The sequence below is a fragment of the Bacillus sp. SSR7 genome, from assembly GCF_055902415.1.
In genome coordinates this window covers 344,168-401,610 of record NZ_JBVVXV010000002.1, presented here as the reverse complement: position 1 = coordinate 401,610, position 57,443 = coordinate 344,168, and the positions used below count along the sequence as shown (strand labels likewise).

Annotated in this window: 64 protein-coding genes, 1 pseudogene, 1 riboswitch and 1 other annotated feature; of the genes and pseudogenes, 24 read left to right on the top strand and 41 right to left on the bottom strand. The window is 36.1% G+C overall.

Features of this window, described 5'->3' with window-relative positions; all coding sequences use genetic code 11:
* Positions 1-103 precede the first annotated feature (103 nt).
* From AC0NJG_RS06170 to AC0NJG_RS06155, 4 genes are read left to right on the top strand one after another with little or no spacing between them, the layout of a single operon-like run.
* Positions 104-523, top strand: coding sequence for a GntR family transcriptional regulator (locus tag AC0NJG_RS06170; protein WP_087954386.1), 420 nt, complete (start codon positions 104-106; stop codon positions 521-523).
* Positions 489-1,370, top strand: coding sequence for an ABC transporter ATP-binding protein (locus tag AC0NJG_RS06165; protein WP_087996459.1), 882 nt, complete (start codon positions 489-491; stop codon positions 1,368-1,370). The genes AC0NJG_RS06170 and AC0NJG_RS06165 overlap by 35 nt, the downstream gene beginning before the upstream one ends.
* Positions 1,360-2,424, top strand: coding sequence for an ABC transporter permease (locus tag AC0NJG_RS06160; protein WP_087954384.1), 1,065 nt, complete (start codon positions 1,360-1,362; stop codon positions 2,422-2,424). Before AC0NJG_RS06165 ends, AC0NJG_RS06160 begins: the two co-directional genes overlap by 11 nt.
* Positions 2,425-2,436: 12 nt before the next feature.
* Positions 2,437-3,501 (top strand): ABC transporter permease subunit, encoded by a 1,065-nt coding sequence (locus tag AC0NJG_RS06155; protein ID WP_087954383.1) that lies wholly within the window; start codon positions 2,437-2,439, stop codon positions 3,499-3,501.
* A 24-nt stretch (positions 3,502-3,525) separates the two neighbouring features.
* Here the strand turns inward: AC0NJG_RS06155 and AC0NJG_RS06150 are convergent, their stop codons facing one another.
* The gene (locus AC0NJG_RS06150; RefSeq protein WP_087954382.1) at positions 3,526-4,071 is read right to left on the bottom strand and encodes a hypothetical protein; all 546 of its coding nucleotides are present in this window, start codon (positions 4,069-4,071) and stop codon (positions 3,526-3,528) included.
* Between the two features lie 102 nt (positions 4,072-4,173).
* Positions 4,174-4,593, bottom strand: coding sequence for a MarR family winged helix-turn-helix transcriptional regulator (locus AC0NJG_RS06145; RefSeq protein WP_001003315.1), 420 nt, complete (start codon positions 4,591-4,593; stop codon positions 4,174-4,176).
* 159 nt (positions 4,594-4,752) lie between these two features.
* On the opposite strand from AC0NJG_RS06145, the gene AC0NJG_RS06140 reads away from it, so the two are divergent.
* Both AC0NJG_RS06140 and AC0NJG_RS06135 read left to right on the top strand, forming a co-directional pair.
* Entirely contained in the window at positions 4,753-5,424 is a 672-nt protein-coding gene (locus AC0NJG_RS06140) for an SIMPL domain-containing protein (RefSeq protein WP_087954380.1), read from the top strand.
* A 134-nt stretch (positions 5,425-5,558) separates the two neighbouring features.
* Entirely contained in the window at positions 5,559-6,848 is a 1,290-nt protein-coding gene (locus AC0NJG_RS06135) for an NCS2 family permease (RefSeq protein ID WP_000676248.1), read from the top strand.
* Between the two features lie 34 nt (positions 6,849-6,882).
* Here AC0NJG_RS06135 and corA read toward each other — a convergent pair whose 3' ends face one another.
* The 9 genes from corA to spoIIM all read right to left on the bottom strand — a co-directional run bounded on the left by corA (position 6,883) and on the right by spoIIM (position 14,961).
* Positions 6,883-7,845, bottom strand: coding sequence for a magnesium/cobalt transporter CorA (gene corA, locus AC0NJG_RS06130; protein ID WP_001998197.1), 963 nt, complete (start codon positions 7,843-7,845; stop codon positions 6,883-6,885).
* A 62-nt stretch (positions 7,846-7,907) separates the two neighbouring features.
* Entirely contained in the window at positions 7,908-9,212 is a 1,305-nt protein-coding gene (locus tag AC0NJG_RS06125) for a pyrimidine-nucleoside phosphorylase (protein ID WP_001243081.1), read from the bottom strand.
* 7 nt (positions 9,213-9,219) lie between these two features.
* Entirely contained in the window at positions 9,220-10,041 is an 822-nt protein-coding gene (locus AC0NJG_RS06120; RefSeq protein ID WP_474062925.1) for a purine-nucleoside phosphorylase, read from the bottom strand.
* A 12-nt stretch (positions 10,042-10,053) separates the two neighbouring features.
* Complete coding sequence (gene deoB / locus AC0NJG_RS06115; RefSeq protein WP_001046083.1) at positions 10,054-11,238, bottom strand: phosphopentomutase; 1,185 nt, start codon at positions 11,236-11,238, stop codon at positions 10,054-10,056.
* A gap of 425 nt (positions 11,239-11,663) precedes the next feature.
* Entirely contained in the window at positions 11,664-12,407 is a 744-nt protein-coding gene (locus AC0NJG_RS06110) for a FixH family protein (RefSeq protein ID WP_001993299.1), read from the bottom strand.
* A gap of 143 nt (positions 12,408-12,550) precedes the next feature.
* On the bottom strand, positions 12,551-13,441 hold the full coding sequence (xerD, locus tag AC0NJG_RS06105; RefSeq protein WP_000390084.1) for a site-specific tyrosine recombinase XerD: 891 nt from the start codon (positions 13,439-13,441) through the stop codon (positions 12,551-12,553).
* A 6-nt stretch (positions 13,442-13,447) separates the two neighbouring features.
* Entirely contained in the window at positions 13,448-13,678 is a 231-nt protein-coding gene (locus tag AC0NJG_RS06100; RefSeq protein ID WP_001250432.1) for a YqzK family protein, read from the bottom strand.
* Between the two features lie 103 nt (positions 13,679-13,781).
* Positions 13,782-14,237: a ferric iron uptake transcriptional regulator gene (gene fur, locus AC0NJG_RS06095; RefSeq protein WP_000392655.1), complete on the bottom strand. Its 456-nt coding sequence runs from the start codon at positions 14,235-14,237 to the stop codon at positions 13,782-13,784.
* Between the two features lie 106 nt (positions 14,238-14,343).
* Positions 14,344-14,961 (bottom strand): stage II sporulation protein M, encoded by a 618-nt coding sequence (spoIIM, locus tag AC0NJG_RS06090; RefSeq protein WP_223290769.1) that lies wholly within the window; start codon positions 14,959-14,961, stop codon positions 14,344-14,346.
* Positions 14,962-15,116: 155 nt separating this feature from the next.
* On the opposite strand from spoIIM, the gene AC0NJG_RS06085 reads away from it, so the two are divergent.
* Entirely contained in the window at positions 15,117-15,668 is a 552-nt protein-coding gene (locus tag AC0NJG_RS06085; protein WP_000803491.1) for a GNAT family N-acetyltransferase, read from the top strand.
* Between the two features lie 24 nt (positions 15,669-15,692).
* On the opposite strand, the gene AC0NJG_RS06080 is transcribed toward AC0NJG_RS06085, so the two are convergent.
* Positions 15,693-16,232, bottom strand: a complete 540-nt coding sequence (locus AC0NJG_RS06080; RefSeq protein ID WP_087954378.1) for an NUDIX hydrolase — start codon at positions 16,230-16,232, stop codon at positions 15,693-15,695.
* A 74-nt stretch (positions 16,233-16,306) separates the two neighbouring features.
* On the opposite strand from AC0NJG_RS06080, the gene mciZ reads away from it, so the two are divergent.
* Positions 16,307-16,435, top strand: a complete 129-nt coding sequence (gene mciZ, locus AC0NJG_RS06075) for a Z-ring formation inhibitor MciZ (RefSeq protein WP_061183924.1) — start codon at positions 16,307-16,309, stop codon at positions 16,433-16,435.
* Between the two features lie 53 nt (positions 16,436-16,488).
* Positions 16,489-17,403: an aldo/keto reductase gene (lolS, locus tag AC0NJG_RS06070; RefSeq protein ID WP_087954377.1), complete on the top strand. Its 915-nt coding sequence runs from the start codon at positions 16,489-16,491 to the stop codon at positions 17,401-17,403.
* Between the two features lie 29 nt (positions 17,404-17,432).
* Here the strand turns inward: lolS and AC0NJG_RS06065 are convergent, their stop codons facing one another.
* The 3 genes from AC0NJG_RS06065 to AC0NJG_RS06055 form a co-directional block, all read right to left on the bottom strand.
* On the bottom strand, positions 17,433-18,260 hold the full coding sequence (locus AC0NJG_RS06065) for an aldo/keto reductase (RefSeq protein WP_087954376.1): 828 nt from the start codon (positions 18,258-18,260) through the stop codon (positions 17,433-17,435).
* Positions 18,261-18,389: 129 nt separating this feature from the next.
* Positions 18,390-18,914 (bottom strand): GrpB family protein, encoded by a 525-nt coding sequence (locus tag AC0NJG_RS06060; RefSeq protein ID WP_087954375.1) that lies wholly within the window; start codon positions 18,912-18,914, stop codon positions 18,390-18,392.
* Positions 18,915-18,983: 69 nt separating this feature from the next.
* Positions 18,984-19,247: a YqkE family protein gene (locus AC0NJG_RS06055; RefSeq protein WP_001976363.1), complete on the bottom strand. Its 264-nt coding sequence runs from the start codon at positions 19,245-19,247 to the stop codon at positions 18,984-18,986.
* Between the two features lie 200 nt (positions 19,248-19,447).
* Here AC0NJG_RS06055 and AC0NJG_RS06050 point away from each other — a divergent pair, with 200 nt between their 5' ends.
* Positions 19,448-21,037, top strand: a complete 1,590-nt coding sequence (locus AC0NJG_RS06050) for a bifunctional metallophosphatase/5'-nucleotidase (protein ID WP_071716089.1) — start codon at positions 19,448-19,450, stop codon at positions 21,035-21,037.
* Between the two features lie 123 nt (positions 21,038-21,160).
* On the opposite strand, the gene AC0NJG_RS06045 is transcribed toward AC0NJG_RS06050, so the two are convergent.
* Positions 21,161-21,637, bottom strand: coding sequence for a ribbon-helix-helix domain-containing protein (locus AC0NJG_RS06045; RefSeq protein ID WP_000151911.1), 477 nt, complete (start codon positions 21,635-21,637; stop codon positions 21,161-21,163).
* A 121-nt stretch (positions 21,638-21,758) separates the two neighbouring features.
* Between AC0NJG_RS06045 and AC0NJG_RS06040 the strand changes: the two genes are divergently transcribed.
* Both AC0NJG_RS06040 and AC0NJG_RS06035 read left to right on the top strand, forming a co-directional pair.
* Positions 21,759-22,757 carry an alpha/beta fold hydrolase gene (locus AC0NJG_RS06040; RefSeq protein ID WP_087954374.1) on the top strand — a complete coding sequence of 333 codons (999 nt, stop codon included), beginning with the start codon at positions 21,759-21,761 and terminating at the stop codon, positions 22,755-22,757.
* 131 nt (positions 22,758-22,888) lie between these two features.
* On the top strand, positions 22,889-24,208 hold the full coding sequence (locus tag AC0NJG_RS06035) for a Na+/H+ antiporter family protein (RefSeq protein ID WP_000994827.1): 1,320 nt from the start codon (positions 22,889-22,891) through the stop codon (positions 24,206-24,208).
* Between the two features lie 12 nt (positions 24,209-24,220).
* Here the strand turns inward: AC0NJG_RS06035 and AC0NJG_RS06030 are convergent, their stop codons facing one another.
* Both AC0NJG_RS06030 and AC0NJG_RS06025 read right to left on the bottom strand, forming a co-directional pair.
* Entirely contained in the window at positions 24,221-25,090 is an 870-nt protein-coding gene (locus AC0NJG_RS06030; RefSeq protein ID WP_087954373.1) for a LacI family DNA-binding transcriptional regulator, read from the bottom strand.
* A 102-nt stretch (positions 25,091-25,192) separates the two neighbouring features.
* A complete protein-coding gene (locus AC0NJG_RS06025; RefSeq protein WP_474062924.1) occupies positions 25,193-25,672 on the bottom strand; it encodes a GNAT family N-acetyltransferase in 480 nt (159 codons plus the stop codon).
* Positions 25,673-25,753: 81 nt separating this feature from the next.
* On the opposite strand from AC0NJG_RS06025, the gene AC0NJG_RS06020 reads away from it, so the two are divergent.
* Entirely contained in the window at positions 25,754-26,677 is a 924-nt protein-coding gene (locus AC0NJG_RS06020) for an alpha/beta hydrolase (RefSeq protein ID WP_087954371.1), read from the top strand.
* Positions 26,678-26,687: 10 nt separating this feature from the next.
* On the opposite strand, the gene AC0NJG_RS06015 is transcribed toward AC0NJG_RS06020, so the two are convergent.
* A complete protein-coding gene (locus AC0NJG_RS06015; RefSeq protein ID WP_087954370.1) occupies positions 26,688-26,933 on the bottom strand; it encodes a DUF2552 family protein in 246 nt (81 codons plus the stop codon).
* 139 nt (positions 26,934-27,072) lie between these two features.
* On the opposite strand from AC0NJG_RS06015, the gene AC0NJG_RS06010 reads away from it, so the two are divergent.
* The 5 genes from AC0NJG_RS06010 to ribH all read left to right on the top strand — a co-directional run bounded on the left by AC0NJG_RS06010 (position 27,073) and on the right by ribH (position 31,345).
* Positions 27,073-27,279 carry a CDGSH iron-sulfur domain-containing protein gene (locus tag AC0NJG_RS06010; RefSeq protein ID WP_001151582.1) on the top strand — a complete coding sequence of 69 codons (207 nt, stop codon included), beginning with the start codon at positions 27,073-27,075 and terminating at the stop codon, positions 27,277-27,279.
* Positions 27,280-27,469: 190 nt separating this feature from the next.
* Positions 27,470-27,613, top strand: a riboswitch (FMN riboswitch).
* A 307-nt stretch (positions 27,614-27,920) separates the two neighbouring features.
* Positions 27,921-29,033 carry a bifunctional diaminohydroxyphosphoribosylaminopyrimidine deaminase/5-amino-6-(5-phosphoribosylamino)uracil reductase RibD gene (ribD, locus tag AC0NJG_RS06005; protein WP_474062923.1) on the top strand — a complete coding sequence of 371 codons (1,113 nt, stop codon included), beginning with the start codon at positions 27,921-27,923 and terminating at the stop codon, positions 29,031-29,033.
* Positions 29,015-29,659: a riboflavin synthase subunit alpha gene (gene ribE / locus AC0NJG_RS06000; RefSeq protein WP_087954367.1), complete on the top strand. Its 645-nt coding sequence runs from the start codon at positions 29,015-29,017 to the stop codon at positions 29,657-29,659. Before ribD ends, ribE begins: the two co-directional genes overlap by 19 nt.
* A 12-nt stretch (positions 29,660-29,671) precedes the next feature.
* Complete coding sequence (ribBA, locus tag AC0NJG_RS05995; RefSeq protein WP_087954366.1) at positions 29,672-30,865, top strand: bifunctional 3,4-dihydroxy-2-butanone 4-phosphate synthase/GTP cyclohydrolase II; 1,194 nt, start codon at positions 29,672-29,674, stop codon at positions 30,863-30,865.
* A gap of 18 nt (positions 30,866-30,883) precedes the next feature.
* The gene (gene ribH / locus AC0NJG_RS05990) at positions 30,884-31,345 is read left to right on the top strand and encodes a 6,7-dimethyl-8-ribityllumazine synthase (RefSeq protein WP_000230889.1); all 462 of its coding nucleotides are present in this window, start codon (positions 30,884-30,886) and stop codon (positions 31,343-31,345) included.
* A gap of 24 nt (positions 31,346-31,369) precedes the next feature.
* Here ribH and AC0NJG_RS05985 read toward each other — a convergent pair whose 3' ends face one another.
* The 8 genes from AC0NJG_RS05985 to AC0NJG_RS05950 form a co-directional block, all read right to left on the bottom strand.
* Entirely contained in the window at positions 31,370-31,690 is a 321-nt protein-coding gene (locus AC0NJG_RS05985; RefSeq protein ID WP_000549777.1) for a hypothetical protein, read from the bottom strand.
* Between the two features lie 179 nt (positions 31,691-31,869).
* Entirely contained in the window at positions 31,870-32,868 is a 999-nt protein-coding gene (bioB, locus tag AC0NJG_RS05980; protein WP_087954365.1) for a biotin synthase, read from the bottom strand.
* A gap of 1 nt (position 32,869) precedes the next feature.
* Complete coding sequence (gene bioC / locus AC0NJG_RS05975; protein WP_087954364.1) at positions 32,870-33,679, bottom strand: malonyl-ACP O-methyltransferase BioC; 810 nt, start codon at positions 33,677-33,679, stop codon at positions 32,870-32,872.
* Positions 33,645-34,385, bottom strand: coding sequence for an alpha/beta fold hydrolase (locus AC0NJG_RS05970; protein WP_087954363.1), 741 nt, complete (start codon positions 34,383-34,385; stop codon positions 33,645-33,647). The genes bioC and AC0NJG_RS05970 overlap by 35 nt, the downstream gene beginning before the upstream one ends.
* Positions 34,382-35,569: an 8-amino-7-oxononanoate synthase gene (bioF, locus tag AC0NJG_RS05965; protein WP_087954362.1), complete on the bottom strand. Its 1,188-nt coding sequence runs from the start codon at positions 35,567-35,569 to the stop codon at positions 34,382-34,384. Before bioF ends, AC0NJG_RS05970 begins: the two co-directional genes overlap by 4 nt.
* Positions 35,535-36,263 carry an ATP-dependent dethiobiotin synthetase BioD gene (gene bioD, locus AC0NJG_RS05960; RefSeq protein ID WP_087954361.1) on the bottom strand — a complete coding sequence of 243 codons (729 nt, stop codon included), beginning with the start codon at positions 36,261-36,263 and terminating at the stop codon, positions 35,535-35,537. Before bioD ends, bioF begins: the two co-directional genes overlap by 35 nt.
* On the bottom strand, positions 36,263-37,696 hold the full coding sequence (gene bioA, locus AC0NJG_RS05955) for an adenosylmethionine--8-amino-7-oxononanoate transaminase (protein WP_474062922.1): 1,434 nt from the start codon (positions 37,694-37,696) through the stop codon (positions 36,263-36,265). Before bioA ends, bioD begins: the two co-directional genes overlap by 1 nt.
* A gap of 77 nt (positions 37,697-37,773) precedes the next feature.
* A complete protein-coding gene (locus tag AC0NJG_RS05950; RefSeq protein ID WP_140168685.1) occupies positions 37,774-38,130 on the bottom strand; it encodes a hypothetical protein in 357 nt (118 codons plus the stop codon).
* Positions 38,131-38,271: 141 nt separating this feature from the next.
* Positions 38,272-38,492: a binding site (T-box leader), on the top strand.
* 277 nt (positions 38,493-38,769) lie between these two features.
* On the opposite strand from AC0NJG_RS05950, the gene nhaC reads away from it, so the two are divergent.
* Entirely contained in the window at positions 38,770-40,143 is a 1,374-nt protein-coding gene (nhaC, locus tag AC0NJG_RS05945; protein WP_087954358.1) for a Na+/H+ antiporter NhaC, read from the top strand.
* A gap of 49 nt (positions 40,144-40,192) precedes the next feature.
* Here nhaC and cpdB read toward each other — a convergent pair whose 3' ends face one another.
* A complete protein-coding gene (gene cpdB, locus AC0NJG_RS05940; RefSeq protein WP_474062921.1) occupies positions 40,193-42,493 on the bottom strand; it encodes a bifunctional 2',3'-cyclic-nucleotide 2'-phosphodiesterase/3'-nucleotidase in 2,301 nt (766 codons plus the stop codon).
* Positions 42,494-42,849: 356 nt separating this feature from the next.
* On the opposite strand from cpdB, the gene AC0NJG_RS05935 reads away from it, so the two are divergent.
* Together AC0NJG_RS05935 and AC0NJG_RS05930 are read left to right on the top strand one after the other, a co-directional pair.
* A complete protein-coding gene (locus tag AC0NJG_RS05935; protein ID WP_087954356.1) occupies positions 42,850-43,629 on the top strand; it encodes a GDSL-type esterase/lipase family protein in 780 nt (259 codons plus the stop codon).
* A gap of 73 nt (positions 43,630-43,702) precedes the next feature.
* Entirely contained in the window at positions 43,703-44,149 is a 447-nt protein-coding gene (locus AC0NJG_RS05930) for a MarR family winged helix-turn-helix transcriptional regulator (protein ID WP_000445823.1), read from the top strand.
* A gap of 24 nt (positions 44,150-44,173) precedes the next feature.
* Here AC0NJG_RS05930 and AC0NJG_RS05925 read toward each other — a convergent pair whose 3' ends face one another.
* From AC0NJG_RS05925 to argC, 7 genes are all read right to left on the bottom strand, one after another.
* Positions 44,174-44,380 (bottom strand): hypothetical protein, encoded by a 207-nt coding sequence (locus tag AC0NJG_RS05925; RefSeq protein ID WP_087996443.1) that lies wholly within the window; start codon positions 44,378-44,380, stop codon positions 44,174-44,176.
* A 58-nt stretch (positions 44,381-44,438) separates the two neighbouring features.
* Positions 44,439-44,999 (bottom strand): DUF2062 domain-containing protein, encoded by a 561-nt coding sequence (locus tag AC0NJG_RS05920; RefSeq protein ID WP_087954354.1) that lies wholly within the window; start codon positions 44,997-44,999, stop codon positions 44,439-44,441.
* A 176-nt stretch (positions 45,000-45,175) separates the two neighbouring features.
* Complete coding sequence (gene argF / locus AC0NJG_RS05915) at positions 45,176-46,126, bottom strand: ornithine carbamoyltransferase (RefSeq protein ID WP_087954353.1); 951 nt, start codon at positions 46,124-46,126, stop codon at positions 45,176-45,178.
* 12 nt (positions 46,127-46,138) lie between these two features.
* Positions 46,139-47,299, bottom strand: a complete 1,161-nt coding sequence (locus tag AC0NJG_RS05910) for an acetylornithine transaminase (RefSeq protein ID WP_087996441.1) — start codon at positions 47,297-47,299, stop codon at positions 46,139-46,141.
* The gene (gene argB, locus AC0NJG_RS05905; protein ID WP_087954351.1) at positions 47,296-48,063 is read right to left on the bottom strand and encodes an acetylglutamate kinase; all 768 of its coding nucleotides are present in this window, start codon (positions 48,061-48,063) and stop codon (positions 47,296-47,298) included. The genes AC0NJG_RS05910 and argB overlap by 4 nt, the downstream gene beginning before the upstream one ends.
* Positions 48,064-48,074: 11 nt before the next feature.
* Positions 48,075-49,298 (bottom strand): bifunctional glutamate N-acetyltransferase/amino-acid acetyltransferase ArgJ, encoded by a 1,224-nt coding sequence (argJ, locus tag AC0NJG_RS05900; protein WP_140168684.1) that lies wholly within the window; start codon positions 49,296-49,298, stop codon positions 48,075-48,077.
* Between the two features lie 10 nt (positions 49,299-49,308).
* Positions 49,309-50,346: an N-acetyl-gamma-glutamyl-phosphate reductase gene (argC, locus tag AC0NJG_RS05895; protein WP_474062920.1), complete on the bottom strand. Its 1,038-nt coding sequence runs from the start codon at positions 50,344-50,346 to the stop codon at positions 49,309-49,311.
* 223 nt (positions 50,347-50,569) lie between these two features.
* On the opposite strand from argC, the gene AC0NJG_RS05890 reads away from it, so the two are divergent.
* Positions 50,570-50,755: a YqzH family protein gene (locus AC0NJG_RS05890; protein ID WP_016086378.1), complete on the top strand. Its 186-nt coding sequence runs from the start codon at positions 50,570-50,572 to the stop codon at positions 50,753-50,755.
* Positions 50,756-50,936: 181 nt separating this feature from the next.
* Here the strand turns inward: AC0NJG_RS05890 and AC0NJG_RS05885 are convergent, their stop codons facing one another.
* Together AC0NJG_RS05885 and AC0NJG_RS05880 are read right to left on the bottom strand one after the other, a co-directional pair.
* A complete protein-coding gene (locus tag AC0NJG_RS05885) occupies positions 50,937-51,731 on the bottom strand; it encodes an SDR family NAD(P)-dependent oxidoreductase (protein WP_087954348.1) in 795 nt (264 codons plus the stop codon).
* A 9-nt stretch (positions 51,732-51,740) separates the two neighbouring features.
* A complete protein-coding gene (locus AC0NJG_RS05880; protein ID WP_000125139.1) occupies positions 51,741-52,694 on the bottom strand; it encodes an MBL fold metallo-hydrolase in 954 nt (317 codons plus the stop codon).
* 165 nt (positions 52,695-52,859) lie between these two features.
* On the opposite strand from AC0NJG_RS05880, the gene proI reads away from it, so the two are divergent.
* Complete coding sequence (proI, locus tag AC0NJG_RS05875; RefSeq protein ID WP_087996438.1) at positions 52,860-53,699, top strand: pyrroline-5-carboxylate reductase ProI; 840 nt, start codon at positions 52,860-52,862, stop codon at positions 53,697-53,699.
* Positions 53,700-53,749: 50 nt separating this feature from the next.
* On the opposite strand, the gene sdaAA is transcribed toward proI, so the two are convergent.
* From sdaAA to rnz, 4 genes and pseudogenes are all read right to left on the bottom strand, one after another.
* Positions 53,750-54,628, bottom strand: coding sequence for an L-serine ammonia-lyase, iron-sulfur-dependent, subunit alpha (sdaAA, locus tag AC0NJG_RS05870; protein WP_000489463.1), 879 nt, complete (start codon positions 54,626-54,628; stop codon positions 53,750-53,752).
* A gap of 18 nt (positions 54,629-54,646) precedes the next feature.
* Positions 54,647-55,306 (bottom strand): L-serine ammonia-lyase, iron-sulfur-dependent subunit beta, encoded by a 660-nt coding sequence (sdaAB, locus tag AC0NJG_RS05865; protein ID WP_306183787.1) that lies wholly within the window; start codon positions 55,304-55,306, stop codon positions 54,647-54,649.
* Positions 55,307-55,385: 79 nt separating this feature from the next.
* A pseudogene (locus AC0NJG_RS05860) lies at positions 55,386-55,625 on the bottom strand (hypothetical protein).
* A gap of 378 nt (positions 55,626-56,003) precedes the next feature.
* Positions 56,004-56,927 carry a ribonuclease Z gene (gene rnz / locus AC0NJG_RS05855; RefSeq protein ID WP_000397447.1) on the bottom strand — a complete coding sequence of 308 codons (924 nt, stop codon included), beginning with the start codon at positions 56,925-56,927 and terminating at the stop codon, positions 56,004-56,006.
* Between the two features lie 189 nt (positions 56,928-57,116).
* Between rnz and AC0NJG_RS05850 the strand changes: the two genes are divergently transcribed.
* A complete protein-coding gene (locus tag AC0NJG_RS05850; protein WP_000656492.1) occupies positions 57,117-57,368 on the top strand; it encodes a DUF3932 family protein in 252 nt (83 codons plus the stop codon).
* Positions 57,369-57,443: the final 75 nt, after the last annotated feature.

Genomic DNA, 57,443 nt, shown 5'->3' with positions numbered 1-57,443 from the left:
TTTCTAACATTTTCAGTTGACAAACACATTCATCACCTTTATTGTATTAAGTGTATTACACACAGTAGTACACTTAATACAAGTCAGAAAGGAGACATTGCTCTTGCATATTCAACTTGATCCAAGAAGCAACACTCCGATATGGGAACAAATTGTTCAAAATATAAAAGAACTCGTATTAAAGAACATGTTAGCTCCAAGTGACAAACTACCTTCTGTACGCGAACTCGCTTCTTTACTCGTTATCAATCCAAATACAGTGAGTAAAGCGTATCAAGAGTTAGAGCGACAAGGGATTATTGAAACATTACGAGGAAAAGGAACATTTGTATCCCAATCGATTACCCCAACATTAGACGAAAGGAAAATCGCTATGGTTGAAAAGCAATTTCATCAATTACTATTAGAAGCCTCTTATCTTGGTGTTACGAAAGATAAAATTCATGATTGGATAGATTCATACTATAAAGAGATTGGAGGAAATGCGGATGCTGAAAGTGACAAGCTTGAAAAAGACAATTGATAATCAAACAATTTTAGACGATGTTTCTTTCACATTACATAGAGGAAGTATCATCGGGTTACTAGGAAGAAACGGTGCGGGGAAAACAACTTTATTACGAACGATGGTCGGTATTTTAGACCCTGATGCAGGGACTGTTACATATGAAGATACAAACATTCATCAGTGTCCTGAAATAAAGCAAAAAATCGTATATGTTCCGGATTCTACTAACATACTGAACGGCTATACGGTAAAAGAAATTGTAAAGTTTTATAAAGCCGTTTATACAGCATTTGATGAACAGTATTTCTATGAACTGTTAGAACACTTTAACTTACCAAACAAACGAATTCGTAGTTACTCAAAAGGAATGAAAGCACTGCTTGCGATCATTTTAGCCGTTTCTACAAAGGCCGAATATATCATTTTAGATGAACCGACAAATGGGCTTGATCCTATCGTGAAACGGCAGATCCTCCAATTTCTCGTTGGAGAAGTTGCAGATAAAGAGATTACCATTTTTATCTCAACTCACCATTTAGATGAAGTGGAACAAATTGCAGATACAATCATTATATTAAAAGGCCATACTATCTCGTCTATTACATCACTAGACGATGCCAAATCACGATTTGCTAAAATACAAGTTGCTTACGAACGATCACTACCTCAAAAACTAGAAAACTTAAGCAATATTAAAATATTAAATCAAACAGGAAAAGTATATACAATCTTAATTGAGGGATATGTAGCTACAACACTGGAGAAGTTTTATAAAGAACAACCTATACTCATTGAAGAATTAACAATGTCACTTGAAGATGTCTTCGTTACGACACTGGAGGAGGATGGGTATGTTTCATAAAGCGTTGTGGATGTGGAATTGGAAGCGTGGGAAATATGCTGTGTTACTATTCTTCTTTAGTTCGCTTTACTTATTATCTTTTGGATACTATAGAAGTGCGCAGAGACAACTTGATGCGTATTACGAATTACAAGAAAAGGGGAAACAGTATTATTATTTTTATACCTTTTCGCAAGGGGAAGGTAATAGTTTTTGGTTAACTGTTCTTATCATTGCTTTAGCCTGCTTATTGATAGGGTGGGAACGTAGTAACCAATCTAATACGCTACTTATGACAATGCCATTTAAAAGAAAAGATGTTTTCTTATCTAAATGGGCTTTTGGTTCCTTTTGTATTGTAAGCTCGTTACTTATAAATTGGATTCTTATGTATGTTATTTATAGAACAACCATTCATTTTGATTATCAATCATTTAGTCCATTTCATCGATACTTTCTTTATGCAATTGTTTCTTATGTTGCAGTATATACAGCTGCACTTTGCATCGGTACTTTTACTGGAAGCATTGTTTCTCAGGTCATTTTTTGCATTCCATGGCTACTAATGGGGCTTACATTTATCCCACTAGTTTACACTTTTACGATAAATCATTTAGAATATACCGATTCTAAAAATTATAAGCTACATGAACAACTTTATGAAATCAATAAAAAAACAAATATAGTTGCACCAATATATAACTTCACGATTTATTACCATTATAATCCTGAATCACGTAAAAAAGAAAATGACTCAACTACTTTAAGAGATCCAGCATCTCATACGTATTATTCAACAAAATCAATGTTAGTCCCTATTTTTTATACAATAGTTTACTTACTACTTGGAACATATTTATATAGACGATCGCCAAATGAAAACAGTCAAAAGATATTTATTTTCCAAAAACATTTAAAAATATGGATATGGGGGACAACCATTTACTTTGCATTACTAGGTGGCTATAAAATCAATCAATTTTTTTTCTTACCTAACTACTATATCAGTTTGTTTCTCGCTGGAATCATTACTTATGTTGTATTATCACGCCTAACAAATTATAAAGTTTTTTAAAGGAGAGATCCTATGTTTCAAAAAGCACTATGGCTAAGAACATATCAACAAAGTAAATATGTTGTATGGTTATTTTGGCTCGTCAGCTTCTATACTTTGTCATATAAATACTATATGACTTCTATTCAACAGCAATATTTTCTAAATATGAACAAAAAATGGAAAGCTATATATCATTACAGTTTTGATTTAACACTTCTAGATTCTATCATGCTGTTAGGTAGTTTGCTAATCGTTCTAGCTTGTACGTTAATTGGATGGGAAAGACAAAATAACGCTAGCGACTTGTTATGGTCTATGCCCTTCAAACGTTCACATCTTTATATAACAAAATGGTTATTTGGAATCTGTAATATCGCCGCCGTTGTCGTTTTAAACTGGGGACTATTTGCTATTATGAAAAAGTTGACTTTTCATAATAAATATCAAGTATTCTCCCCCTTTCATAGTTACTTTATATACATGTTAATTGTATTAATTGCTATTTATACACTTGCCTTATGTATAGGAACAATCGCTGGAAATGTTATATCGCAAGGAGTTCTCACTGCCGCTCTATTCATGTTTCCATTATTACTTCCAGCACTTATTTCAGGCGTCATTGCTGTTCACTCGAATGCCGACTTTCATGAGAACAATGGCATTATACATGATGTTATGGAAAACATACGTATTTCTAGTCCAGCAGAAGATTTTAATATTTACTTTAATTATGATCCACAAAGCGCTTATACTGATCAAAATGGAGTACGTCATACCGAACCAAACTTTACAAAAATTCCCCCGACAAAAACATTGCTTGGCCCTATCGCACATATCATTATTTTATTACCACTCGGTATATATTTATATGCCCGTTCAGTCAATGAGCGAAATGGTAACTACTTATTATATCCAAAACTACAAAAAGTAGTTTTAGCTTGTGCGATTTTCTTTGGTGGGATCGTTGGAGGTTTAATACTAAGTCGAGCGCACTCATTGTCCAGCTTTTACATCGGATTTTTAGTGACTAGTTTCATTACGTATTTCTTCCTACCTAAAATATTAAAATGGAAAGTCTCTTGGAATTTCAAATGAAATAACCTCCTCTTGATGAGGAGGTTATTTTACATTCTCTCTTCTTTTCCCATATTCTTTTTCTTGCTTCGTTCCAAACCCATCACCATTTGCCACGATTTGATCGGTTGGAGCAACTATGCTTTCAGCAATTCTCCATTCTCCCCCTTGTTGAATAAACACTTGCATAAAATAATTCATTCCATTTAATTGGTACGGGTTCTCTTTTTTCACTTCATAACGGGCCGCCACATAATACACCTGCACATTTTCAGCCTCAAACTTAGAAATATATTGTGATAATCTAGGGATGTACTGCGATGCTTTCTGAAGTGGAAGTTGTTTTACTTTTACAAGAGAAGACTTTGTTACATTGCTTATCGTATCTTCATGCCGAATGTTATCACTGTGATGAAATAAAATAGCATTTTGCATAGAGCGAATCCATAGTTTTGAATATAAAACAGGTTGCTTATTTGAAATATGTTGTAATTCTTTCTGAACGACTTGGAGAGGTGTTGCGGCGTCTGCGAATTGATGAAAGCAGAAAAAACTTCCAATCATAATGAAAAGCGTACAAACACGTTTCATAATTTTTCACTCCGATTCTTTTTAATTAAAGTATCGGAGTTTCAAAATATTTTTATTCAAAAGAAAAAGGATAGGAATGCTTTCGCTTCCTATCCTCATTTATTATAATACGCGGCCAAATAGCTCTAATACCATTTCTATTTCTTGGTCGCTCCAACCTTTAAATCTCTCTTTATAATATTCTTTTCGTACAGCTTCTAGTTTTTCAGTTACTTCTCTTCCGTGCTCTGTAATTTCTAAGTACACAATACGACGATCTGAATTAGAACGTTTTCTTTCTACTAATCCTTTTCGTACGAGACGATCTGTAACAGCTGTAATATGACTGGAGGTTACGTTTACTTCACTCGCAATTTGCGAAGCCATCTGTGGACTGTTTAAAAATAACGCGCGTAATACAGAAAATTCATTATATGGCATATGTTCTGCAAAACGTGTATTAATATCATTTTGTAATAAACGTATCATCTTTCGAAATGATCCGGATAACTCTAAAATCAGTGTTTCTCTTTTTTCGTTCACTAGCCTCGTCCCTTTTTTATCATATTTACACATATTATAATCTATAAATACCTATGTTGTATATGCTTTCTTCCCTCAACATTCTCATTTATGTAACTTTTTTCATATAAATTTCTTTTTTGTTCACACATATACATATAAAAAGGATGGTGATGGAAAATGCAGGGTGGAATGAATCCTTATTTACACAATGTACGTACAGCTAATACTGGTAAAGAAGCGACTATTACTGTACAAGGTGAAGGTGTTGTCAAAGCGAAACCCAATGTTGTTATACTAACACTTGGCATTCGAACTGATAGTAAAAATGTGAAACAAGCGCAAGAAGAAAATGCAGTGCAATCAAAACAATTGCTGGATGCACTTAAACAACTTGGTATTGCTGATAAAGATATAGAAACGATTTCTTATACGATTACTCCTCAATACGAGTATGTAAATGATAAAGCGTTACTACAAGGATACCGCGTGGAACATTTGTATGAAATTACCGTTTTAAATGTACAAAAAGCAGGGGAAGTATATGATATAGCCGTTTCAAATGGAGCAAACGTAGCAAAAGGATTACGTTTTAGAATATCTCACCCAAATAAATATTATGAGCAAGCTCTCATTCAAGCTCTGCAACAAGCGGTAGAAAAAGCTCGTGCTATTGCGAGTACATACAATTTAAACATTAATCCTGTTCCACTCTCATTCGTTGAAGAATCTGCTCAATTACCACGAGAAGTTGCATCCTATGCTGCTTTACATGCACAAGCAGCTCCTCCCATTCAATCGGGAGAATTAGAGATCATTTCGACAATACGAGCGATTTTTACGTATTTATAAATAATTTCATTTATAAGTAAACGTTATCATTTTCCTTGTTGTAAAAACATGATGTTCTGATATAATAAAGGACGGTGAGCTCTTACAAAAGAGATATCACGGGTGGGAGAGGGATATGAAAAAGAAGGTTTAACATGAAAGGAATACTTGAAAGAACATTTAAATTAGGTTTACACGAAACATCACCAAAACAAGAAGTTTTAGCTGGAGTTACGTCATTTTTTACGATCGTATATATTATGATTGTAAATGCATCCATTTTATCCGATGCTGGCATTCCTCTTGAAGCTGGAATTTTAGCAACTGTTTTCAGTTCATTTGTCGGATGTCTGCTCATGGCATTTTGGGCAAATGCACCTGCTATTCTTGTCCCTGGTATGGGTGTAAATGCATTCTTCACGTACACTGCTGTGCATACGCTCGGATTAACTTGGCAGGAAGCATTAGCAGCTGTCTTCATCTCTGGTATTATTTTTGCAATTGCTGCGTTTACACCAATCGCTCGCGTGCTTTCAGTATCGATTCCAAAGTCACTAAAGGAAGCTATCACTGTCGGCATCGGATTATTTTTAGCATTTATCGGATTGCAAAAAGGTGGTTTAGTCGTTTCGAATCCAAATACTGCTGTTGCAATGGGTAAATTAAGTAACCCTGTCGTTCTTGCGACTGTGCTTACTCTTATCGTTGCACTCGTATTATTTATTCGTAACGTACGTGGAAACTTTTTATGGACGATTGCAATAGGAACTGGTATTGCATGGCTATTTGGCCTTGTTGATACAAGTCAAATCGGAAATAGTTCATTCTCATTCGCTAATTACGGCGATGTGTTTGGGGCTATGTCATTTGGCAAACTTTCTTCCTTACCATTTTGGATTGCAACATTCTCCTTAAGCATGGTGCTTATTTTTGAGAACATGGGACTTCTGCACGGTTTATTAGAAGATGACCGTAAATTCCCACGTGCTTACCAAGCCAATGCAATTTCAGCAATGACATGTGGTCTATTTGGCACAAGCCCTACCGTATCAACAGTAGAGAGTGCCGCAGGTATTACTGCAGGTGGAAAGACAGGTCTGACGTCTATCGTTACAGGGTTGTTATTCTTCGCGTCACTGTTTGCACTTCCGTTTGTCAAACTAATTCCTGATAGTGCCATTGCACCAATCTTAATTATTATTGGCGGCCTGATGATTACAAGCATTCAGCAAATTCCTTTGAACGATTTTTCAGAAGGATTTCCAGCGTTCTTAATTATCGTCATGATCCCGCTCACATATAGTATCGCTGATGGCATTGCGTTCGGATTTATTGCTTATCCTATCTTAAAAGTTGCTCTTGGAAAGCGTAAAGAAGTCGCACCGTCTATGTATATCATTACATGCTTATTCTTAGCCATGTTCGTATTACATGCTATCGGTTAAGTAAAAACACCGAGGAATTTCCCCTCGGTGTTTTTTATTTAAACCATCCTTTTTTATAAAACCAAGCCATCATGCCGCCGCCAATTAGCGCCATAATAAGTAAACAAATAAAATAACTATATTGTCCACCAAGCTCTGGCATATGCGTAAAGTTCATTCCGTATACTCCCGCAATAAATGTTAATGGCATGAAAATAGTCGAGAACACAGTTAATGTTTTCATAATGTTATTCATATGATGTGAGTTTAATGAAAAATAACTATCTCGAATATCTGCCGTTAATTCTCGGCTTGCCTCAATCATTTCTGTCAATTTAAGCAAATGGTCATGTATATCTTTAAAGTAAATTTCATGATCACTTATACCGTAAAAACGAGTCGAATTTAAAATACGATACAATAAATCACGCATCGGAATGATTGTACGCCTTAGCTTCGATAAATCTGCACGTATATCAAATACTTCTTCTAGTACACTACCTGCTGTCTCACCCGTTAAATTATCATCAATTGCATTTAGGTGATCCTCAATGTAATATACAGGCGCAAAATAGTCATCTACAATTTGGTCGATAATTGTATGTGCTACGTGCAGGGGACTATTTTTAATACGCTTCTTTTCTCCAAGTGTTTTCCATACTCTTTCAATTGCATTATTATGAGAAAAATGGAAAGAAACAATATAACGATCACTAATAAATAAGTCGATCTCGTGCGGTTCTAGTCCATCCTCACCAAATGCATGAAGAACTAAAAAGTTATATCCATCATAAAAATCAACTTTTGGCCTCTGTACATATTCTATACAGTCTTCAATTGCAAGGGGATGGAACTTAAAATGATCTTGCAAAATGTATGTATACTCTTCTTTCGTTGGCTTATATAAATCTAGCCAATACCATACAATATGGTCTTTCTTTGTTTCTTCTAGCGAAACATCATATAATACTTCATCTGTTTTTGTTATTGCACAAATTCTAATCATATTTTCACCCATTATTATTATAAACAAAAAATAGTAAAAAAAGCCAAGGAGAAATACTCCCTGGCGCTTCTTTATTATTCAGTAACGATGCCGTGCACTAATGTTGGTGCATCTACATGCTCTTTAGAGATCTTCATGTTCTCATAAATTTTTGCTTTTACGTCTTCTACATTTTCACGGTTTGCGTAAATGGTAACAAGAGATTCACCTTTTTTCACGCTGTCCCCTACTTTTTTACGAAGCATTAAGCCAACTGCTAAATCAATTTCAGATTCCTTCGTCGCACGTCCTGCTCCTAAAAGCATTGCTGCTGTTCCAATTTCATCTGCAACGATTTCTGATACATAACCGTCTTCCTTCGCTTCCACTTCAACTTTAAACTGTGCTTGTGGTAATTTAGAAGGATCATCAACAACAGATGCATCTCCGCCTTGCGCTGATAAGAACGTTTTAAATGATTCTAGCGCTTTACCGTTGTTCATTACTTCAATTAATTTCTCACGTGCATCTTCTAAAGATGAAGCTTGTCCAGCAAGGTATACCATTTGACTTCCAAGTGTTAAACATAACTCTTCTAAATCTTTCGGTCCTTTACCTTGTAATGTATCAATTGCTTCTTGTACTTCAAGTGCGTTACCAATCGCCTCACCAAGTGGTTGACTCATATCCGAAATAACAGCCATTGTATTACGACCAACGTTATTCCCAATGCGTACCATTGCTTCTGCTAAACGTTTTGCATCTTCATCTGTTTTCATAAATGCACCTGCTCCAGTTTTTACATCAAGAACAATTGCATCTGCACCAGCAGCAATTTTTTTACTCATAATTGAGCTTGCAATAAGCGGAATTGAGTTTACTGTTGCCGTTACATCACGAAGTGCATACAATTTTTTATCCGCAGGTGTTAAGTTTCCACTTTGACCAATAACTGCGATTTTGTTTTCATTTACAAGACGCATGAATTCATCATTTTCGATTTCAACATGGAATCCTGGAACTGCTTCTAATTTATCAATTGTACCACCAGTATGTCCTAGACCACGTCCAGACATTTTTGCAACCGGTACACCTAAAGCGGCTACTAATGGACCTAATACAAGTGTTGTTGTATCACCAACACCACCTGTGGAGTGCTTATCTACTTTTACTCCTTCAATAGCTGATAAGTCGATTGTATCACCGCTATTTACCATTGCCATCGTTAAATCAGCACGTTCTTGATCGTTCATATCTTGGAAGAAAATTGCCATTGCAAGTGAGCTTACTTGATAATCAGGAATATCACCATTTGTATATCCTTCAACAATAAAGTTAATTTCTTCTGTCGTTAATGCATGTCCGTCACGTTTTTTTGCAATTAGGTCCACCATTCTCATTGTGAGGTCACCCCTTCATTTGTTTTACGATTGCTTTTACTAATGCTAAGAAGTTAGCTTTAACACGTTCTGTCGTTTCGATTACTTCATCGTGGTGAAGTGGCTGATCTAAAATACCAGCTGCCATATTTGAAATACAAGAAATACCAAGTACTTTCATACCAGCGTGACGCGCTACAATTACTTCAGGTACTGTTGACATACCAACTGCATCTCCACCAAGTGTACGAAGCATACGAATTTCAGCAGGTGTTTCATATACAGGACCTGTCATTCCAACGTATACACCTTCTTGTACTTTAATATTTAAGTCTGCTGCAACTTGTTTTGCCATTTCGCGAAGCTCTACTGTATATGATGTAGACATATCAGGGAAACGTACACCCATTTCAGAATCATTTGGTCCGATTAATGGATTTGTACCCATGAAGTTAATGTGATCTGAAATTAACATAAGATCGCCTGGTTCGAATGATGTATTTACACCACCAGCTGCATTTGTTACAACAACTGTTTCTACACCTAGTTCTTTCATAACACGAACTGGGAATGTTACTTTTTGCATATCGTATCCTTCATAGAAGTGGAAACGTCCTTGCATTGCTACTACTGTTACACCTTGAAGTGTACCGAATACTAGTTGACCTGCATGGCCTTCTACAGTTGAAACTGGGAATTCAGGGATTTCACTGTAAGGTACTGTTACTGCGTTCTCAATTTCATCTGCTAATACACCTAGTCCAGATCCAAGGATTAGTCCTACTTGTGGTGTCTCTTGAAATTTCTCTTTTAAGTATGAAGCTGATTTTATAATAAGTTCACGATTCATTTGTTTATCCCCCTATTTCTTTAGCTCGTTTAAGAAGCTTGTTCCGTATTCTGGCATTTTCACACCGAAGTTTTCTGCTACAGTTGCACCAATATCAGCAAATGTTTGGCGAAGTGGTAATTCTTGTCCGCCTTCTTTCATGCTTGGGCTATATGCTAATAACGGTACATATTCACGTGTATGATCAGTACCATGATGAACTGGGTCATTACCGTGGTCTGCTGTAATTAATAATAGATCATCTTCTTTTAGTTTTTCGAATACTTCTGGAAGACGTGCATCATATTCTTGCAGAGCTTCTCCGTATCCTTGTGGGTCACGACGGTGACCAAATAGCGCATCAAAGTCAACTAAGTTTAAGAAGCTAAGACCTGTAAAGTCCATATTTAATGTATCTACAAGCTTATCCATTCCATCCATGTTAGACTTCGTACGAAGTGATTCAGTTACCCCTTCACCATCATAGATGTCAGAGATTTTACCGATAGCAATCACATCATAATCACTATCTTTTAATTCATTCATTACTGTACGGCCGAATGGTTTTAATGCATAGTCATGACGGTTCGGTGTACGTGTAAAGTTTCCAGGCTCACCAACGAATGGACGAGCGATAACGCGGCCTACCATGTACTTCTCATCTAACGTTAATTCACGTGCAATTTTACAAATTTTATATAACTCATCAAGCGGCACTACTTCTTCGTGTGCTGCGATTTGTAATACGCTATCGGCAGAAGTGTAAACAATTAAAGAGCCTGTTTCCATTTGTTCTTGACCAAGTTCATCAAGAATTTCAGTTCCAGAAGCTGGTTTATTACCGATAATTTTACGGCCTGTTTTTTCTTCTAATTCATCAAGTAATTCTTTTGGGAATCCTTCTGGGAACACTTGGAATGGTGTATCAATGTAAAGACCCATAATTTCCCAGTGACCTGTCATTGTATCTTTACCAGTAGATTTCTCTTGCATTTTTGTATAATATCCAAGTGGTTTTTCTACTTTAGATATGCCTTTCATTTCACGAATGTTACCAAGACCTAATTTCACCATGTTAGGCATTTGTAACCCATTCATATGCTCAGCAATGTGACCAATTGTGTCAGATCCTAAATCACCAAATTGTTCAGCATCTGGTGCTTCACCGATTCCAACAGAGTCCATTACGACTAGGAATATACGTTTATATTTATTCATAACTGCGACCTCCTATAAGTTCAGTTCTACTTCTTGTAGTATGTTCAAAACGCTATAAAGTGAAACTGTTCTCCATAAGAATTATCTTTCGTTCTCATTATCAAACAGTACTTCTTTAAATCATTCTCTAACCTATTTCGTTTACCTTGAAACGACTCAAAAACATTTCTAGTTTTTTCTAAGTCAGATGTCAGACATCTGATACTGATATCATAACATGTTTACGCTTTCTTTTTAATACATTTTCGTAGAATTTCTCATTTTCTTCACACTTCTATTGTAATCCATTATGCACAGAAGTGCTAATCATTTTATGATTTATTTCTTCATATAAAGTGAAATTTTAATCAATGGCGGTTTTGTTCTTTCCCACTGATCATTTGCAGGATAAAAATAAAAAAGGTAGCTCTAAAGAGCTACCTTTTTTATTTTACTTCTACCGTTTCTTCTTTATGTTCATGCAATTCGCCTTTTTTAACATGAACTTTCACTTTGTAAGAACCCTTTTCTTTGAAAGTATGTTTCGTTTCATACTCCCCTTTATTTCCTTCTTTTGCTGGAATGAATTCGTGTTTTTCAACACCATCTTTCCAAATCTCAAGTTGTACTTCAGCACCAGTTAATGCTTCTTCCTTTTGTTTTAAATGAACTTTCATTGTTGATTCAGCATTTGCTTTTATGTCACCAGCCATAAGGTGAATCATTGTATCGCTTTTATGATCGCCATGTCCTGCACCGTGATCACTATTTTCTTTTTTTGCATCTTCTACTTTCGCATTTCCTACAGCCACTTTTACTTCTGGCATAACATGCATTTCACGTGCATTTGTGTGAGCAATAATGTGGTATACTCCATCCGTTTCGAACGTTTTCTCTACAGCATAAACACCTTTTCCTTTATGCTTACCTTCTAGCATCTCGTGCTTTTCGTCGCCAGCTTTCCAAATTTCAAACTTTACATCATCAGCATCTGTTACCTTTTCTTTTCCTTGTGTAACAAGTGCTTGTACTTCTGTTTTTTCACCAGGTTTAATTTCTTTCGGATTTGTTTGAACTGCTACTTTTACAGCTTCTAGTTTCTGTTCTTTTTTCGGTTCTTCTTTGTTTGTATTACAGCCAGCCAATGCTAGCATCGCGATAAATAAAGTCATAATAAGTTTTTTCATCATCATTTCCTCCTTCATACTTTATTTAGTATAGAGGAAAAACATTGTAATATTCTAGTCTTCTGCTGAAAACAATGTACGAAATGTTTGTGAAGTTTCTGTGAAGTGCTATAACCTTTTGAATCTATGAAAAAAGAGCATAGTATCTATGCTCTCGGATGAAACTGTTTATATACATCTTTTAATCTAGTTTTTGAAACATGCGTATAAATTTGTGTCGTTGAAATATCTGCATGTCCAAGCATTTCTTGCACAGCACGTAAGTCTGCTCCATTTTCTAATAAATGCGTAGCAAAAGAATGACGCAACGTATGAGGTGTAAGCTCTTTTTCAATATTTGCTTCTTTTGCTAATCGTTTTAAAATTTTCCAAAATCCTTGTCTTGATAATCGATTTCCATGATGGTTTAAAAAGAGTGCATCTACTACTTTTTTCCCCATCAATTCTCTTCTTCCCTTTTCAATATACTTTTGAATCGCTTCCGTCGCTAAACTTCCTAGTGGAATAATTCTTTCTTTATTCCCTTTCCCTATGCATCGAACAAATCCCATCGTTAAATGCACATCTTCTAAATTTAATGCAATTAATTCTGAAACACGAAGTCCTGTTGCATACAATAACTCTAGCATCGCTTTATCACGAACCCCAAAAGCGCTCGTCATTTTTGGTGTCTGAAGTAACGCCTCTACTTCATCAACTGACAATACTTTCGGTAATTTCCGTTCACCTTGCGGCGTTTCAATATGTACGGATGGATCGTGCTCTACTGCTCGTTCACGAAGTAAAAATTGGTGAAACGAACGAATCGATGCAATATGACGTGCTAATGTTTTCGAAGATTTTCCGTTTTCTTTTAAGTGCTGCAGAAAATTAACAATGTGCAAGCGTGTCACTTCGTGAAAGCTTTTCGCTTGTTCTACATTTTGCAAATACTTTACATAACTTTTCAAATCACGTTCATAAGATACTACCGTATTTTTCGCTAGCCCTTTTTCGACAACCATATAATGAATAAAATCTTTTAATTGATCTTCCAATCTACACTACTCCCCATTTTCATAGAAAAACATCATTCTATTTACGAAAGCATCCTTTGCCGGCTCTTCATTCCCTGATACTTTTTCTACAGTCTCTTCTTTTGGCTTTTCATAACGATGATAGCTTTCATATTCTTCATTTATCCATAGTATAGCGAAATAAAACAAAATCGTACAACTTGTAAATAATAAAAATACTTTTATCCCATCAAAAGTTAATTTTAAAGCTCGGCGCATTGTAAATTCCTCCAAAATATAAGTTATTACAACATATGCCAAGCTTTCACCAATTTATACCTTATTCAAATAAAAAACCTCTTCCTAGTTAAATAGGAAAAGGTTATTTTTCATCCGTTTCATTTTCTTGACAATTTTTACAAATCCCATGGAATGTTAAACGATGATCCTTCACCTTAAAGCTCCAGTCATGTTCTACTTTCCTTTCCACTTCACCAAGTAAATCTTCTTGTATTTCTTGTACAGCACCACATTGTGTACAAATCAAATGATGGTGGAAACGCTGCGCACCTTCTTGGCGTAAGTCATAGCGTGAAACACCGTCTCCGAAGTTAATCTTATCGACAACTTTTAACTCAGATAATAGTTCTAAAGTTCGATAGACGGTTGCTAATCCGATCTCTGGCGACTTTTCTTTTACAAGGAGGTAAACATCTTCTGCGCTTAAATGATCTTCTTCATTTTCTAGCAGCACACGAACTGTTGCTTCACGTTGCGGTGTTAACTTGTAGCTCGCTGCATGTAATTGCTTCTTAATTCGTTCAATTCTTTCTTCCATTCGGTACTACTCCCTCCTCGCCACTCTTACACCATTATATCAGAAGAAGGGCTTCTGTCAAAAGAAAAACAATAAAAACAAATTGATAATTATTCTCATAAAGTATTTATTGTTTATTAATAGCTTCAACGACTTCTTTCATTAAAACTGGTGATGCATAAGCCTCTACACTAGAAGCAAGAGCTAGCACCGCTCCAATTACAAGAAAGAAGCATGTATAACGAATTAATAATGGTAATAGTGGCTGAGTTATTTTCCGTATAAATTGATGCCTAATCATGCGTAAAGAAAAACTTGCGGCAATGGTTGTCATAACGAGAAATACTGGGATGATAATGAGATTTTGTGGCAATACAGAAACAAATGCTAATAATAATCCATTCCATCCATGCTGACTTACTAAAAAACCTACTGTAAATCCGACAACTACTCCTTTTACAAATAATAAAATAAAAATAAGTGGCAATCCAATAATTGAAATCCCTAAAATCCAAATAAATCCAATGTATTTTAATTGTGAAAAGTAACTTTCTCGAAACATTTCGCCTGCAATAGCAAATTCTCCTTTAGAAACTTGTCCAAAAAAACGTTGCAAATAAAATGATAAATCTTGTTTTTGATTTAATTGTAAACTATTTACAAGAATCGCTCCAAATATTACTCCCATCAATAACAAAACAGCGTTAAATATATATAATGAAGAGTTTTCCTGTATGTGAGACATTACACGGTCTTGCCAAGTTTTTCTCCACATTTTTCTTCCCTCCGTTCACACTCTTACTAAAAATGTATGAAAGAAAGAAAAAAGTATGACGAATTAACATTGAAATTCCGCTCTACTTTGCTAAACTAAAAAGTAGAGAATAGGAGGGATTTCTCTTGAAACCATTATTATTAGATTTTCCAACATTATTTCAAACTGAACGCTTACAAGTTCGTAAGCCATTTCCAGGTGATGGTGCAGAAGTGTATGAAGCAATCCAAGCTTCTCTAGAAGACTTAGTACCGTGGATGCCAATTAACGCTGAAACAGAAGAAAGTGCTGAAGAAATCGTTCGTAACGCTCACGGACAGTTTTTACTTCGTGAAACACTTGATTTTCACTTATACGATAAAGTATCAGGTACGTTCATCGGAGCTATAACGCTCAAGCCTGAAAACTGGGATATTCCAAAGTTTTCACTTCACTTCTGGCTACATAGCGCTTATACAAAACAAGGCTATATGACCGAAGCTGTGAAAGGTGCCATTCAATTTGCCTTTGATAAGCTAAGCGCTCGAAGAATTGAAATTCGTATTGATGCAACAAATACAAATGCATGTAACTTAGCAGAACGTTTAGAATTTATTCTAGAAGGTACAATGGAAAATGATTTCATAGCACCAGATGGTAGCTTACGTGATGCACGCGTATATGCAAAAATTAATTAAAAAACACTCGCCTTTGGCGAGTGTTTATTTTTGTAGTTGTAAATATTGTACTGCAAACATCGTCTTCGCATCATGAATACGAAGGTTTTTCATAAGAGTAATCGCTTCTTCTAATGATACTTCCATCAATTCCACAAATTCATCTTCATCTAACGCAGCTTTATTTTCTTTTTTCGTCAAACCTGTCGCTTTATATACATATAAAATTTCATCTGCAAATCCTGGAGATGTATAGAAAGAAGTAATAAGCTCCATATTTTCACATACATAACCTGTTTCCTCTTCTAATTCACGAACTGCTGTCACCTCAGGTTTTTCACCTGGTTCTAACTTGCCGGCCGGAATTTCTATAATCGCCTTTTCAAGCGCTTTACGATACTGCTCAACAAGCACAATTTTCCCCTCATCAGTAATAGCAATAATAGCAACTGCACCAGGGTGATTTACAATTTCACGTTTACTTATTGCTCCATTTGGTAATACTACATCATCAACACGAACTTTTATAACTCTACCATCAAAAATCGGCTCAGTTTTTACTGTTCTCTCTGCAAGATTACTCATACTACTTCATCTCCCTGTTCTATTTCCTATTCTTTCCTCATACATTTTACCACATTGAAAGGAGCGTGATAGAAATGAAAGTTTATATTTTACCAAATCGCGTCACTTTAGTCGGAAAAGCATGGCAAATTCGCCATAAGCTAAAACAATACAGCAAAGAGTATACAACTGTACAAGAGTGGATTACAGCAACTAAAAAGTAAACGTTTGTCAACCTCTTTTCCCTTTCGTACAATAAAGGTAAGGAGGTTGAACTATGAAAAAACGTCAATTAGGAAACTCAGATTTATTTGTGACAGAAATGGGACTTGGCTGTATGTCCCTCGGTACATCTGAAACAGAAGCCCTGCGTATTATCGATGAAGCAATCGATTTAGGAATCAATTTTTTTGATACAGCAGATTTATATGATTATGGATTAAACGAAGAATTTGTTGGAAAAGCCTTAAAAGGAAAACGAGACCAAATTGTTCTTACAACGAAGGTTGGAAATCGATGGACAGAAGAAAAAAACGGCTGGTCTTGGGATCCTTCTAAAAATTACATAAAGGCTGAAGTGAAAGAAAGTTTACGTAGACTTCAAACTGATTATATTGATCTTTATCAACTTCACGGCGGGACGATTGAAGATCCTATAGATGAAGTAATTGAAGCCTTTGAAGAATTAAAAAAAGAAGGCATCATTCGCCATTACGGTATTTCTTCTATACGTCCAAATGTCATCCGTGAATATGCACAGCGTTCAAATATCGTTAGTGTTCTAATGGAATATAGCCTTTTGAATCGTCGTCCTGAAGAATGGTTCCCACTTCTTAATGAACATCAAATTAGCGTCATTGCTCGCGGACCACTTGCGAAAGGAATTTTAACTGACAATAATGCAAGAAAAATAGAAAGAGTAAAAGAAAAAGATTATCTTTCTTATTCTTACGATGAATTATATGCGACGCTTGCGAATGTAAAAGAAATAATTGGAGAAAACTCCTTAACTGGAACAGCTATTCAATATTGCTTACATAACGAAACTGTTGCAGCTGTTATACCTGGTGCAAGCTCTATTGGGCAATTACGAGAAAATGTACAAGCTAGTAAACAAACACAGTTAACAACAGCAAAATATACACAACTTCAGCAAATTGCGAAATGTGATACGTACGCATTACACCGTTAAAAAGACGCTACCATACTGGTAGCGTCTTTTTATAACGTATCATATTTATCAGGATTCGTTCCTACATGTAAATTACGATTTAACGTATTAATTTGAGTCATTTCTTCTTCCGTTAGTGAAAAATCAAAGATAGAAAAGTTCTCCTGAATGCGAGATGGTGTAACAGATTTAGGAATCGTCACAACCCCGCTTTGAATATCCCATCTTAATATAACTTGCGCAGGTGTTTTTTCATATTTCGTAGCAATAGCCTGAATAATCGGGTGCTCAAATACTTCCCCGCCCCGCATTAATGGACTCCAAGCTTCCATTTGAATTTGCTCACCTTGACAGAAATTACGCAATTCAAATTGTGTTAACATCGGATGAAGTTCCACTTGATTTACCATCGGTTTTACTTTGCAATTTGGTAATAGCAGTTCTAAATGATGTTTATGGAAATTAGAAACGCCAATCGCGCGCACTTTACCTTCTTCATACAGTTTTTCTAACGCTCTGTACGTATCAACATACTTCCCTCTTATTGGCCAATGTATTAAATACAAATCTACATAGTCCATTTGTAATTTTTTTAAGCTTTTCTCAAACGCCTCAAGTGTTTCCTCGTATCCTTGATCGTCATTCCAAACTTTTGTTGTAATAAAGATGTCTTCTCTCGGAATCCCTGATTCACGAACCGCTTCTCCGACACCGCTTTCATTTTCATATACAGTTGCTGTATCAATCGAACGGTATCCAACTTCTAACGCTGTTTTTACTGCTTGTTTTACTTCGTCGCCTTCTTTCGCTTTATAAACGCCTAAACCAATCATCGGCATTTTTACGCCATTATGAAGTGTAGTTGTTGGAATGTGCACAGTCGTCTCCCTTTCATTATTACATTTTTTTATAAGCCACCACTTTATTTGAACAAGATTCAACAAAAAAGTCAAAACATATGTACAGTTTACATAATAAATTTATACACATTCAAAAATAATGCGAACTCATTCATTCACATTATTTTCTATCCATTTCTTCGCTTTTTTATCAACATTACGTACGAACTCAGTTTTCCCTTCCGAATATAACGCACCATCATATGTATACTTTTCAGCTAATTCTTTCTTTAAAGTTGCATATGCCTCAGCTTCTTCACAATGAGCCATCATATAATCACGAAATGCTAAATGCCTTACTATCTCAGGATTTCCTTTTTCAAACACGTGTAAGTGATACGAGCGTTTTTCCTCCGTTCCATGAATGAAATAGCGGCGGCTTGAAATACCATTCTCCCCTTTTGCTATGTAACCAAGCTTTTCAAAATATTCATTCCAATGATCTACTCTGTCGATACTCTCTACTTCCATAATCATATCTATAATCGGTTTAGCTGCCAGTCCCGGCACTGACGTACTTCCAATATGATGCATTTTCACCGTTTCTGGCATCGCTGCTTTTAATCTTTCAGCCTCTATTTGAAATTTTTCACCCCAATGATTTTCATGCGGAACAACTACAATTTTTCTCATTCTAACTCCCCTTTTCTTACAAGCTCGTCAAAAAAATGATCAGCGTTATTTCACTGATCATTTTCGTTATTATTTAAAGTCTTTCCAAGTAAGGTTACTTTCACTTAACAGTTCTTCAAATGATTTATTCTTTTCACGTTCTTTTTGTTCTTGACGCTTTCTTTCCAATTCTGCTGCCTCTTTTTTCTCTTCTCTCACTTGCAATTCTTTCTTCTTATTTTTTAATTGCTGCATGAGTGAATCGTTTAATTGATCACCTAATGTAAGAGATTCTTTCTTTGGTTGATTCACTTGCGATTGTCTTTGCATTTGTCTTTGTTTCTTTTTCTTCATGTTGCTCACCTTTTACTTTTTTCTCCATTATAGTAGATACACCATGAAATCGACAACAAAAAAGGAGCGTTACTCTATTATTCACTTTTGTAAATATGTTAATTTTTCGAAAAAACTAAATTTTTATATAGATATAATCCTATGAATCTATTAAAATTATGTCGCATGATGTCAGATTATAAAAAAAGGAGAATTATATTATGTGGAAGAAAATTATTCCTACTGTTGCCGTTTTAAGTACCATTACTTTTTCAAGCGTATTTGCCGCTCCCCCATCTCAGACTCCAGCTGAACAAAACCGCTACATAGACGTACAAATGCTTGGTATTAATGATTTCCATGGACAACTAGATACTATTAAAAAAATTAATAACAAAGAAGCTGGTGGTGCTGATTACTTAGCTACTTATTTAAAAGAACGTAAAAAGCAAAATCCTAATACACTTCTCGTACATGCTGGCGATATTGTCGGAGCTAGTCCACCAGTTTCAGCGTTGTTACAGGACGAACCAACGATTGAATTTTTAAATGACTTAAAGTTTGATGTTGGTACAATTGGAAATCACGAATTTGATGAAGGTATCGATGAAATGAATCGCCTCATTTACGGTGGATATCACGAAAAAACAGGCAATTTCAAAGGAGCTAACTTCCCTTATGTCGCTGCAAACTTCTATAATAAATCCACTGGCCGCTTATTTTTACCGCCATTTACTGTAAAAATGGTAAACGGTGTGCCTATAGGATTCATTGGCGTCGTTACAACTGATACACCAAATGTCGTGATGCCTACTATGCTTAAAAATGTAGAAATCACTGACGAGGTAGAGGCAATTAATAAATCAGCGCAACAATTAAAACGTCTTGGTGTTAAATCCATTGTTGTCCTTGCTCATGTCGGTGGAACAACTGATGAGTCTGGTGTTACAAATGGAGACCTTACTCGAATTGCAAATGAAACAGATCCGGAAGTTGATGTTATTTTCGGTGGGCATAGTCACACGTATGTAAATGGTACTGTAAATAATAAACTAATCGTCCAAGCGAACTCTTACGGAACAGCTTTCTCAGACGTAGATGTAACAATTGATCGTAAAACAAAAGATATTGTAAAGAAAAAAGCTGAAGTTGTTACAACTTACCATGAAGGTGTAGAACCTGATAAACAAGTAAAGAAAAAATTAGATCAATATAAAGAAAAAATCGCACCACTTGTAAATGAAGTTGTCGGAAAATCTACAGCACCTATCGACCGTAAACAAAATGATGCTGGTGAGTCCACTCTTGGAAATTTAGTTGCCGATGCCCAGCGCCAAACGATGCAAACTCAAATCGCACTTATGAATCCGGGTGGCATTCGTAATGACTTAGATGCTGGAGATATTACATGGGGCGAATTATACGGCATTCAGCCTTTTGGAAACCAATTAATTAAAGTAGATTTAACAGGCCAAGATATTCGTGACATTTTAAATCAACAATGGCAAAAAGGTACGACGAGAATGCTTCAAATTTCAGGTATTCAATATACGTGGAATGCAAATAAACCAAACGGTGAAAAAGTTACAAATATACGTTTAACAAACGGAGAAGAATTATCTCCATCTAAAACGTATAGCGTAGTTGCGAATGCTTTCTTAGCTTCTGGCGGTGATGGATTTGTATCATTTAAAAATGGCAAAAATGCAGAAACTGGTCCAAACGACTTTGAAGCGCTAGTCGATTACGTAAAACAATTAAAAGAACCTATTCAGCCAATTATCGATGGTAGAATTCAAAAAACAAATTAAGTACACTCTTAATAAACTATCTTAATTTTTCATCGTAAAAGATACACATAAACCTTTTATCCATCATATATGTGAAACCTAAAAAGGATACTCGTTCTTACAATGAACATAGTATCCTTTTCTTTAATTATCAATATGTGATGTGTTGTTAAAATCATATTGCTGTAAAAATTGTTGTAACGCCTCTTCTACAAGTTTAGATTTTTGAATTCCTTTCGATTCTGATATAACGTCTAGTTTTGCTAATATTTCTTTATTGATAGAAAAGGTACGTTTCTTTTTTTCTGTACTTATATTCATCATGGGCGCAATTACTTCTTCTTTCTTTCTTAATAACTCATAAATACTTTGTAATTGTTCATAAATTAATAGTTGATAATCTGTTTTCGCATATTGAAGGGCTGTCGCTTCTTGGAGTTGTAAGTGACGCGGTTCTTCTCCATCTCCTACAAAAATACGCTTTTTCTGTTCTCCATCATATTCGTATCCAATCAATCTTAATTTCTTCGATAATGTATACGGGCTTATTTCAAGACGTTTTGCTATAATAGCGATGGATTCACGCCTATTTAAACAATCGATAATTTCTCCAATCGTCACAATTTCCCTCCTCCCGTGTTGAAATGACACTAGTATGGTATGTTACAATGATTTTCTAACAGTATATGCAAAACGAATAGCCTGTGCGATTCATACGATTTTAGAAAAGGAGGTTTTCAATATGCTTTTTCGTAGCAATACCCCGCAGTTCTATAATGAAAATAAAAAACTCATGCCTAATAGTATCGCTACGATGGAAAGCGTTATGATTAACAACCGAAAACAAACTCTCCTTATGCGCGGGCAAAACGTAGAGCAACCTATTTTATTATGCTGTCACGGTGGACCAGGCATGGCACAAATCGGATTTATTCGTCATTTTCAAAAAGAATTGGAGAAACACTTCATCGTAATTAATTGGGATCAGCGCGGGGCAGGTAAATCCTTTTCAATGAAAGATTTCGGAGCAAATTTTACAATCGAACAATTCATTTCCGATGCAAAAGAAGTGATTCAATATGTACTTAAAAAGTTCAGTAAACAGAAACTATTTCTCGCTGGTCATTCTTGGGGAAGTATTATCGGGCTTAACATAGCACACCATTATCCACAATATATCGAAGCTTATATCGGTATTGGGCAAATTGTACATATGAAACAAAACGAAGAATTACTATATCAGCATTTAATTCGTTCTGCAAAAAAACATAATCATAAAAAAGCATTAGCGTCCCTTTTAAAATTAGGAAAACCGCCATTTTTAGATACGAGACGCCTTATTATTCAAAGAAAATGGCTTGGCACATTCGGAGGAGCAATCCAAAACGGATCTTCCTTTTCGTTCATACGAAAAGGCTTCTTTTCCCCTGAATATACGCTATTAGATTGGTTCAAGTTTCTCGCAGGGAATTTAAAATCTGGCGTTTTATGGGAAGAAATGTTGAAAATCGATTTCTTTTCTTCTATTACGAGTTTATCTATTCCAGTTTATTTTTGTTCTGGTCGCTATGATTATCAAACTCCTTATGCACTCGTTCAGGAATATTGTGATGTAATAGAAGCACCGATAAAAAAGATGATTTGGTTCCCAAATTCAGCACATTCTCCCGATTTAGAAGAACCAGAATTATTCGCTCGTTCTTTACAATCCATTAAACAAGAGCTAGCTTTTCACCATTAGTAACAAAAGGCTCTTTTACATTTCATAAAAAACAATTTATAATAATATGTCGCAACTATGTATAAATCTAGCAAGGTGCTTCATATTTACTTACCTTAACACAATAAAATTTTGGGGAGATTACATTTATTATGAATGCTGTACTCGTTGCAGTAGCAGTTATGCTATTGCTTAGTTTGTTACGTGTCCAGGTCATTGTCGCCATCATTGTTGGAGCTTTAACAGGCGGAATTATCGGCGGACTCGGTATTTCAGAAACGATTAATACTTTTACAACTGGTCTTGGAAATAGTGCTCCAATCGCTTTAAGTTATGCAATGCTTGGCGGTTTCGCTATTTCTCTTTCCAAAACAGGACTTCCAGATGCCATGATTCAAACTGCATTAAAATGGATTGGCAATGAACAAGACACGAAAAAACAAGTTTATTCTAAAATACTTATTCTATTCATCATTTTAACGATGGCTTGTTTCTCACAAAATGTGATTCCTGTTCATATCGCTTTCATCCCCATCTTAATTCCAGCACTTTTAAAAGTATTAAATGAGCTGAAAGTGGATCGCAGACTTGTTACATGTATTATTACATTCGGATTGATTACTCCTTATATGTGGATTCCAGCAGGGTTCGGAAAAATTTATCATGACGTATTACAAACAAATGCTGCGCAAAGCGGTCTTACATTTGATGTCGCGCTTATTCCAAAAGCAATGACAATTCCAGCAATCGGTATGATTATCGGATTATGTGTAGCGGTGTTCATTACGTACCGAAAACCTCGTACGTATGAAACAGAACAAATTCATACTACCGCAAATGAAATCGTTCCCTATACAAAACGTAGCATTACTTTCGGATTATTATCTATCATAGCCACATTAACTGTTCAATTAGCAACAGAATCAATGATTTTCGGTGCTTTAGCTGGGATTATCGTCTTATCAGTAAGTGGTAGTCTACCTCTTAAAGAAGCAGATGCGATATTAACAAGCGGAATGCGCATGATGTCCTTTATTGGTTTTGTTATGATTGCGGCCGCTGGATTTGGAGCTGTGCTTCGAAAAACAGGACATGTTGAATCCCTTGTGCAAACGAGTGCACATATAATTGGAAATAACAAACCACTCGCTGCATTTCTTATGCTTGTAATTGGACTTCTCGTTACGATGGGAATTGGTTCATCCTTTTCAACCATCCCTATTTTAACAACAATTTTTGTACCCCTTTGCATGCAGCTTGGATTTAGTCCAATGGCCACCATTGCAATTATCGGTACAGCCGGAGCGCTAGGAGATGCAGGATCTCCAGCATCAGATAGTACACTTGGACCAACATCCGGTTTAAACGCTGATGGTCAACACCATCATATATGGGATACATGTGTACCAACTTTTTTACATTACAATATACCGTTACTAATATTCGGCTTTATTGCCGCCATTACATTATAAAAGGTGCGTTTTTTACAACGCACCTTTTATTTTTCCAATTAATTTTTGAAAAGCTATTTCCCCATTTTCTTGGACATCACTTTCCATTATCGATAGTGATGGACCTATCCATCCGTACTCTATATACCCGTTAGGCCCAACAATTTGTAATTTATCTAGTATATTGATATTCAATAATTTCGCTGCTCGGATTAACTCAATAGCAATTTTATCATTTGAGATTACAATTCCATCTATATACGGGTGATTTTGTAATAATGTCATGAACTGCTTATTCGTATACCCTTGTACACTTTCTTCTCGATAAGAGATTCCTTCCTCCCAAACAGCGTCTAAAAATCCTGACACATGGTCTTCTTCTTCCTCACTTTCATCTCCCTCACCGATATAAGCAAGAAAGTGACACCCTTTCTCTTTCAATACAGAAACAGCTCTTTGTCCACCTTCATAATAATCTGTAAGAGATTGTTTTTCATCAATCACTATAAACGGAAGTGGGATTTCCCCTAGATTTTTAAAAACTGCTTTCGTCAAAATAACACCTGCAACGTTGTTTTGCTTTAACATATGTATATATTTATCTTTATTCTCTATATTACAAACAATTATTTGATATCCTTCCTTATATGCTAGTTCTTCAATACAATGTAGCAAAGTGATGTTTGATGGTTCATATAGATTATCTACAAGTAATGCAATTATCGTTGAATTCTCTTTAAATAGTGGCTTTGCTGCACTATTTGGCCTATAACGTAATTCCTCAATTGCTTCCTTTACTTGTTTTACTGTGTCCTCATGAACGTATCCTTTTTCATTTATAACTCGTGAAACGGTTGCGACTGAAACACCTGCCAATTTTGCAACATCACGTATAGTTGCCACATCGTCACCCCTTAATATGGTAATAGATTACAATTTTACGGTAACCTAAATTACAATATTCGTCAAGGTTAATGACTTATATTTCTGAAAATTGTTACATCATTACACTAAACTATATTCTAATTGAATTTCATGTAAAATCGGGATATTATCATACCCAATGCGCGGAATTTCTTTCTTTATTTTTCGTGCCTCTTCAACTGCATTTACATATAAATTCGTCATCAAAAAATTACGTTTTTGGTAAAAACGTAACGCATTCAAATTATCATTTGTTGTTATAAGCCAAACCTGCCTGCACTGTTCTTCTTCTGCAACTTGTAATACACAATCCACAAGTTTTGTCCCTATTCCTTTTCTTTCTTCAAAGCTATCTAACGATACAATTTCGCACATATTTCCGATCAATTCATACGTTATAATTCCGAGTATTCTGTCTTCTGAGAACGCAACAAATCCTGGCAACTCTTCTAACTGATGCCCCTTACCACGTGAAACCATCAATGAACTCCCCCAGTTCTCACACATGAACATTCGGATTGTTTCTTTCATAGCTGGCGTAATTTTTTGTATATGCAGCATTTCCTATTTCTCCCCTTTTCTATCCTTGTGATACAATATAAGTGTATCACATGTAACGGTATTTGGAGGATGAGGTAAAGTATGAAACGTTTTTTTGCAGCATTGTTTACTATACTAGGTGCGATAACTGCCCTTGGGATTTTCTTTACAAATAAGGTGATGTACTTAAAGAAAAAAACAGAGGAAGAAATACTCGAAAGAGAAACGAAAAAACATTTTCGTATAGAGGATTTTGATGCTCTTCATAAAGAAGAAATTCATATTCCTTCGCAATTCGGATATGATCTTCACGGATATTACATTCCTGCTGGTCATTCCAATAAGTTTATGATTTTCTGTCACGGCGTAACTGTAAATAAAATGAACTCTGTAAAATATGCAAGGTTATTTTTAAACAGAGGATATAATGTCGTTATTTATGATCATCGTCGGCATGGTAAAACTGGCGGAAAAACAACAAGCTATGGATACTATGAAAAGCATGATTTAAAATCTGTAGTTGACTGGCTAAAAGGTCGTTTTGGAACAAATATAACACTCGGTATTCATGGTGAATCGATGGGCGCTGCAACACTTCTTCAGTACGCAGGACTTGTAGAAGATGGTGCTGACTTCTATATTGCAGATTGTCCTTTCTCTGATTTCTACGGACAATTACAACACCGTTTAAAGGTTGAATTCCATTTACCGAAATGGCCTTTATTACCTTTAGCAAATGCTTTCTTAAAAGTGCGTGACGGTTATACAATTCGTGAAGTTTCACCAATCGATTGTATAAAAAACATTAATAATCCCGTCCTCTTTATTCATAGTAAAGATGATGATTATATTTTAGCTGATATGACGAAAGCACTCTATGAAGCAAAAGAAAACAATAAACAGCTTTATATTGCAGAACACGGCGCACACGCTTGCTCTTATAACGAAAATAAAGAAGAGTATGAAGCAGCCGTCGATCAATTTTTAAACACATATGTGAAAGAAACAAAAAACAGGCTTGCATAAGCCTGTTTTTTTATTGCGCTAAAACGTCTGTAACTTGTTCCATATTTTCAGAAATCCACTTTATTGCATCATCTAACATTGGAAATTCTGTCGTTTGAAATGTTACCTCATCTTGCAGTAACCAAACATCCTTTGACTCTTGTCCTACACCAGCAATGGACCAGTGTAACAAACTATATGGATGATTATCATTCAAAAATGATGCCCACGTGCGCTCATTTGCAATGTTTCGTAATGTATGTAATTGTTTATCCATCTCTCGTCACCTTACTCTAGTCAGTTATGAAAACTATTATAACACTCTCTTCTTTCTCAAACAAAGTGCTCTTTTTATATTGTCAAGCACTTCCCTTGATTATATGATGAAATTAAGCGTTTGGGAAGGAGGGATAGCGTTGGCTAAAGTACAAATTAAAGTAAATGATAATGGCTCTTTTCGCGTTACAGGGGACGTGGAATTAGTTGATTCACAAGGGAATGTATTCCCAGCAAAACCGGCATTTTCTTTATGCCGTTGTGGTTTATCAAAAAATATGCCTTATTGCGATGCTTCGCATAAAGGAAAATTTGAATCTGTTGTTAGAGCACCAGAGGCAGAATAATTTCACATGTGACATGCACATTTTTTTGTGCATGTTTTTTCTTTTGATCAACTCCATTACATCCCTTCTCCTTACAACATTTCTAATACTTCTGTCCTCATGCCAGCATACATATATTTTCACACAATTCTTCACATTCGAACATTTTTCACTAGCCTTTTTTCTTTTTTGTGCTATAATTTGAGCAAACAACATCCTTCGGGGTCGGGTGAAATTCCCAACCGGCGGTGATGAAGTGCAAACTTCTAAGTCCGTGACCCGTTTTCAACTCGAAAACGGTGGATCTAGTGGAACTCTAGGGCCGACAGTATAGTCTGGATGGGAGAAGGATATGTTTTCTAGTAATTTTATATAACGAATACACTTTTATTTCAGTATGCATATTTTTAAGTTTCATTTTGAATCTTTATATATGTTTTATTTTGTATACTTATGTTTCTATACTGGAATAAAAAGATACGACTAGCGTTTGAAAATTCGATATTTTGCTAGGTTTTTTCCTTATGCCAAAATATCAATCATCGCTAGGTTTCTTTCCTATACTTTCGTATTCGAACTATATTTCTAGAAATCACGTCTCCCAAACCCCAAGGATATAAAATCCTTGGGGTTTTTTGATTTTTTCAGGAGAGGTGAAGAGAATGACAGATCAAGAATATATGAGGATTGCCCTACAGTTAGCAGAAGGAACATCCGGACAAACAAGTCCAAATCCTATGGTTGGTGCTGTTGTTGTAAAAGATGGAAACATCGTCGGCATGGGAGCTCATTTGCGTGCTGGCGAAGAACACGCAGAAGTTTATGCTCTTCATATGGCTGGTGAAAAAGCAAAAGGAGCTACCGTTTATGTAACACTTGAACCGTGTAGCCATTTTGGAAAAACACCACCTTGCTGTGAATTGCTCATCAAAAAAGGAGTCAAACGGGTTGTAATTGCTACTCTTGATTGTAATCCGCTCGTTTCTGGAAATGGAAAAAGGAGATTAGAAGAAGCTGGCATCGAAGTAACGACTGGTGTTCTTGAAGCAGAAGCAATTTTATTAAATCGCTACTTTTTTCACTACATGAAAACGAAACGTCCATTTGTAACAATAAAAACAGCAATGAGCTTAGATGGAAAAACAGCAACTGTAACTGGTGAAAGTAAATGGATTACAGGTGAAGAAGCACGGGCTGATGTTCATCAATATCGTCATACACACGATGCAATTCTTGTTGGAGTGAATACAGTTATATCTGATAATCCGCATTTAACAACAAGAATTCCTAACGGAGGGCAAAATCCTATACGCATTATTTTAGATACCCATTTACGAACGCCACTATCTTCTCATGTCATAACAGATGGTTTAGCATCGACATGGATTTTTGTCGGTAATGGTGTAGATAAAAAGAAAATAGCTTCTTATGAATCTGAAAATATAGCTATATTCCAAATGAAAACGAAACAGATTGAAATACAAGATGTTTTACACCTACTCGGCGAAAAACAAATTCTTTCTCTTTTCGTCGAAGGTGGTCAAACAGTTCATGCAAGTTTCTTACAAACAAAGTATTTCAATGAAATTATAACTTATATAAGTCCAAAATTAATTGGCGGAAATGATGCCCCTACTTTATTTGGCGGTAATGGTTTTTCAACATTACAAGATGCATTTTCCTTGGAAATTCAAGAGATGAAACAAATTGGCGATGATATAAAAATTGTTGCGCATACCCGAAGTGAGGTGACGGAATGTTTACAGGAATTGTAGAAGAATTAGGAACGATTGCAAACATGCAACAAAGCGGCGAAGCGATGAAGTTAACGATTCATGCCAATAAAATTTTATCAGATGTTCACTTAGGTGATAGCATCGCGGTGAACGGTATTTGCTTAACTGTAACGAGTTTCACAACAACTTCATTCACAGTGGATGCAATGCCCGAAACGATGCAATCAACATCACTCCGCATGCTTAAACCGCAATGCAAAGTAAATTTAGAACGTGCAATGTCGGCAAATGGACGATTCGGTGGACATTTCGTTTCAGGACATATCGATGGCATCGGAACGATATTAAACAAAAAACAACACTATAATGCCGTCTATTACAAAATAGCTATTTCTGATGAATTGCTGCGCTATTGTTTGCATAAAGGGTCCGTTGCTGTTGATGGAACGAGTTTAACAATATTTGATATAGACGAATCTTCCATTACCATTTCACTCATCCCGCACACAGTAAGCGAATCTGTTATTGGGGAAAAGAACGCCGGTGACATCGTAAACATTGAGTGCGACATGATTGGTAAATATATCGAACGCTTTATTTCTAAACCAGTAAAACGAACAGGTTCAATGACCGAAAGCTTTTTACAAGAAAACGGATTTCTATAAGGGGGAAGCATGATGTTTCATCGTATTGAAGAAGCTCTAGAAGATTTAAAACAAGGAAAAGTCGTAATCGTATGTGATGATGAAAACCGTGAAAATGAAGGCGACTTTATCGCTTTAGCAGAGTATATTACGCCAGAAACAATTAACTTTATGATTACACATGGGCGCGGTCTCGTTTGTGTACCAATTACAGAAGGATACGCAGAACGTTTACAATTAGAACCAATGGTAGCTCATAATACAGATTCGCATCATACTGCATTTACAGTGAGCATTGATCATGTTTCTACAACAACTGGGATTAGCGCGCACGAACGTGCAACTACGATACAAGAATTATTAAATCCTGCATCAAAAGGTGCTGATTTCAGCCGTCCTGGACATATCTTTCCATTAATTGCGAAAGAAGGCGGTGTTCTGCGTCGTGCTGGTCATACAGAAGCTGCTGTCGATTTAGCACAGCTTTGCGGAGCAGAACCAGCTGGCGTCATTTGTGAAATTATTAATGAGGACGGTACGATGGCACGCGTACCTGATTTACTACAGTGCGCAAAACAATTTGATATAAAAATGATTACAATAGAAGATTTAATTGCTTATCGCCGCCACCATGAAACATTAGTGACGCGAGAAGTGGAAATTACATTACCTACAGATTTCGGTACTTTCCATGCGATTGGCTATTCTAATTCCTTAGATTCGAAAGAGCATATTGCACTCGTAAAAGGTGATATTTCAACAGGAGAGCCTGTGCTTGTACGCGTTCATTCAGAGTGCTTAACAGGAGATGTATTTGGCTCGTGCCGCTGCGATTGCGGACCACAACTCCATGCCGCCCTTGCTCAAATTGAGCGTGAAGGAAAGGGCGTTCTTCTTTATATGAGACAAGAAGGACGAGGCATTGGGCTTCTTAATAAGCTTCGCGCTTATAAGTTACAAGAAGAAGGCTTCGATACTGTAGAAGCAAACGAAAAGCTTGGCTTCCCTGCTGATCTTCGTGATTACGGTATCGGTGCTCAAATATTAAAAGATTTAGGTTTACAACATTTACGATTATTAACGAATAACCCGCGAAAAATTGCTGGCTTACAAGGTTACGATTTAGAAGTAATCGAGCGTGTACCGTTGCAAATGCCAGCAAAAGAAGAGAATAAAACATATTTACAAACGAAAGTAAACAAATTAGGACATCTACTAAACTTATAATTAAGGGAGAGATTTATTATGGTATTCGAAGGTCATTTAGTTGGTACAGGATTAAAAGTTGGAGTTGTTGTTGGACGTTTTAATGAATTTATTACAAGTAAGTTACTTGGCGGCGCTTTAGACGGATTAAAGCGTCACGGTGTAGAAGAAGCTGATATCGATGTTGCTTGGGTTCCTGGTGCATTTGAAATTCCTTTAATTGCTAAAAAGATGGCGAATAGCGGGAAATATGATGCTGTTATTACGTTAGGCACTGTCATTCGTGGTGCTACAACACATTACGATTACGTTTGTAATGAAGTAGCAAAAGGTGTTGCATCTTTATCACTACAAACAGACATCCCTGTTATTTTCGGTGTATTAACGACTGAAACGATCGAGCAAGCGATTGAACGTGCAGGCACGAAAGCTGGTAATAAAGGCTATGAATCCGCCGTTGCTGCGATTGAAATGGCTCACTTATCAAAACAATGGGCATAAAAAAAAGAGGCTGCGGCCTCTTTTTTATTTCTTCACTTTTCTCCGTACATCTTTTATTAATTCATCCATTGTCTTTCCTTCTGTTTGTATACGAAGCGTTTGTGCTGTTTTCCATACATTCTCTCTTTTCTTCGCTTCTTCTATAATAGTAATTTCTTTTCGTACTTCCTTTAAATCTTTCCCTTCTGTTTTCAATCCAAAATGTTCAGCTTTCGTTCGAAAATGTTGTTCAATTCGTTGTTGCATCTCTTTTTGTTCAGGATTTTCGGCGGCCTTAACTGGATCAGCACTTATTGCTTTTAGTAAAATGAGACAAGTCATAATCGCTAATATATATTTGTGCATGTAAAATCCTCCAACCCAATATAAATTACATATTTACTATGTACAATTGGGGCTTGGAAAATTCGTCCACCAAAATTCTTTTTCCACTCAAAAGCCAATAGTATCAAGCGTTTACAATTATTTATTACATTTTATTTACAAAAAAAGCAAACTCTTTTACAAGTTTGCTTTTTTCTATTTTATAATGCACATTCCTCAATCTCAAATCCTAAATCTTCAATCATACCCCAGTCTGCAGTCGGTTCTTGTCCAGCTGTCGTTAAGTAGTCTCCAACAAAAATAGAGTTTGCTGCAAATAAACCGATTGGCTGTACAGAACGTAAATTAATTTCACGCCCTCCTGAAATGCGAATTTCCTTCGTTGGGTTTACAAACCGCATCATCGCCAGCACTTTTAAACATTCTACCGGTGTTAACTCCTTTTGTCCTTCAAGCGGCGTACCCTTTACAGCAACAAGGAAATTACATGGAATGGAATCTGCATCTATACGTTGTAATTCGAATGCAATTTCAGCGCGCTCTTCTATTGTCTCTCCCATTCCAAAGATTGCCCCAGAACATGGTGAAATACCCGCTTGTTTCGCTTTTTGAACTGTATCAACACGATCATCATACGTATGAGTGGAGCAAATGCTTTCGTAATTATTCGCATGTGTATTTAAGTTGTGGTTATAACGATGTACACCCGCTTCCGCTAAACGTCCTGCTTGATCTTCGTTTAAGAAACCTAAACAACAACAAATCTTTAAATCTGTCGTTTCACGAATCTCTTTAACTGCTCCAATTACGTGATTCACCTCTTTATCAGTCGGACGACGACCAGATGCCACAATACAATATGTACCCGCTTTACGGCGAATTGCTTCGTGTGCTCCTTCTACAATCTTTTCCTGCGTTAGCCATGCATATTTATCAATCGGTGCTTCTGAAATAATAGACTGTGAACAATATCCGCAATCTTCAGGGCATAATCCAGACTTCGTATTAATAATCATATTTAATTTTACTTTCTTACCAAAGTGATGATGGCGAATGATATACGCAGCATTCATAATTTCTAAAATCTCTGTATCGTCAGCCTCTAATATCGCTATTGCATCTTCTTTCGTAATCACTTTCTCTTCTAATACGTCGTATGCAAGTTTTTTCCAATCCCTTTTTGTTTGTACTTGTTTCATTTCATCTCTTCCCCTCTTTTGTTATATGCACAAATAAAGCATGATACGTTGCCATTATCCCTTCATTTCCCGTGAAGTCTCTTTCGTATATGCGAAGCATCGCACGAAAGAGTGAGGGACTTTGACAATATGATTCTTCATTACTATTGGTCGCTCCTACTTTACGAATAGACTGTAGAAACTCCCTAACTTCTGTAAATCTCTCTATGTAACATGTTTCAGAAACATGTACATCCCCTGTTTCTATCTCACATATATGGTGCAACTGATTTTTCGAATAAAATCGTTGCCCAATCGATGTTTCATTTTGTATATTTTTTTCTTCTTTCGCCCGCTGGAACGAAGCATGCAATTCTTGAAATGTTTCCTGTCCAAACGTTGAAAAGAGTAATATCCCCTCTATAGATAAATGACGAAATAAATTTGTTATCACTTGTTTTAAATCATTTAGCCATTGAAATGTAGCATTTGAAATAATGACATCATACGTTTCTTCTAGTCGTAATCTTTCGATATCCTCACAATAAAATGTTACATTGTTTACATTTTGTCTAGTTTTCGCAACTGCAATCATACTTTCAGCAAAATCAATAGCTGTAATTTGTGCTTTCGGAAATAAGTTTGATAATTGCTCTGTAACATATCCTGTCCCGCATCCAAGTTCTAAAATACGTATCGATGAATTTGCACTATATCGCCGATTCAATGTAGAAAGTAATGAATGCGCCATCTTTTTTTGTACATTTGCAAATTGATCGTAGGATACAGCTGCCACGTTAAATCGTTTTTGTAGTAACGTTTTGTTGATCATGTCGTATCCCCTCTACAAATTGAATTATCTCATTTGCGCAATATTCAAAATTCGTTACGCATAATGCATGTCCAGCCTTATTTACTACCTTGAGCATAGCAGTCTCATTCCTAGCCATATTACGTGCTGCAGACAATGGACATATTACATCCTGCTCTCCATGAATAAGCAGTATAGGTACTTTCATTTCTTTCAGTTCTTCTCTCATATCTGTTTCTATTAAATAATCTAAACCTAATTGTAAAGAATGAATAGAATCACCTTTAAAGTGTTTTATCATATCTTCAAACCTTTTATTCTCTTTCAACTCATCTTTCGTAAACATATTTTCATAAAACCGCTTGAGCGTATCTTCTTTCTTTCTCGCCACATTCTTTTTCAGCCGCTCTACATGCAAAGCATTCCATCCATTACTATAGTCACTTGCATTTGTAAATTTAGCAGTGCCACCAATTAGTACGATACCCTTTGCCTTAATTTTTTTATAAGCTTGAATTGCCGCTAACGCTCCTAGTGACCATCCAACTAAAATTACTTTGTCATCCTGTGCTACATCTATAATCCGATCCGCAAACTCACTTTGTTCTTTCACATTACGCCAATCAATGCATTGAACAGGATATTTTTTAAAATGCGGAAGTACTAAATCCCAAATATTTTCTTCCATTCCCCACCCAGGGATAAAAATAATCTTCAGCTCTTTCATACAAAAAGCTCCTCTTCTTTCGCAATGTGGATAATTCGGTCAATAGCCCATTTTAAATCAGCTATTGTATGTTGAGATGTAACTGCAAAGCGAATTCGAGAACTATTGATTGGTACAGTTGGCGGACGAATTGCAATAGCTGCAATACCTGCCTCTTGTAACCTTTTGCTAAACCGTAAAGCTGTTTCATTTGAACCGACTACGATCGGTACAATGTGAGTTGAGCTATTTCCAATATCAAAACCAGCTTCTCGTAAATGGTTTCTGAAATATGCTCCATTCTCTATAAGTCTCTCTCTTCTTTCATTATCTTCTTTTACAATTTCAATTGCTTTTTGTACCGCTCCTAATGTTCCTGGCGGTAATGCAGTAGTAAAAATAAAACTTCTCATCATATTGTGTAAATACTCTATATAAATTGCATCGCCTGTCAAATACGCACCATAACACCCTAAAGCCTTACTAAACGTCCCCATATGTATATCTATTTTTTGAGCAAGATCTTCTTCTATATGAGATAATCCAGCTCCGCCATTTCCATATATTCCACTGGCATGTGCTTCATCAACTATAAGAATTGCCCCGTATTTCTCTTTCAGCTCTACTAACTCCCTTACATACGCAGTATCACCATCCATACTAAAAACAGTATCTGTTACGATTAATTTCCGCTTTTCAGGTGACGCTGTTTTCAACAACTTCTCTAAATGATCCAAATCATTATGACGATACCTTTTATGCTCTGCCCCACTTAATATAATTCCATCAACAATGCTTGCGTGATTTAATTTGTCACTAAACACAATATCGTGACGACTCACTAATGAAGAGATCACTCCAATATTTGCGGTATATCCACTATTCACAACTAAGGCTTTTTCAGTGCCTTTCCAATCGCATATACTTCTCTCAATCTCTTCATACAGTGAATAGTTTCCTACCACGAGCCTTGATGCTGTCGCCCCAGTTCCATATTTTCTTGTACATGCGATAGCAGCTTCTTTTAACCTTTCATCTCCAGCTAACCCTAAATAATTATTTGACGCTAAATTTAGCATCCTTTTCTCATCTCGAATAAGCCATGTCTCTTCTGCTTGTTCTGTTACATGCAAATTACGATACTGCCCTCGCTCATGTAATTGTTGCAATTTAGATTGAAGATGTGTGCGCCACGTTTGATTCATTTCGGATAAGCTCCTCTAATTTTGAAATCATTATATATTCTTTAGCAGATTCCAAGACTTCTTCTTTTGTAAACTCACCTGCAAAGAATGGTAATAAACCTAAAACCGGTACCCCACTTAGCTCTTCAATCATTTCTTTATTTTCTTGCACTCTTTCCATTTCGCATTCTTTGCAGCCAGATAAAATGACACCTGCTACTGTTAAACCATATGCCTTTGCATAAGCGATCGTTAAAACTGTATGATTTACTGTTCCTAATGTAGGGCGTGCTACTACAATAAGTGGAAGTTGTAATTCTTTTGCGAAATCAATTACTAAAGCGTCCTCTGTATATGGAACAGCTAATCCACCTGCTCCTTCTACAAGTAGACTATGAAACTCTTTTAATCGTTCATTATAGTGGTGAATAATATCTTTTAACGTTACTGTCCTTCCAGCTCTTTTCATGGCAAGTCTCGGGGCAAGCGGCTCTTCAATAGAGTAAGGGCAAATTTCATCTTCTTTTGTCGGTACACCTGATAATGCTTTTAGCCTTGCTGCATCTCCCTCTGGATTTGATGCAACATGTCCACTTTGCAACGGTTTATATACCCCGATGTTATATCCCAGTTCTCTAAATACACCCGCTAATGCACCGGCGACTACAGTTTTCCCCACTTCAGTATCCGTTGCTGTTATAAAAAAACCGCTCATTATTCTCCCTCCGTAACATCCGAGATTGCTTTATATAAAATACGTAACATATCATTAATCTCATCAATTGTAGAAGCAAGAGGGGGCATAAATACAATCGTATTACCCAGCGGGCGCAAAATCATACCCAGCTCTCTTGAGCGTTTACATACTTGAACACCGACTCTCTCTGTCCATTCAAACGCTTCTTTCGTTTCCTTATTCTTCACAAGTTCAATTCCAACCATTAACCCGCATTGACGAATATCCCCTACATGTTTATATGCAAAGAGGTCTTCTAATTGCGTCGCCACATATTCTGTTTTACGTGCCACCTCTTCTATTAAATTTGTTTTCTCGTATAGTTCTAGATTCGCAATTGCTACCGCACACCCTAACGGATTCCCTGTATAACTATGTCCGTGGAAAAATGTTTTTTGTTCTTCATAGCCTCCTAAAAAGGCATTATAAATTTCATCTGTCGTTACAGTAATTGCAACTGGTAAATATCCGCCTGTTAAACCTTTTCCGGCTGTCAAAATATCCGGCGTTACATTTTCATGTTCACATGCAAACATTTTTCCAGTACGCCCAAATCCAGTCGCTACCTCGTCTGTGATAAATAATACATTGTATTTTGTACATAAATCGCGCAGTCCTTTTAAGTATCCTTTTGGCATTGTAATCATCCCGCCAGCACCTTGCATTAGCGGTTCCACAATGATGGCAGCTATTTCTTCATGGTTTTCTTTTAACAATTCTTCCATTTCTTCTAAATGCTTCTTCACAATTTCTTCCTTATCGTCTCCATAAGGAGAACGATATGTATATGGATATGGCATTTTAATTGCTTCAAATAAAAGTGAACTATACACTTGGTGAAACAAGTCTATTGCTCCCACTGAAACAGCTCCAATTGTGTCACCATGATACGCTTCTTTTAATGTAACAAATCTTTGTTTCTTCGGTTTTCCTTTATGCTGCCAATATTGAAAGGCCATCTTAATTGCAATTTCAACGGCGCTAGAACCGGAGTCTGAATAAAACACTTTCTTCAAACCTTCTGGTACAACTTCAATTATTTTTTCGGCTAATAAAATAGATGGAACGTTAGCAAGCCCTAGCATAGTAGAATGGGAAATTTTATTTAATTGTTTACGAATTGCCTCATCTAGTTCCGGTACTTGATGTCCATGAACATTTAACCAAATAGACGAAACACCGTCCCAATATTCGTTTCCATTTACATCGTATAGCTTTCTTCCCTCTCCCCGTTCAATAATGACAGGATCTTCTTCTAAATAATCCTTCATTTGTGTAAACGGATGCCATACATAGGCTTTATTTTTTTCCGATAACTCTTCATATGTATAAGATGGTTTGTCAGTCGTACTCTTACTAAAAGTCACAATTTTCACCCCTAATGTTAACTGTTTTATAAATATAGTTAACATTAAAACCAAATGACTGTCAATTATTTTCAAACTAATCAGTTCTTAAAAAAGAACAACTTATCATACGATAAGTTGCTCTACTTTCCATGTTGTATCTTTCCGATTTCTAAAATAATCTCTTCATCCTTTTTTCCTTCTGTATCAATTCCAAGTTGCTTCGCATGCTCAATTAATAAATCATGACGCTGCTCAAATCTAGCCTTATTTACTTCTTTCGTAATTTCTTCTTTTGTTTTTCCATCACTAGAAACCCCTAGTTTCGTAGCTGCTTTCTCCATCGACTTCTTCTCTTCAGCTTCTTTCGCTTTCTTCACTTCTAACTGCTGTATTTGCTTTTGCTTCGCCTGCTCTGATTCAGCTGCAAAAGCTGTGTAAATTCCAGCACTTCCGCCAATGACTAGTAAAGTGGTAAAAAGAATTATTTTTTTCTTCACTCTTCCCTCCCCTTTCAAATTCATTATAACGCACGTTTTCCCAGGATTAAAATCGTTCTCCTTTATTTCCCTAAAAAATTATTGAATATTTTTATTGACATGTGAGACGAATATATGATAAAAATTTAACTAACATCATATGAATCGGCATTGATAGGATTTAGTAGTATTTCGATTTCTGATTTCAGAGAGCTGGTGGTCGGTGCGAACCAGTACAGAGCGAATTATGAATTACCCCCTGGAGCTTCTTTTACGAAACGTAAGGAGTAGTGAAAGACGGTTATAGACCGTTATATCTAAAGAGTGGTGAAACGACACTGTTTCACAATTTAGGGTGGTACCGCGAATTTTTCGTCCCTGCATATATTGCAGGGGCGTTTTTATTTTATTAGCGCATACCATACGACCCTTTATTTTGTGATACATTCATTTCACAAGCTAGGGTGGTACCGCGATTTCTTCGTCCCTGCATAATTATATGCAGGGACGTTTTTTTATCCAATCATTTCCGTATCATATTAAAGAAACAACAATTACCAGTAATTTGTCACAAAATTCTAAAATTTAGAAGGAAATAAACAATATTGGCGAATTTTATATAAAAAAGAGCTATTTTAGATTACTTAGGAGGGGAAAACAATGGTTTCAAAAATTGAATCTGTTCTTTTAACAGTATTTATCTTTTTCTGCATTGGCTTTAGTGTTATCAAATTAGAAGTTTCACCACACATCCCAATTTTATTTGGTATCATTCTTTTATTAGCATTTGGATTTATGAAAAAAATTGATTGGTCTACTATGGAAAAAGGAATGATAAGTAGTATTTCAGCCGGTATTCCATCTATTTTTATATTCTTACTTGTAGGTGTATTAATTAGTGTTTGGATCGCTGCTGGAACAATCCCAACTTTAATGGTATACGGCTTCCAGCTTGTATCTCCAAAAATTTTCATTCCAACTGTTTTTGTTGTTTGTGCAATTGTTGGCACAAGTATCGGTAGTGCCTTTACAACTGCCGCAACTGTAGGACTTGCCTTTATGGGCATGGGTAGTGCGCTCGGATACGATCCTGCTCTAATCGCTGGTGCAATTATTTCTGGTGCATTCTTTGGAGATAAAATGTCTCCTTTATCTGATACAACAAACTTAGCGCCAGCTGTAACGGGTGTAGATTTATTTGAGCATATTCGTAACATGCTTTGGACAACAGTTCCAGCTTTCATTATTGCTTTTATCGCATTTTTCATTTTAGGAAGCGGTACTAGTGGAGACGTTGACTTCACAAACTTTATTAGCACATTAGAGAAAAATGCAACGATTTCTATCGTTACACTTATTCCAATATTATTACTGTTCCTATTCGCATTTAAAAAAGTTCCAGCAGTTCCAACATTACTTGCTGGAATTATAGTAGGGATCATTATCCTCTTTATATTTAAACCTAGTACTTCTTTAACTGATTTAATGAAAATTATGCAAGACGGTTACGTTTCTAAAACTGGTATGAAAGATATTGATAGCTTATTATCTCGCGGTGGCCTGCAAAGTATGATGATGTCAATCGCTCTTATTTTCCTAGCTCTTTGTATGGGAGGATTATTACAAGGAATGGGTATTATTACGCAGCTAATGAATATCATTTCTAGCTTCGTAAAAACTAGCACACGCTTAATTATTTCTACTGCTTCAACTGCAATCGGTGTGAACTTCTTACTTGGTGAGCAGTACTTATCTATCGTTTTAACAGGACAAGCATTCGCTAATAAATATGATGAAGTCGGTTTAGAACGTCGTAATTTATCACGAGTATTAGAAGATGCAGGTACAGTTATTAACCCACTCGTACCATGGGGAGTAAGTGGCGTATTCTTATCGAACGTCCTTGGTGTTCCGACATTTGATTACGTTCCATTCGCAATCTTCTGCTTAGCTTGTCCAGTCGTAACAATTATTGTTGGTTTCACTGGATTTGGCCTTTCATGGAAGAAAGAAAAAGCAGTAACACTTTCATAATATATTAAAAAGGATTACCTGAATCGGTAATCCTTTTTATATTTCTCCACTATCTATTTGCTTTTTTTCTTCTAAATAAAAGAAGGAATCCCGCTCCAATAAATGCCAATCCAGCTCCAATTGTAGAAGCAACACTTGTACCTGTTTTCGGTAAATCACGTTCTTCTTTCTTTTCACTTACAGTTGTTGTTTCTTTTGCATTTTGATTATCCGTTGTAGTTTGTCCAGATCCTGCATTATTACCTTCATCTGTTGGTGGTGTCGTTGGATTTCCTCCATTATTTCCTTCACCTGTTGGTGGTGTCGTTGGATTTCCTCCATTATTTCCTCCACCTGTTGGCGGTGGTGTTGGATTCTCTCCACCAGTTTCCTTATCATCATCGTTCTTCTTCGTTATATCAATTGCATATTTAGCAAATTCATTCTCAGATGGTCCAACATATGATATGTTCCCATCTTTCTTTATATATTTTTGTGCATTTGGTGAAGAATCAAATGTTGTATGTAATTTATCTGCAACAATCGGTTTAAATGTCCAATTTTTATCTGCTGCTGGATCAATAACTGGTGTTTCTTGCATATACTTCACAATGATTTGACGTGTTTCATCTTGTGATTGGTATACAACTTCCCCTTTACTTACACCCGGGAACGTTTGGCTACTTCCGCGATAGTTATTTGTAGCGACGATGAACTCTTGATTGTCAGCTACTGGCTTCCCTTCATATGTCATATTTATAATACGATTCGTATTTGCATTTACAACTTTTCCATCTTTATCGTATTTTGCTGGTTGTGTTACATCAATTTCGTATTTTAAGCCATCTAAAATATCGAAGTTATATGTAGGATAGCCTATATTTACTAATGGTTGTTCTTCTGTTTTCTTTGGATCGATTTGATTAAACTGACCTGCAGACATTTCAAGCCATTCTTTCACTTGTGCCCCATTTACTTTTACAGCATATAACGTATTTGGATATACATATAAATCTGCAACGTTTTTAATTGCTAACGTTCCAGCTGGAATATCCGTATAATATGTAGCACCGTTTCGGCCACCTGCTTTAAATGGTGCGCCTGCAGATAAAACTGGAATTCCTTTATATTTGCTATACTGTCCATTTTCAGCAAATAACTTTTCTACATACCATTTTTGTGCATTTGTTACAAGTTGTACAGAAGGATCATCTTGTACTAATGAGAAATAACTATTGATTGGCGCTGTCGTTTTTCCTACAGCTGTATTCACATAATCAATTGTCGCTTGGTGATCATCTTTAATTTCATTAACTAATTTTTCATCAGATTTTACTAATGGGTTCCCTTTACTATCAGCAATCGGACGAAGTTGCGGCTTCGATTGCTCTTTTTGTACTTCCCATTTTCCGTTTACCTTTTTCAATTGCATATCAATAATACCTAAGTTACTTCCAAAGACACCAGGCATTACAACTGGAACACCATTAAATACGTCCTTCACTTCAGTATGTGAGTGTCCCATTAACACTGCATCTACACCAGGAACTTCTGTTAAATAATACGATGCGTTTTCCATGCCAACGTTGTATCCACTCTTATCAACACCGGAATGTGCTAGTGCAACGATAACATCTGCACCTTCTGCTTTCATTTTTGGCACCATTTTCTTCGCTGTTTCAACTATATCTTTCGCTTTCACTTTTCCTTCTAAATTTGCTTTATCCCAGTTCATAACTTGAGGTGGAACAAATCCCATTACGCCAATTTTCACTTTTTGTTTTTGACCTGATTCATCTTCTACTTCTTTTTCAAAAACATGATATGGTTTAAAGTAATTTTGATCATTCTCTTCATTATTATCTTTATCATCTTTATAAACGTTCGAGTTAATAACCGGGAATTCTGTTTTACTAATTACTTTGTTTAAATAATCTAAACCGTAGTTAAATTCATGATTCCCAAGAGAGATGACGTCATACTTCATTAAATTCATTAAACGATATAATGGGTGTGTATAACTAGGATCCACAGGCTTCTTCGGATCATTTATTTTATTCGCTACATAATCTCCAAGCGGTGTCCCTTGTAATGCATCTCCATCATCAAATAGGACAGAGTTCTTCGCTTCTTCACGTGCTTTATTCACAAGTGTTGCAGTTTGCACGAGACCTACTTTATTATCGGTTTTCGTTTGATAATAATCGTAATTCATTAAGTTAACGTGAATATCTGATGTTTCTAGAATTCGTAAGTTAACCGTACTCTCCCCAGTTTGCTCATCCGCATGAGCTGTTGCTGGCAATACTTGCGGCGCTATAACGCCAATAGCAAGAGTTGCTCCAGCTAGCATTTTTTTTGACTTTTTCACAAAAAATCCCCCTTATACAATTACCAAAAATAATGAAATGAATCCGTCTCTAATCACATACCTTTTTTCTTCTATTGGAGATAAGATTTTCATTTCATCCTGCGCTAATGAGTAGTCCTCTTAAACGCTCGATTGGTGAGATTTTACTCATCGGGAAATAAAGCCCTACTAATTAAAATTTCACCTTATCTGACATTATCATATATAATGTACTTTCATATCGTCAATATTTTTTGACATACTTCTACAAATTTTCTGTAAAGTTATTGTAAACTTTTCATAAACATATAATATGCCCTTACATTGTTAATACTGCTGAATATGATACAATTACCAATTACAAGGAGGATGAATTTATGAAAAAAGTCATCTTAACAATTGTTTGTCTCCTCCTTCTAATCATTTCTTATTCTTATTTTGAAAAGAACGATGAGACAAAACAAAATGAACCCGAAGAAAAAACAGAAAAAACATCTACTCCAAGTTGGATTGATAAGCAAACAAACGATTCCTTTTATCATCTCGTACTAGGTGATTCGCTCGCCAAAGGATATGGATCGACACAAGGCGGATTTGCTGAATTAGCCTCTAAACAAATAGAAGCACAAATTCATAAACCAATTACTGTAGAAAACCTTGGGATAAACGGTCTTACAACAGATCGTCTCGCTAAAAAAGTTCAATCAGAGGATGTAAAACAAAAAATTAGAGCAGCCAATATTATTACAATTAATATTGGGGGAAATAATTTGTTTCGCTTAAATCGTGATGTCGGTGTTATAGACGGTATTAAAATGTTAAATAAAGAAAAAGCTCATTTTGAAGCGGATGTAAAAAATATTGTAAAGACAGTCCGAGATCAAAATCCGGATGCTTTACTCATTCTTTCTGAACTCTATAACCCGTTACAACTCGATGACTCCATCGCAAGTTATGCAGATATGTTTTTAGATGGCTGGAATGAATCTGTTTATTCCATTGCAAAAGCAAATCAACCATCTATCGTTTTACCAATTCGCAAATTAATATCGAATGATAAGAAAGAATTACTCTTTGACCAAGTACACCCAAATGATAAAGGCTATTCGATTATTGCTGATTCCTTTACAAAAAAAGTGTTGGCCTACAAATATTAAAATTCACATGAAACAATTCTATTTTTATAACATGTCTTTTTTGTTACAATGAGAGTGGAAGGGGGGCCTTTATATGGAATCACGCGAGTGGGAACGTATTGTTGATCATCTTCTTTCGCTAGTGCCTCTTTTTTATCGCAAATTTATGCTCCCTGGAGAATTTTCTTCTCAAAGACATATGCCGCCATCACATACACAAGTATTACTGCTTCTGCATGAAAATGGTACATTAGCAGTTTCCGAAATCGGCAAGCGGCTAGCGATTTCAAGGCCTAACATGACACCTCTTTTAAACAAACTGATTCAAGAGGAACTAATAGAGCGTCATTATAGCGAAAAAGATCGACGGGTCATTTTAATTTCCCTAACAACTGAAGGGAAATTGTTAGTAAATCAGTATCAACAATTCATTTTAGACAAATTAAAAGAAAATTTCCAAACATTATCTGAGGAAGAACGTGAAAAGCTCATTCACTCTCTTCAAACCATTCAAAATTTAATTTTGAAAACAAACGCATAAAGCTGCTTCTAAATAGAAGCAGCTTTATGATTCGTAATAATTACCATAGTATACATTTGAATATGGCCATGTCGTTAAATATGGTTTGTGTTCTTGCATAGGCTGTTGTTGTGGTATTTGTGGTATTTGCTGAAATTGTTGCTGTGGGTACCCTCCAAATTGCTGCCTCATATCATTTACTGGATAATAATTTGTATATGGGTATACTCGAGGTACATAGTAATAATACATCCATTCTCTCCCCCTTTTTCTTAAACATATTCAAAGGAGAAAATGAATGTGCCATTCTTTATATTTGCATGAGTGGTTCTCTCACTTTTTTCTTTCTATTCTTCAAACGTAACTTACGGTTCTTTTCATACAAATAATGCACAACAAAATATGAAATTACCCCAAACACAACCCCTAAAATCGTCATTCCAATTAATACATACACTTCACTTTGTAATAACCCCTTTAATATCGTAAAAATGTGACTCGAAAACAAGTCCGATATCGTAAAGGGTTCATGATGTATTTTTTTTACATGAAATGGATAAATCATTTTTCCTAACGCATAAGCAAATGGAAATAAAAATACCGGTAAAAATGATATTTTCCCGATAATATTGCCAATCACCGCAGCAGGAAAAGATCCCTTTGCTAACCTGACGATTGGATAAAATATTAAATAGACGAGCGATGCCGTATATATAACCAACATCTCTAAACCAAAACCAATCGCAAACCCTAACGATACTTTCTTTGCGCCTTCTGGCGACCGAAGCAACTTATAATATTGAAACTTTAACATTCTCCACATCCGCTGAAAAAACGAATATGTTTTCTTAGTTGTTTTCACCCTCATCATCTCTTTAACTATATTTTTTTATCTAGTATGTCCTTACATGATATGAAAAACAAATTTAGTTTACTCTTTTTATTATAAATGATATAAAGACGGTTAACCAAATATACATACGACATTTCAATATAAAAAAGCACACCTCCAGTTATTTATATCTAACAACTGGAGGTGTACATCATTTAGAAAAGCTCTTCTACATTTTTAAATAAACTTACTAATAATGCTTTTTGCGCATGCAGTCGATTACCGGCTTGCTCAAATACGATAGACTGTGGTCCATCTATAATTTCGCCTGTTACTTCTTCTTCACGATGGGCAGGTAAACAGTGTAAGAAACGATACGTTTGCTTCGCATGCTTAACAAGTTCGTTATTGATTTGGTATGGCTGAAATAAAGTATATTTCTCTTCTTCGCCCTCTTGCCCCATGCTCATCCAAACGTCAGTATAAATGAAATCTGCTTCATTCACCGCTAGTTCAGGGTTATGCAAAATTTCAATTTTCGCTCCTGTTTCTTCAGCAATCGTTAACGCTTTTTTTACAATTTCCTCATTTGGTTCATACCCTACAGGCGTTGCAACAGTCATATGCATTCCGACTTTTGCACTCGCTAGCAACAATGAATGACATACATTATTTCCGTCACCTACGTAAGCCAATTTTATTCCTTTAAATGTATTTGTTTCTTCATATATCGTCATGAGGTCTGCCAATGCTTGACAAGGATGATGATCATCCGTTAAACCGTTAATAACAGGAATACTCGATTCTTTTGCAAGCTCTTCTACATCCGCGTGTGAGAATGTACGTATCATAATCCCGTCAATATACTGTGATAATACTTTCGCAGTATCTGAAACGGTTTCTCCTCTTCCCATTTGCATCTCTTTTCCACTTAAAAACATACCATGTCCCCCGAGTTGTACCATTCCCGCTTCAAAAGATACACGAGTACGAGTTGAATGCTTATCAAAAATAAGCCCTAATATTTTGCCTTGTAATAAAGGCTCTTGCTTATTCTTTTTTAAATATATAGCGAACTCAATTAAAGAAATAATTTCTTCTTTCGTTAATTCTTCTAGTGTTAAAAGATCTTTCGTATTTAATTTCGGTACTTGTACAGTTGACATGAAACTTCCCCCTTATATGATTGATACGTTTTTTGTACAAACTACTTTTTTTATTATATATACTGCCTGTTCTAACTCTTCATTCGTGACAATGAGTGGCGGTAATAGTCTTATAACATTAGGGCCTGCTTGTAATACGAGAAGTCCCTCTTTTTCTAGTTGTTCTATAAAACTTGCAACTTCATGCGTACATTCAATTCCAACCATAAGCCCCTTACCACGTATATTTTGAATACATTCGACATGTCGTAATTCCTCTTGCAACTTCTGTAATACGTACTCGCCCTTTTCCTTTACTTCTTTTAAAAACGATGGTTTCTTAGTTATTTGCAATACTTCTTTCGCCGCAGCCATTGCAATATAATTTCCACCAAACGTTGAACCATGTGACCCTGCAGGAAACGATATTCCAAGTTCTTTCCGGCCAATCATTGCTCCAACTGGAATGCCATTTCCAAGCGCCTTAGCGGTAGTAACGATATGAGGTGTTATTCCCATTTGTTCGTAAGCAAATAATGTCCCTGTTCTTCCTATCCCCGTTTGTACTTCGTCTATAATAAATAAGGAACCGAACTTATTACATAATGTTTCAATCTCTTTCAAAAAAGATAGATCAGCAGGTATTACTCCTCCCTCTCCTTGAACAACTTCTACCATTACCGCCGCAACTTCTTCATTCATTACTTCCTCTAATACTTTAATATCGTTAAAAGGGATATGTAAAAAAGATGGAAGTAATGGACCAAATCCTTCTTTTACCTTATCTTGGCCCGTTGCACTCATCGTTCCAAATGTTCTACCGTGAAAAGACTGCTGGCATGTTACGACGAGAGATTTTCCAGTATGCTTACGTGCTAACTTTAAAGCCGCTTCATTTGCCTCTGCCCCACTATTACAGAAAAACACATAATCTAATGCTCTATTTTCTGTTAATAATGACGCAACTTCTTCTTGTAAGCTGTTTGTAAACAGGTTAGATATATGCCATATATCATCAAGTTGCTCTTGTACACCTTTGAGAACAGTAGGGTGACAATGTCCTAAATTACATACGCCAATTCCTGATGTAAAATCTAAATACTCCTTACCTTTATTATCAATAACTTTCGTTCCAGTTCCCTTTACAAACTCAATAGTTCTTCTGCCATACGTTTGAAAAAGATGACTCGTCATGCAATACTCACGCCTTTCGTTACCGTCGTTCCAATACACTCTCCCGTAACCTCAGTAAAATCTTTTGTACCATTCACAATACTTATCTTTTGCACTCCCATTTTTAATGATGCTAGTGCCGCCTGTACTTTCGGAATCATCCCACCTGTAATAACACCTGTTTCTATAAAAGTTGCAATTTCAGATTCATCCGTTTCCTTTACCAAATTCCCTTCATGTAATATTCCATCTACATCCGTAATAAAAACAAGCTCTTTTGCCCCTAACGCGGCCGCAATCCCAGCTGCAGCATTGTCCGCATTTATGTTATAAATTTCATTACCATTTACCCCGATTGGAGCAATAACAGGAATATACCCCATATTTATTAATCCTTTTAATAAGGCTGTTTCTACATAACTTACTTCTCCCACATATCCTATCTCCTCGCTGACAGGTTGAACTTGAAGTAAATTGCCGTCACACCCTGAACAACCTACAGCAAGTAAATTATGCTTTTGTAAATTCATTACGAGTTTTTTATTCGTACTTCCGCATAGCACCATTTGAACAACATCCATAACTTCTTTTGGTGTTACGCGTAATCCATCTCTTTTTTCTACGTTGATGTTACAATCTTTTAATTTGGCATCAATTTCTGGCCCACCACCATGGACAATCACTACTTTATACTTCTGTTGCAATTTCTTTATACATTCAAAAAACACACCATGTAATTGATTCAACATACTACCGCCGCATTTCACTACAATATAATCGCTCATCTTCTCTCTCCTTATGTACGATAACAAGCGTTTATTTTCACATATTCATAGCTTAAGTCACAGCCCCAAGCTGATCCTGTCTCTTCACCTAAGTGTAAGTACACATTAATCACTATTTCATCTTCTTGTAATCTCTCTTTCATTTCTTCTTCAGAAAATATTTGAGGCTCACTATTTTTTAATACCGATATAGATTGAAGAGTGATGTCAATTGTGTTCGGATTAATAGCTACTTCACTTTGTCCAATACTGCTAATAATTCGCCCCCAGTTTGGGTCTTCACCATATATTGCTGTTTTCACAAGACTCGAACCGACTATTTGCTTTGCAATTTTTTTTGCCTCTTCATTCGTTTGAGCTCCTAGCACATTTACTTCTATTAACTTCGTAGCGCCTTCACCATCTTGCGCAATTTTTTTTGCTAAATCTTCACATACCTTCTGTAAAGCAAATACGAAAGTTTCCCAATCTGTATGTTCCATATTTATCGGCCTTGTTTCTGATAATCCACTTGCCATAACGATGACCATATCATTCGTAGAAGTATCTCCATCTACCGTAATTTGATTGAATGTATGATTCGTGATTTGTGATAATGCTGTTTGTAATACGTCATGCTCTATATGAGCGTCTGTCGTAATAAAACTTAGCATCGTTGCCATATTTGGATGAATCATCCCTGAACCTTTCGCAACACCAGCAATCAGCACTTTCTTCCCATCAATCATCATCTCATAGCAAGTTTCTTTCGTTATAAGATCCGTCGTTAAGATTGCTTCAGAAAAAGAATGGGCTTCCCTTTCTTCCTTCGCCGGGATAAGAGTTGCAATTCCCTTTCGGATTATCTCCATCGGCAGCGGAACACCAATTACACCTGTTGAAGCTACTGCAACGTAATTTTCTTTCACTCCAAAATGTTCCGCCCCTAATGCACGCATCTCGTATGTATCTTGTAATCCTTTCATTCCTGTACAAGCATTTGCATTTCCACTATTGACGATAATAGCTTGTAATTTCCCCTCAGTCGCTATACTATCCTTCGTTACTTGCAAGGGTGCTGCTTGTATTTGATTCGTTGTATACACAGCGGCACATGATGCTGGTACATCACAAACGATGGCACCTAAATCCTTTTTCTCCTTTTTCAAACCATTTGCAGTACCAATTGCCGAAAAGCCTTTCGGCGTTACAATTGAACCATTTTCTAATTTTGTAATAGACGCTACTTTAATCATCATGTCCCCCTTATAGATAAAGCGGCATATGTTGTAAACCTGTTGTCTCTTCTAGTCCCGCTATTATATTTGCATTTTGAATCGCTTGCCCAGCCGCACCTTTCATCATATTGTCTATAACAGAAACGACTGTCACTCTTCCTGTTCTTTCATCGTAAGCTATCCCCATATCACAATAATTTGAGCCCCTCACTTCTTTCAGACTTGGAAACTCTCCTTGCGTACGAATTCGAATGAAAGGCTCTTGTTCATACGTTTCTTCATATAATTTTTGAAGTTGTTCTATTTCCATTTCTCGTTTTACTTTCGCATAAAGTGTAACCATAATTCCCCGTGATATCGGTATTAAATGTGTACTAAACGTGATTGGCTTCGTTTCCCTATTCCACTCCGCAAGCATTTGCTCAATCTCAGGAACGTGTTGATGCTCATTTACTTTATAAATACGCAAGTTATCGTATAACTCAGGAAAGTGAGTCATTGTTGTTGGCGTTTTGCCTGCTCCAGATACTCCTGATTTCGCATCAATAATAATGGAATTTTCTTCAATTATGTCGCTACGAACTAATGGCAATGTCGCTAATAATGCAGCTGTAGCAAAGCATCCCGGATTTGCAATTAAATTTGCCTTTTGAACCTCGGACCTTTTCCATTCACTTAGCCCATATACAGCTTTACTAAGAACTCCTTCTTTTGCAGCTGTCCTTTTATACCACTGTTCATATATGAAAGGATCTTTCATACGAAAGTCTCCAGATAAGTCAATTACTTTTAAACCTACTGCTAATAATTTTGGAGTTAGCTCCGCTGATACTCCTGCCGGGGTTGCCAAAAACACAATTTCTGCTTCTTTCACTATTTCCCCCGCATCAATTTCTTGTAACGTATGAACAAGAACATTTTGAAAATGCGGATATACATTTGTTATACACTCGCCAACTTGGGAAAAAGAATGAAGAGATGCTATCGAAAAATATGGATGTTGCTCTAATAACCGAATTAACTCAATACCTCCATACCCAGTTGCTCCAATAATCGCGACTTTCATATGCTCCTCCTCATATCGATTCTTTAAATTAAGTATGATTATAATATTGTATATTTATAGAGTCAATTAAATATTTATAAATTTTACAAACTTAAAAAACTTAATTTTACTAGAAAAATAATATACACCACCGAATTTTTATACAAAAATAGTGCATAGTAGTTTTTTTGTTTCACTTCAAGTACAATAAAACAATACATACGTACATACAGGCGGGGAAAACATGAATGAAAAATTAATTGAGAAAATGATTATAAAAAGTTTTCAGCAATATCAATGTAATCCTATGTCAAATGAGGATCAGGAAATGCTTATTAAACATATTCAAACGATCATTCATTCAAATACTAAAATTGATGTATACGAGGCAGTTGAGGATATCGTTTACGATTATGTGACTGGAAAATAAAGTGAAACTTTAATCAGTGGGGGTTTTCTTTATCCCCCACTGATTATTAGTTGAACCAATCGGACTTTTATGGGCAGTTGATCCCCCACCTAACTTCTTTGCTTTCGCTGAATTTTGAGAGGGGGTCTTACTGCCCATTAAAGCGGGATAAAAAAATAGGAGATTTCCATATGGAAATCTCCTATTTTTTACTTAATGATTTACCTGCAACACGCTCAAATAAACCTGGGAATAAAGCATAAAGTTTCGGACCAATGCCCATCCATTTCGGTAAGTTTACTTCACGCTTTTTCGTTTGCATCGATTTTACAATTTGCTCTGCTACATATGTTGGTTTTAACATGTATCGTCCCATATTTTTCACATATGTACCGGATTGATCAGCTATTTCAAAAAAGTTTGTATCTATCGGACCTGGATTAATCGCTGTTACGAAAACATTCGTACTAGACAACTCCATGCGTAAACTATTCGTAAATCCTAATACTGCATGTTTCGTCGCTGCATATGCACTCGATTTCGGCGTTGCAATTTTCCCAGCAAGTGAAGCAATATTAATAATATGTCCTTCGTTTCTTTTCACCATATAAGGTAGTACCGCTTTCGTACAAGCTACTAATCCAAATACATTTACTTGGAACATATCTTTCACTTCATCCATTGACGCATCTTCAAACGTTTTAAAAATACCAAATCCCGCATTGTTTACTAATATATCAATACGTCCTACCTCTTGTAATACTTTTGAAAAAACAGATTTTACCCCCGTCTCTTCACTTACATCTAATACATAATAATAGCAAGGCGTATTATAAGTTTCTTTAATTTTGTCTGCTAATGCTTTTAATTTCTCTTCTGTTCTAGCCATTAATACTGGAGTCGCCCCTTGCTCTGCAACCTGCATTGCAACTTGCTCTCCAATTCCACTAGAAGCACCTGTAATGACGATTACTTTATTTTGTAAACGTCCCGTCATTGCTGTCACCTACTTTGCATAATAAATCAATTGTTGCGAAGATTCATCAATCATCACTTGTTGATTATATGCTAAAAAGTCTAATTGTCCAACCGTTTCTGAAATAGTAAGTGGTAATTGTTCCTTATACAATACCGGAAATAGTTTTACACATACTTCAAATGCTGTCATTGGTTTTTCCTTTAATAACTCAAGCACTTTAAATGCACGTGTTTCTTGCTTTTGTAATCTCGTTTCAATAAGTTGCTTCACATTGAGAACATCTTCTCCATGTCCTGATAAAATGCGCGAAATATTCATTTCACTTAAACGCTTTAACGTTTGATTATATTGTAACAATGGGCGCGCCCTTTCTGTTTGTCCTTCATATGGTGGTTCTAATATTGGATTCGAAGAAATATGACTAATGAGAGCATCCCCTCCAATTAGTATTCCATCAGATTCTCTATATAATGAAATATGAGTGGAAGCATGACCTGGTGTTTCAATTACTGTAAACCCAGGCATTGAATCAATACGATCTCCCTCTCTCACAGTATGCGTTAACGATCTATTACAAGAATATTTCAGTGTCCTTGTCGTCAATAACGCCTCGTCTTTCAAAAATGCTGCTGGAACACCAAATTGTAAAGCCGTCTCTCTAAAAAACTCATGATATCGCTTTAAAAATTCTGGATTTTGCGTGATCCACGGCTCATTCCAAGGGTGTCCAATAATGTTCGTCTTCTCAGAAAATATATTTAAAAGCCCACAATGATCCGCATGATGATGCGTAATAACTACTGTTTTAATATCTTCTATCGTATATCCTAATGTACCTAATTGACTTTCTAACGCATTTCTTGCCTCTTCTGTATTCGTCCCTGTATCAATTAATGTTAATGTCTCCCCCTCAACTAAAAACACATTCACAGTTTCAACTGCAAATGGCACAGGAATCTCCATTCGATGAATCGCCGTCATGCTTAGCCCCCCTGTCTCTTTCCGGTTCAAAAATGAATACTTCTTCAGTTTACAACTTCTATATATATTTGTCATTATTTTCAGACAAAAAGAGGTGTTTCCTATTTAAAAACGAATGTATGTACATTTATAAGAATTTCTAACCAAATTTAAAGGAGGAACATCATGTCTATTCAAAACATTTCCTTTCTCGGTGCAGGCTCTATTGCTGAAGCGATTATTGGTGGCTTATTACATGCAAATGTTGTGAAAGGCGAACAAATTACTGTAAGTAATCGTTCTAACGAGGCAAGGTTACAGGAGCTACATAACAAATATGGTGTCAAAGGTACACATAATAAAAAAGAACTACTTACTAATACAAATATTCTGTTTCTAGCAATGAAGCCAAAAGATGTCGCAGAAGCGCTTACCCCTTTTAAAGAAGACATACATAATAACCTGCTTATTATTTCGTTATTAGCAGGTGTTTCTACTCACTCGATTAGAGACCTACTTGAAAAAGACATTCCGATTATTCGTGCCATGCCCAATACATCTGCAGCTATTTTAAAATCAGCTACTGCTATCTCACCTTCAAAACATGCAACAAAAGAACATATTCAAACTGCCATAGCTTTATTTGAAACGATTGGTCTCGTCTCTGTTGTAGAGGAAGAAGATATGCATGCTGTCACTGCATTATCTGGAAGTGGGCCTGCTTATATTTATTACGTAGTAGAAGCGATGGAAGAAGCTGCAAAAAAAATCGGTTTAAAAGAAGATGTTGCAAAGTCACTTATTCTCCAAACGATGATTGGTGCTGCCGAAATGCTAAAAGCAAGTGAAAAACACCCGTCTATTTTGCGAAAGGAAATTACCTCTCCTGGTGGAACGACCGAAGCGGGCATTGAAGTATTACAAGAACACCAATTTCAACAAGCGCTTATTTCTTGTATTACACAGGCAGCGCAACGATCACATAATCTTGGGAAAACGTTAGAACAATTAACAAAAGGAAACTAAAAAATGGAGCTCAATCTTACTTGAGCTCCATTTTTTATAAACATATATTTTTAGTTATTCGTCTTCCCAAAAATCTCTTCTTGCAGACGGCGACCAGTCGGTGTTGCTGCAAGTCCACCTTCAGCTGTTTCACGAAGTGCTACTGGCATCGTTTGTCCGATTCTAAACATCGCCTCAATTACTTCATCACATGGAATAGTACTCGTTACACCAGCTAATGCTAAATCAGCTGAAATCATCGCATTTGCAGCTCCTGCTGCATTACGTTTTACGCAAGGTACTTCTACAAGTCCTGCAACAGGATCGCATACTAAACCAAGCATGTTCTTTAATGAAATTGCCATCGCTGTAGCTGCTTGCTCTTGTGTTCCACCAGCCATTTCAACTGCAGCTGCAGCTGCCATTCCACTTGCTGAACCAACTTCAGCTTGGCATCCTCCCGCTGCACCAGAAATACAAGCGTTATTCGCAACAACCATACCGAAAGCTCCCGCTGTAAATAAGAATTCAATCATTTCTTCACGTGTAGGCTGCAATTTTTCTCTTAGTGCAAATAGTACACCTGGCACTGTTCCAGCAGAACCTGCTGTTGGTGTTGCACAAATAATTCCCATCGCCGCGTTTACTTCATTTGTTGCAACAGCTTTACTCACTGCGTCCAAAATCGTATCTCCAGATAAGCCTTTTCCGCTCTTCATATACGCCTGAACTTTTACAGCATCTCCACCAGTTAAACCAGTTGGTGATTTCACTCCGCGAATACCACGTTCTACTGCTTGCTCCATCACGACTAAGTTCTTTTCCATACCAGCAATTACTTCTTCACGTGAAATACTTCTTGTTTCCATTTCACATTGAATCATAATTTCTGCGATTTTTACATTTTGTTCTTTAGCTTGCGCCACTAGTTCCGCTGCGTTCCGAAACATGGTGTGTCCCCCCTGCAATTATTCCATAATAGTTACTTGACAAATATTTTGTTGCGCTTTTATTTCTTCAATCACTTCATCTGCTAATATTTCATCTGTTTCGATGACCATAAGCGCTCTTCTTCCTTTTTCTTTACGAGAAACACTCATTGTACTAATGTTAATCTCGTGTTTCGCAAGGATTGAAGCTACTGCTGCAATAGCACCGAAGCGATCGTTATTTACAATAAGTAGTGCTGGACTCGTGCCTGATAATTGAAGATCGAATCCGTTTAATTCTACAACTTCAATTTTACCGCCACCAATTGAGCAAGCAACAACTTCAATTTCTTCCTCACCTTTATACAAACGAATTCTCGCTGTATTTGGATGCGGTGCATTAGCATCTTCTTCAATAAATTCTACTTCGATTTCGCGCTCTTTTGCTATGTCTAGCGCCTCTGGAATACGTAAGTCATCTGTTTCAAACCCTAATATCCCACCGATTAGTGCTACATCCGTACCATGCCCACGATACGTCTTTGCAAATGATCCATATAATGAAATGCTTACTCTTTCTGGTTCATGACGAAACAGCTGGCGAGCAACTTGCCCCATTCTTGCTGCGCCTGCTGTATGTGAACTTGATGGACCAATCATAACTGGACCGATAATATCAAATACTGAGCGATACTTCATCATAACTCCCCCTAAACCTCTATGAAAAAATTTTTTACTATTCTATTAAGCTACCGAATTGGTTGCTTTTCCAGTTGTACTACGAATTGGATCGTTTTTGAATAACAATGAAACAATCTATCCTGAAATAATACTAGTTGTCATATGAAATAAGAAACTTAGCATTACCTTCATTTAAAAATAATATAAGCTAATCCACAATAAAGTCTGGTAGCAATCCAAAGTTTAACACAGAACCACTTACAAGGATAGCATAAACAAGTGAAACTATAATCAGTGGGAGTTTTGTCCATTCCCAATAATTATTAGCCCACAACAATCGTGCTTTTACGAGCAGTTATCTCTCGCCTAAATTCCTCGCATTCGCGAATTTTGAGGTAGAGTCTTACTGCCCATTAAATTGGGATAAATTATAATCTGCCCTCATTATAACTTGTTTTTAATAAAACGCTTACTTTTAATGAATTTTAAAAGTTCTGAATAAAATTCCTTTTTTGCTATTTGTATCATTCGTATGTCGTCTGACTTATATAACAGTTTTTCTAAATAATCGATACTATGTATTTTTATCCTATATCTTCACATCATTAAAAATTTCTGTTTCATCTAATATAAGCATGAAATGATAACAGTTTTATTTTATTTTTTTTAGAAAAAAAAAATGGCAACCTCTCGTCGCCATTTTTTCATATCATTATTATCTTTCTACTGGAAATGATTTTAAATCCGTTGCTATTTCTGTATTAGAAAATAGCTCTCTTGCCTCTTTCAATAATTCCTTATACGTATCCCCTTGATAACGAGAACTAATATGAGTCAATATTAATCGTTTTGCATTTGCCTGAAGTGCAATACTCGCAGCTTGCTTAGATGTGGAATGAAAATAATCATACGCTTGTTGTTCATCTTCTGCCGCAAAAGTTGCTTCATGAACTAGTACGTCAGCGTCTTGTGCCAGCTCTCTACTCGCTTCACAAAATCTTGTATCACCTAAAATGGTAATAATTCTTCCTTTTTGAGGTGGGCCGATAAAATCTTGTCCGTTTAGTATCGTACCATTTTCCAATTCAACCACTTCTCCATCTTTTAAACGCTTAAAGAGTGGACCTGGTTTCACACCCATCTCCAGCAATTTATCGACTAAAAGGGCGCCTTGTATATCTTTCTCTATAATACGATACCCAAAACATTCAATACCGTGTGACAATCTTTTCGTTTCCACATGAAATTCATTATCTTCAAACACAGTACCTTCTTCTGTTATCTCAACAATTTCAAGTGGGTATTTTACATGTGTCGTACTTACTGATAATGCTACTTCAATAAATTGTTTAATTCCTTTTGGTCCATACACTGTTAAAGGTGTAGTCCCTCCTTGAAACGAACGGCTTCCTAATAAACCAGGCAATCCAAAAATATGATCACCATGTAAATGCGTAATAAATATTTTTTCAATGCGGCGTGGACGTACTGATGTATGTAATATTTGATGTTGCGTCGCCTCGCCACAATCAAATAACCAAGTTTGTCCTCGTTCTTCTAACAATTGCAAAGCAATTGCTGAAACGTTCCTTCCTTTCGAAGGAACACCTGCACCAGTTCCTAAAAATACAAATTCCACTTTCTTTCCTCCAGCTCTTTATATAATCTACCTTTCATCTTACGGAATGTTATTTCAAATGGCAAATCGAATTTACACAACCAATCATCTAGACAACTATATATCACGAACGTTATACTCAAAAAATTTAGATATCGTTCGTGTTTTATGTTAAAATGATTATACTACATTTTAAGGGAGCGTTTTATTATGAAAGAAGCATTTCGTTTACAAACTGATTTTTCATCTTCATTTGATCGCTGGGTAAGTTCTTTCGTGTCTGATCACCCAGCACAATTAGAATGGACGACTTTGAAAGAGTTAATCCATGAATATACAACAACACATACAAATGATTCGTTACCAACATATATTTCTTCAGCTTTAACATATTATGCACAACGCGTTTCAACTGCAAACAGTTCAGAGATTGTTATTTTTGAAAATGCTACAATCTCATAATCTATAACAAAAAGCACTGTGATCAGTGCTTTTTGTTTATGTTCATTACAATATTTATTTTCCAACCTTATTTCA

Coding starts and splice junctions, on each gene's coding strand:
- AC0NJG_RS06165 (WP_087996459.1), top strand. CDS start 489: ATGCTGAAAGTGACAAGCTTGAAAAAGACAATTGATAATCAAACAATT.
- AC0NJG_RS06160 (WP_087954384.1), top strand. CDS start 1,360: ATGTTTCATAAAGCGTTGTGGATGTGGAATTGGAAGCGTGGGAAATAT.
- AC0NJG_RS06155 (WP_087954383.1), top strand. CDS start 2,437: ATGTTTCAAAAAGCACTATGGCTAAGAACATATCAACAAAGTAAATAT.
- AC0NJG_RS06150 (WP_087954382.1), bottom strand. CDS start 4,071: ATGAAACGTGTTTGTACGCTTTTCATTATGATTGGAAGTTTTTTCTGC.
- AC0NJG_RS06140 (WP_087954380.1), top strand. CDS start 4,753: ATGCAGGGTGGAATGAATCCTTATTTACACAATGTACGTACAGCTAAT.
- AC0NJG_RS06135 (WP_000676248.1), top strand. CDS start 5,559: ATGAAAGGAATACTTGAAAGAACATTTAAATTAGGTTTACACGAAACA.
- corA (WP_001998197.1), bottom strand. CDS start 7,845: ATGGGTGAAAATATGATTAGAATTTGTGCAATAACAAAAACAGATGAA.
- AC0NJG_RS06125 (WP_001243081.1), bottom strand. CDS start 9,212: ATGAGAATGGTGGACCTAATTGCAAAAAAACGTGACGGACATGCATTA.
- AC0NJG_RS06120 (WP_474062925.1), bottom strand. CDS start 10,041: ATGAATCGTGAACTTATTATAAAATCAGCTTCATACTTAAAAGAGAAA.
- deoB (WP_001046083.1), bottom strand. CDS start 11,238: ATGAATAAATATAAACGTATATTCCTAGTCGTAATGGACTCTGTTGGA.
- AC0NJG_RS06110 (WP_001993299.1), bottom strand. CDS start 12,407: ATGATGAAAAAACTTATTATGACTTTATTTATCGCGATGCTAGCATTG.
- AC0NJG_RS06100 (WP_001250432.1), bottom strand. CDS start 13,678: ATGCGCCGAGCTTTAAAATTAACTTTTGATGGGATAAAAGTATTTTTA.
- fur (WP_000392655.1), bottom strand. CDS start 14,237: ATGGAAGAAAGAATTGAACGAATTAAGAAGCAATTACATGCAGCGAGC.
- spoIIM (WP_223290769.1), bottom strand. CDS start 14,961: ATGTCTCACATACAGGAAAACTCTTCATTATATATATTTAACGCTGTT.
- AC0NJG_RS06080 (WP_087954378.1), bottom strand. CDS start 16,232: ATGAGTAATCTTGCAGAGAGAACAGTAAAAACTGAGCCGATTTTTGAT.
- mciZ (WP_061183924.1), top strand. CDS start 16,307: ATGAAAGTTTATATTTTACCAAATCGCGTCACTTTAGTCGGAAAAGCA.
- lolS (WP_087954377.1), top strand. CDS start 16,489: ATGAAAAAACGTCAATTAGGAAACTCAGATTTATTTGTGACAGAAATG.
- AC0NJG_RS06060 (WP_087954375.1), bottom strand. CDS start 18,914: ATGAGAAAAATTGTAGTTGTTCCGCATGAAAATCATTGGGGTGAAAAA.
- AC0NJG_RS06055 (WP_001976363.1), bottom strand. CDS start 19,247: ATGAAGAAAAAGAAACAAAGACAAATGCAAAGACAATCGCAAGTGAAT.
- AC0NJG_RS06050 (WP_071716089.1), top strand. CDS start 19,448: ATGTGGAAGAAAATTATTCCTACTGTTGCCGTTTTAAGTACCATTACT.
- AC0NJG_RS06040 (WP_087954374.1), top strand. CDS start 21,759: ATGCTTTTTCGTAGCAATACCCCGCAGTTCTATAATGAAAATAAAAAA.
- AC0NJG_RS06035 (WP_000994827.1), top strand. CDS start 22,889: ATGAATGCTGTACTCGTTGCAGTAGCAGTTATGCTATTGCTTAGTTTG.
- AC0NJG_RS06025 (WP_474062924.1), bottom strand. CDS start 25,672: ATGCTGCATATACAAAAAATTACGCCAGCTATGAAAGAAACAATCCGA.
- AC0NJG_RS06020 (WP_087954371.1), top strand. CDS start 25,754: ATGAAACGTTTTTTTGCAGCATTGTTTACTATACTAGGTGCGATAACT.
- AC0NJG_RS06015 (WP_087954370.1), bottom strand. CDS start 26,933: ATGGATAAACAATTACATACATTACGAAACATTGCAAATGAGCGCACG.
- ribD (WP_474062923.1), top strand. CDS start 27,921: ATGACAGATCAAGAATATATGAGGATTGCCCTACAGTTAGCAGAAGGA.
- ribE (WP_087954367.1), top strand. CDS start 29,015: ATGTTTACAGGAATTGTAGAAGAATTAGGAACGATTGCAAACATGCAA.
- ribBA (WP_087954366.1), top strand. CDS start 29,672: ATGTTTCATCGTATTGAAGAAGCTCTAGAAGATTTAAAACAAGGAAAA.
- ribH (WP_000230889.1), top strand. CDS start 30,884: ATGGTATTCGAAGGTCATTTAGTTGGTACAGGATTAAAAGTTGGAGTT.
- AC0NJG_RS05985 (WP_000549777.1), bottom strand. CDS start 31,690: ATGCACAAATATATATTAGCGATTATGACTTGTCTCATTTTACTAAAA.
- bioB (WP_087954365.1), bottom strand. CDS start 32,868: ATGAAACAAGTACAAACAAAAAGGGATTGGAAAAAACTTGCATACGAC.
- bioC (WP_087954364.1), bottom strand. CDS start 33,679: ATGATCAACAAAACGTTACTACAAAAACGATTTAACGTGGCAGCTGTA.
- AC0NJG_RS05970 (WP_087954363.1), bottom strand. CDS start 34,385: ATGAAAGAGCTGAAGATTATTTTTATCCCTGGGTGGGGAATGGAAGAA.
- bioF (WP_087954362.1), bottom strand. CDS start 35,569: ATGAATCAAACGTGGCGCACACATCTTCAATCTAAATTGCAACAATTA.
- bioD (WP_087954361.1), bottom strand. CDS start 36,263: ATGAGCGGTTTTTTTATAACAGCAACGGATACTGAAGTGGGGAAAACT.
- bioA (WP_474062922.1), bottom strand. CDS start 37,696: ATGTTAACTATATTTATAAAACAGTTAACATTAGGGGTGAAAATTGTG.
- nhaC (WP_087954358.1), top strand. CDS start 38,770: ATGGTTTCAAAAATTGAATCTGTTCTTTTAACAGTATTTATCTTTTTC.
- AC0NJG_RS05935 (WP_087954356.1), top strand. CDS start 42,850: ATGAAAAAAGTCATCTTAACAATTGTTTGTCTCCTCCTTCTAATCATT.
- AC0NJG_RS05930 (WP_000445823.1), top strand. CDS start 43,703: ATGGAATCACGCGAGTGGGAACGTATTGTTGATCATCTTCTTTCGCTA.
- AC0NJG_RS05925 (WP_087996443.1), bottom strand. CDS start 44,380: ATGTATTATTACTATGTACCTCGAGTATACCCATATACAAATTATTAT.
- AC0NJG_RS05920 (WP_087954354.1), bottom strand. CDS start 44,999: ATGATGAGGGTGAAAACAACTAAGAAAACATATTCGTTTTTTCAGCGG.
- argF (WP_087954353.1), bottom strand. CDS start 46,126: ATGTCAACTGTACAAGTACCGAAATTAAATACGAAAGATCTTTTAACA.
- AC0NJG_RS05910 (WP_087996441.1), bottom strand. CDS start 47,299: ATGACGAGTCATCTTTTTCAAACGTATGGCAGAAGAACTATTGAGTTT.
- argB (WP_087954351.1), bottom strand. CDS start 48,063: ATGAGCGATTATATTGTAGTGAAATGCGGCGGTAGTATGTTGAATCAA.
- argJ (WP_140168684.1), bottom strand. CDS start 49,298: ATGATTAAAGTAGCGTCTATTACAAAATTAGAAAATGGTTCAATTGTA.
- argC (WP_474062920.1), bottom strand. CDS start 50,346: ATGAAAGTCGCGATTATTGGAGCAACTGGGTATGGAGGTATTGAGTTA.
- AC0NJG_RS05890 (WP_016086378.1), top strand. CDS start 50,570: ATGAATGAAAAATTAATTGAGAAAATGATTATAAAAAGTTTTCAGCAA.
- AC0NJG_RS05885 (WP_087954348.1), bottom strand. CDS start 51,731: ATGACGGGACGTTTACAAAATAAAGTAATCGTCATTACAGGTGCTTCT.
- AC0NJG_RS05880 (WP_000125139.1), bottom strand. CDS start 52,694: ATGACGGCGATTCATCGAATGGAGATTCCTGTGCCATTTGCAGTTGAA.
- proI (WP_087996438.1), top strand. CDS start 52,860: ATGTCTATTCAAAACATTTCCTTTCTCGGTGCAGGCTCTATTGCTGAA.
- sdaAA (WP_000489463.1), bottom strand. CDS start 54,628: ATGTTTCGGAACGCAGCGGAACTAGTGGCGCAAGCTAAAGAACAAAAT.
- sdaAB (WP_306183787.1), bottom strand. CDS start 55,306: ATGAAGTATCGCTCAGTATTTGATATTATCGGTCCAGTTATGATTGGT.
- AC0NJG_RS05850 (WP_000656492.1), top strand. CDS start 57,117: ATGAAAGAAGCATTTCGTTTACAAACTGATTTTTCATCTTCATTTGAT.